Consider the following 53,324-nt stretch of genomic DNA (forward strand, 5'->3'; position numbering starts at 1 on the left):
TTTCCAATTTAATTATTTTCTCAAGGCTTTTAATGCACCACTCCAGGCTATAACTTGGTCAAGCATTAAATTAACATTTTTTAGGTGTAATTCAGATGGTTTAAAGGTTGTAAAGTTTTCAAAATCAGTAAATAAAGATAATGTTGGATGAACCTTCACATCCGCTATTAATAATTCTCCACAGATTCCACGTAAGTGTTCAGCTGCGCGAGCGCCGCCTGTTCCCCCATAGCTTACAATACCAGCCGCCTTGTTATTCCAGGCTTCACGAGCAAAATCAAGTGCATTTTTTAGTGCTCCTGTAATACTGTGATTGTATTCTTGAACGATGAATACGAATCCATCCAAGCTGAAAAGCTTTTTATTCCATGCTGCAATTCCAGGTTCAGTTCCATCGGTTGTTCCTAAAAACGGTAATTGGAAATCAGAAATATCCACGATTTCATAATTTGCATCTCTACGTTTGTCAGCAATTCCTTTAACCCATTCACCTACTTGAGGACTAACTCGACCTTTACGAGTGCTTCCTAAGATAATTCCGATATTTAATTTTTCATTTGTCATTATTTCTTCCTCCTTAATAGATGTTCCATTTAATTTGTATTAGAAGGTTTAAGCACAAATTCCACCATTAATATTTAGGTGATAATTAGTGGAAGCACCCTTTCAGTAAGTTCATCAAGAAACTGATTAGGTTGGGCAAAACAGGCTAGATGGCCAGCATTTTTGATTGGAACAAATTCCTTATATGGTGCAGATATTTCATCAAAATAATCTTTAGCCAATTCAGTAGGTGTTATAATATCTGTATCTCCCTGAAAAATAAAAAATGGTAAATCAAAATTTCTTCCTATGTTATTAAAGTCAAAGGGAACTAATTCTTTGTAAAGGTGATCAAGGGAAAATGACAATCCTTTAAAATAGTCAAATATATCATTTACATTATGTTCAGGGGAAGTAACTAATGAAGGCAATATTAAATCCGTAATCATATTAGGAACACCTCTTATAGCTTTGACAAGAAATCGGTTCCTTTTTTCATAATCTGTTCGTGTCCATTCGGAAGGAATTGATCCCATCTTTTCAACCAATTTAACACCTTTTGAAACACTTGCTTTATTAAGGGCATCCAGTGTTAATATATATAAACGACCGTTAAGATCGGGGGCATTCTGGTCTGTGCTTACATAGGCCCAAAAAAGGTCTGGTCTTTGTTTTGCCATCTTTAAACCAATCAAACTACCAATAGAGCTGCCAATCAAGATCACCTTTCGTTGACCGACTCTCTTACACAAGTATTCTGTCACTTCAATGCCATCCTGAGTAAGTCTTTCGAATGTGATGGATCCACTAGCTTCTTTACCGTTTTTCCGAAACGTCTTTCCTGCACCTCGTTGATCCCATTGGACAACTGTAAAGATTTTCTCCCACGAACGTAACAATGGGGTGAAAATGGAATAGGTACTACCTGGTCCCCCGTGAACAAATAACAGGATTGGATTGTTATAATCCTCACCACGTATAGTTATCCACTGATCAATTCCTCCGATTCCTACGTAACAACTTTCAACAATTTTATTGGGCTTATCAATTTGAAGTATCTTTGCTTTCTTTTTTCGATATTGTCCTCTCATAACTACGTCTTTCAAAAGATTATTTGACCCCATAATTCACCTCTTTTTATTCAAATTACCCTTTGAAATTTTCGTTTAACCGGCTCAGCTTATCAGGATTCGCCACCATGTAAATGGAATTGATTTTACCTTCTTTAAACTCAAATGAAACTACGTAGGCGAGGTAAACGTTAATCATAACAACAATTCCTGGTCCACCGTTAACCTTATTAAATTTGAACACTGCACCTTCTGGTAACTTTTTAATAACATTCAAGAATAGGTGTGTTATTCGATCCACAGTATAAATAGGTTTAAGTGCAGTTCTAACTCGCCTCCTTATCATTACATTTTTTAATATTCATAATCAGATTGTATTATTCCTTTAACCCGTAATTGCTACAGAAAACATAAAAGGCGAGACAATAAATCTCGCCTATTTTTCAATTGAAGAATAGCTACCTAAACTAGGAAAGAAGCGCAAGCTGTGTGCAATTAAAAATTGCGCTGTATAATAGGTTGTCATTATCAAAATATCGGAATGGGGAATCTCTGAAACAAACATATTCCATGAGAGAATTGAGTCTGAGAGGACAAATAAAATACTTCCTATTATTGCCCATATATTATGGAAAAAAAATCCAATCCAACTCATCAGGGATATTATCACAATATACATAAGTACGGGAACTACTAAAGTATCCATATGATTCTGAAGCAATGCAGCGATTACGTGATATCCCATAACAAAGCCATATAATCCAATAGGTAGAATCATAAGAAGTGAAAGCTTTGTAAAACGCCAATAACGGGAAAACCCTGCTATATAAAACAGATGACCAATTAGGAAGGCTGCTAAGCCGATAACGAACCATCTAATTAGCCCATCACCAAGCATACAGATAAATAATCCTGACCATATAATCCAATGAGGGCGTGATTTTTTATCAAGTATTTGTTTATAAGCATAGAAAAGAATTAGCCACATTGGGATTAATTTAAATAGCATTTTGATTGCTTCTGGTTTGCTGGGAATGGCAAATATGTATATAAGGCTCATAACTAAAATGAAAATGGGTAACCGATAAGTTTTCAATATATTCACCTCTTTGTAACAGTTTTATTTCTCCTTGTTTTATAGCAAGAAGCTTCACCTTTATAGGATTTTATTAATCTACTATTTTCTTTATAACTAAAACACATTTCTATGTATCACAGGTTTAGACCCGTACATTGGGAAGTTCGTCAACTTAACCTGTTACGGTAAATTCTTACGCATTTTCACCGAGCTTATAACTCGATCATTCTTACTAAATACAGTGCTATTCGACTAAGAGAGAACCCTTTAGGGTATTACCCTTTTTGTAAATCGTAATTTCACAATCTTGCCCAATTTATAAAGAAGAGAGCATTTCCCATACATGATAATTTTATAGATTTGCTACATGAATAAACATTCTCCTCCTTATCATTACATTTTCTTATTCTTTTGTATGTAGTTTTAAAGGATGTTGGTAATTTTATGGTATTATTTAACAGAAGATTTATCCACAAATGATCAGATATCTTAACTATCGATTTTATTTTATTTTTTCAAGAATGAGGTATGAAAACTATGGATTCTAAATTTAAAATGTTAATAATACTATTTCCGTTCCTCTATTTACTTCACGATATAGAAGTAATCATTACCGTAGAAAAGTTCCTCATTGCAAATTCAAATATTATTCCATTTCGAGTTACAACAGAAGAATTTGCCTTAGCTTTTACTCTTATATGGATTCTTGCTTCGATCGGTTGTTTAAAAGCGTATTCAGGAAGAACCTTTTTCAGAATTAAGCCTATCACTTACCTGTCGTTTTTAGTTCCTGGTATTTTATTAGCGAACGGGGTTGGTCATTTATTTCAATTCATTTTTTTCAAAGTCTATGTGCCAGGGATAATTACAACTATATTTATCATATTCCCCTATTCCTTTTTGACAGCAAAGTTTCTTATCTCTGAAAGGTTATTAACTTTAAAAAGATTTCTAAGTTATTTAGTATTAGGTTTTCTTTTACAGGCACTTCTTGCATTGGTAGCACATTTTATATCAAAATTAACTTTTACATTGTTATTCAGCTAAACTAGTTAAAACAAAAAAGGCATTGTCAACAATGCCTTTTTTAGTTTGTTTTACTTGTAGATTTACGGCTGACGTGTTTGTGATTGTCAAACCCGTCCACCTCGAAAGATTGATAAAACTTTTATTTTTACTGCTACGTTCTTTCCTTTTAGTAAAATAATAACAGATAATAACTGGGATTCTAAAAAATAGTTGCGTAGCACTCCAACAATATTGGATCTTTATGAATCAATTGGTTTCCTGTTCATTATTTCCAAATAAAGAAAGCTACCAATGTTTGATCGGCAGCTTCAAGTTGTTATATGGTAAAACCCTTTTGTGTTTTGATAGAAGACATCTGAAACTTCCGAAGCGGAAAGCTTTTTGAGTAGTGCGATTTTCCTTATGGATTCCTCCATCATATTGGGATGAGTCATTTTCCCTGCAAATGGACCTTCAAATGGCCAAGGACCATCTGTTTCAACCATCATAAGTTCAAGAGGATAGACGCTGACAAGCTCCTGGATTTCTTGTTCATACTCCACATCCGGGGTAATAGAAATATGGTAGCCATTTCTAATCATTCGGTCCATTGTTTTCTGATCCCCTTTAAACCAGTGAAAATGCGCTTTGGAAACAGAATATTTTTCGAGAAGGTCACAAACAAGAGGTGCATCATCGTAAACAGCATGAAGAACAATCGGTTTGTCCCATATCTTCGCCTTCCTAATAAACACTTCTAATACTTCAAGATAAGGAGCAATCGAAATCTCCTGTTCTTGCCTTAAGTAGAATGGCAGCCCCACCTCTCCTACCGCAATCATTCCATCACGGTGGTCTTCCATCCAATTTAGCAGCACGTTCAGCTCGTTTTCAGAAGGCAATGCTTGTTCTGGATGGTAGCCAAATGCAGGTTTTACCTTTGGATATTTTTGTGAAAGCAAAAGGTTTCTTTTACTGGAATCCAAATGAAAGGATACAGAAATCAAGGCTTCGATATGGGCAGAATCCAATACCATCCGTTTGATTTCCTCATCCTGATAGCGATCCAAATGGATATGAGCGTCGATCATCTTCATTTGACTTCACCTACTAATTGGTAATATATATCCCTTTTGCATTGAATAAAGCTTTCATCCAGCAGAATCCCTTCGTGCCGGGGCCTATCAAAAGGAACCTCTATGTTTGAAACGACCGTTGCCTGCTTACCAGAAAGCATCATGACTCGATCGGATAGATACAGTGCTTCCTCAATATTGTGAGTAATAAAAAGAATCGTCCTTCGATGTGATTCCCACATTTCCATTAACCATTTCTGCATTTCAAACCGGGTTAGCTCATCTAAAGCGGAAAAAGGCTCATCAAGACAGATCACCTCTTGCGGACTCAATAAGGCACGGATAAAAGCAACCCGCTGCTTCATTCCTCCAGATAGCATGTGAGGATAGGCGTTTTCATAATCAGAGAGTCCTGCAATCGCCAGCATCTCTCGTGCTGCTTTTACTTCTTTTTTTCCCTGAAGCTCTTGGCCAAGAAGGACATTTTCAAGTATCGTCCTCCACGGGAAAAGAGAAGAAGTTTGAGGCATATAGCTAATAAAACCACGCTTGCCATTAATGCATTGGCCGTCTAATAGGATCTCCCCTTCATCTGGAGAAAGAATTCCTCCAATTAAATTGAAAATGGTGCTTTTCCCACTGCCTGAAGGACCAATAATAGAAACAAATTCATCTTTATAAATGGAAAAATCAAGGTCTTTCAGTACTTCATTTTGCAGGAAACGTTTTGAAACGTGTTGAAATCGAAGATAGCTCATTTTTTCTCATCCCCTTTCGGCTGCCAGCGGACCACTCTTCGTTCAAGTAAAACGATGAAAAAGAAAAAGAAGAGGCTTAAGAACATGATCGTAAAAATGGCAACGAATACACGGTCCGTTCGAAAAGACGACGATGCGAATGTCATAAAGACACCAATCCCCTGCTTAGCACCAAGCCATTCAGAAATAACGGCACCCATTACACTATACGTGGCAGAAACCTTAAAGCCTGAAAAAATAGAGGGCAACGAAGACGGAAGCTCCAATTTCCAAAATAGCTGTGTTTTAGATGCACCTGCCATCCTCATATAATGCTTCAACTCTGAAGGAGTTTGGCTAAATCCATCCAATGCGGCCACTGTAATGGGAAAGAAACAAACAAGAGTGATGACAATCATTTTCGGCAATAAGCCAAACCCAAACCAAATGACCAACAGTGGAGCTAGAACGATAATGGGAACATTTTGTGATAAAATCAACAATGGATAGAAGGAATCCCTTAAAACAGGAACAAGATGGAATAAAACGGCGACTGCCAGTCCAATGAATGCTCCAACTACAAATCCAAATAGTGAAATTTTAACCGTTGAAAACACATCTGGATAAAAATCACGCCAACCAGCAATGGCCTCTGTGAAAATCTTTGATGGTGGCGGAAGAAGCCATTCCGGCACTTCTGCTAGTTTAACAACAATCTCCCAAATCACAAACAAAAGGAGGAGAACCAAAATCGGTCTCCACCCTTTTACAAGATTCTTCCTCATCATCGATATTTCTCCGTTAAGTCATCCATGGCAATGCCTGTTGGCTGATAAAGGATTTTTACTTGAGAAATGACATTTTTGCTTCCCATTTCAATCATTCGTTCATTCATTTTTGAAATCACATTAAATAATTCGTGAAGTTCGCCTTCCATGGTTGTTTCTAACGGGTGTACCTCATATTTCACACCAGATTCAGCAATGACTTTAATGGCTTCATCAACGTATGGAATGACGTCTTCTCCACCCTTTGTTTTCGGGATGATTTGAATGCTGATTAGTGCATTCGCCATATCTTTCTACCCCCTATTGTTTTGGTAAAAATTCATTTGTAAATGCTTTTTTCGCATCTAATTTCTTATCAAGAAGCTTATTCTCATACATCCATTGTGCATAATTTTCCCAAATCTCTTGCTTTTGAATTCCCCATTCTTTTGCATCATTCTGATATTTCGGAGACAACCATTCTTGACTCTTCTTTACCAGCTTTGGATCTAAATCCGGTGCTGCTTTAATCAGGATATCTGCAGCTTGGTCAGGGTTTTTAATGGCAAATTCATACCCCTTGGCAGCGGCATTTACGAATGCCTTAACCGTTTCTGGGTTCTCTTCAATCATTTTTTCGTTTGTTTCTAAAACAGGTGTATAGTAGTCCAGTTTGTCAGAGTAATCTGTTAAGTAAACCATATTAATTTTTTCATTACGAAGTTCTGCTTCTACACCAGTCCACCCATAGTAAATCCAAGCGAAATCGATGTCTCGTTTCACAGCCGTAAAAAAGTCCGTATCCCCCATGTTCACGATTTTCACCTTATTAGCATCGGCGTTTTCCTTTTTCATAAGAGAAGTGATGACAGATTTTTCGACTGGCGAGCCCCATCCACCGTATGTTTTTCCTTGAAAATCTTTCGGAGATTGAATCTGTTTGCCAACTGGTGAAGCGAATCCTGATGTATTGTGCTGAATGACTGCAGCGATCGATACGAGCGGCACCCCTTGTATACGTGCCTGGGTAATCGCTTCTTGGTAGCCAACACCAAACTGTGCCTTGCCAGAAGCTACTAGTTGGTCAGCTCCGGTCTCACCCGGCATGATAATATCCACATCCAAGCCTTCTTTTTTAAAGAATCCTTTTTCTTTTGCTACATATAATCCAGTATGATTGGTATTTGGCGTCCAATCCAGTACAATCGAGACCTTTTTAAGAGGCTGTTTTTTTCCTGTTGCGTTTTCTGTTTCTTTTTTGCTGCTGCATCCAGTCACTAGAAGGACTGATAGGACTAGTACGAGCCATTTCTTCATGTTGAATCCCCCAAATGTAAAATAAAATCGAAAGTGAAACAAATGAAATAGAGTGAAATCTAAGTGTTGGTTAGAAGGCAAAAACTTGCTTAAACAAAATAAAGCACCCAGGCATAGAAACCTGAGTGCATATCAGCAAACAATTACTTGTTTAAGAATATGTTCCCTCCGCCGGTATCAACCAGATCAGGTTCCAAGGGTCATCGTCTCACGGACTAAATCTCAACCGGCCACACCGGTTCCCCCACATTTCATCGAATTTCACTTATTATTTTACTATTATATCAGTCAAGGCAGTCCATGCCAACTTATTTAATGTATTTATGCTTCTTAACAGCTGCCTACCCTTTCCCGTTTACGTATGAACCTACTTCAAATTGGCAATGCCTGTATCCAATCCTTTCAACTAATACAAAAAAGATGCCCCATTCCAATGGAACATCTTTTTCTATTGAACTTTATCCTATTTGCTCCTCTGTCCCTGTTTCCTCAGAAGTCACATCCTCAATGGAAACAAACTCCTCCGACATTGGACGAAGTTTCTTGGATCCTACTAAGAAATAGTAGACAATCGCCACACCAAAAATCGTCAGAATCACACCAGCCAAAGGCAGCTCCACTCCAAACAATGGAAGAGTTGTCGTTAACACGCTGTATTTTACCACGCAGAAGAAAGAGAAAACACCCAATACTAATGCAATTGCCGGTACGACAGGATAGCTCACTTTAAATGGTCTTTCCAAATTTGGTTCCTTTTTACGCAGCACAAACAACGAAACCATGCTTAAGCAGTACATCGTAATCGCACCAAAAACGGAGAGGATAATCAACGCATTTGCAAAGTTTGCTGAGCCTGCTGCGATCACGCCAATCGATCCAGGAACAATCAAGCCCCAATGCGGCACCCCGCGTTTCGAAAGCTTAGACAAAAACTTAGGCAGGTATCCTGCACGAGCCAGGGCAAACGTTTGACGGGAATAACCAATAATAATACCGTGCAAGCTGGCAATTAAACCAAATAAACCGATAATGGCAACTGATTTTGGAATAAAGCTGCCTTCTCCATAAATACTTGCCAATGCCTGAGGAAGTGGATAATCCGCCGGTTTACCAGTACCACCGCCAAGTCCTGCCGTTACGACTAAGGTTAAAATCGTAGCCACACCAAGCGTTAAAATACCGGAAATAAATCCTTTTGGAATATCCTTCTTCGGGTCGCGCACCTCTTCTGCTGCCATCGCTCCCCCCTCAATCGCAAGGAAGAACCAAATGGCATATGGAATCGCTGCCAAAACACCGGACCAGCCATGACTAAAAGCCATATCATTAAATATATTGGATGATTGAACATGAGGTAAACCGGCCACATAATAAATCGCGAGACCGATTAGTGCCAATACCGTTGCCACTAACTCAATGATAGCGGCACCTTTTACACCGATGAGGTTGACCAAAATAAATAAAATAAACATTCCGACCGTTGCATAAACGGCATTAATACTTGGGATTAAGAAATTGATATACGCGCCAACCGAAACCGCAATCGCTGGAGGGGCAAAAACAAATTCCAGTAAACAGGCTAAACCGGTAATAAAGCCCATAAACGGCCCCATTGCCTTTCGGGCGTAGGCAGACGGCCCGCCGGCATGAGGGATGGAAGTGGAAAGCTCTGAATAACTAAAAATAAAGGTTGTATAAAAGACAATAATAATCAGTGCGGCAATGCCGAGGCCGATGGTGCCGCCTGATTCAAAACCATAGTTCCAGCCAAAATATTGGCCGGATATGACCATCCCTACGGCAATACCCCAGAGATGGATTGGTTTAAGCGCTTTTTGTAAATGGTTGTTTCCCTGCTCCATAAACCCTTCCCCTTTCAAAGTAAATTTCTTGAAAATATTAAACTGAAACCATATCCCATACATGACTATTTTCAAAACTAGTGGTTACTAGTTTAATATAGAATTGTAGAAGGATTCACAGGTTATTTTATCCAAATATTATCGTGTCTTCAAAATCGACATGACCTTCCGAACAGATTGGGCTGATTGATCAAGGGCTGTTTTTTCTTCAGGCGTTAACGCAATTTCAATGACCGTTTCAATTCCATCGCCGCCAAGGATCGTTGGAACCCCTAGATATAAATCCTGATAGCCATATTCCCCTTCCAGATAAGCAATACATGGCAAGATTCGTTTTTTGTCCTTTAATATGGCTTCAGCCATTTGGACCATCGAAGCTGCCGGGGCGTAGTAGGCACTGCCTTGACCTAGCAAACTGACAATCTCGCCGCCGCCTTTACGGGTTCTTTCCACAATCGCTTCCATTCGGTGAGCCGGGAGAATTTTATCAAGCGGGATTCCGCCGGCATAAGAGAATCGAACCAATGGGACCATATCATCACCATGCCCGCCAAGGACAAAACCCGAAATATCTTCCACTGATACCTTCAATTCCTGTGCGACAAACGTGTTGAAACGAGCAGTGTCTAAGACACCGGACTGACCGATAACCCTATTTTTAGGAAACCCTGTTGTTTTATAGCAAACATAGGTCATCGCATCAACCGGATTACTTAAAACGATAATGTAGCTATTCGGCGCATATTTTTTAATATTTTCCGAGACTTGCTCGATAATTATTGCATTGGTAGAAACCAAATCATCCCGGCTCATCCCCGGTTTCCGCGGCAGTCCTGCCGTGATTAACACCAAATCAGCATCCTGTATATCCGCATAATCTGAGGTACCCGTTATATTTGCATTAAAGCCTTGGACGGGGCTGGCTTCCAGCATATCCAGTGCCTTCCCTTTGGTCGGATCGTTTTGAGACGGGATATCAACCAGAACGACATCTCCTAATTCTTTTTGCGCAATCATCAGCGCTGCTGTTGCACCGGTAAATCCTGCACCAATTACGGCAATTTTTTTACGTTTGAAAGCCATGTATCTTCCTCCATTCTTTTAAAAATTATTCCGTTTGTGCTGGAGGTTCATCTTGTTTAGCTTTTTGACCCCGTTTTGCTGGTTTTGGTTTCTCCCCGCCCTTTTTCGGCGTCTGTGCCAACATTTGCCCTACTCCCTCATCCGGACGCGGGATCACATGCGCGGTTACCAGCACCCCGACACTTTGAGCTGCATACTTGCCAGCATCGACTGCTGCTTGGACAGCCCCGACATCTCCTTCTACTAAAATCGAAACGAGTCCGGCGTCCACTTTTTCTTTTTTTACTAAACGTACATCTGCTGCTTTCACCATTGCATCTGCGGCAACAATCGAGGCAATCAGTCCTCTTGTTTCAATCATTCCTAAGGCTTTTGACATCGTTTTACGCACCTCCTTCTGCATCAATAGAATCGATAATTCCGATAATGACAGCATCAATCGGCAGTCTAGGCTCACCGATAATATTTGCCGCCGCACTTCCCGTTGTGACCATCACTTTATCTCCGACTCCGGCACCAATCCGATCCACCGCAATAAACGGTGAATGGATCGGCGCCCCGGAAGGAAGCTCCGGCTGGACAAATAAATATTTTAATCCTGTTAGATTCTCTTCCTTCCTTGTCGCCCACACATTTCCAATCACCGTTCCAACTAACAAAAAATCATCCCCTTAACCTAATCCATAACTTGGATGGTTTTTTTCAGCTCTCTTGCGGCATCCCGAGCCAATGGAGTCACAATGGTGCCTTTCCGAACCGAAATCATCTCGTACTGGCATGCCTGCACATCTCTTTTGGTTAAGAGATTTTTTTGAAAATGAACTTCTTTTGGTTCCATTGGTTCAGGTGATACCTGATTGGTCACAGGCTGGGGTTTTACTAAAGGCTCCCCATCCTTGACAAGGAAACCAGCCTGACCGCTTGTAATGAACCCGGCATTTGCTTCGTCGGTATCGATATGCATCTCAAGCCGATATCTCGGTGAAACCCTAATCAGCACTCTTTCAAGCGAAACCGGGCGTTCCCCTTCTGTTCGGATTCGTACATACTCGCCGTTTTCTACACCAAAATTAGCGGCATCCTCCGGGTTCATATGAATATGAGCCTGGGCTGCGATCAGTCCTTCATTTTTAAAAATACTTCCTTTGGGCCCTACCAGTGTAATCGGAGCAGAACCAGCAATATTGCCCGATCCCCTTAGGGGCGGGTTCAACCCCAGCTTTACTGCATCTGTTCTGCTGACTTCCACTTGTGTTAACGAACGGGCGGGTCCGAGGATTCGCACTTTTTCAATGCTTCCTTTTGGTCCGACTATTACAATCGTTTCATTTGCCGCAAATTGGCCTGGCTGAGACAAATCCGCTTTTTTCGTTAACTCATACCCTTTGCCAAAAAGCGTATCTAAATCAGCTTGACTTAAGTGGCAATGGCGTGCAGAGACAGCCATCGGGATTGTATTGGGTCTGGAGTCCTTTTTTAGCAATTGCTGAATCACTTCTTCAACAAGAGTTCGAATGGTTTGTTCATTCATCGAATTGGCTCCTTACTTCTTACACTTCCACTTCTAATTTTGGCAAAATGCTCTCTAATTCATTGTGCGGACGTGGGATGACATGAACAGATAATAGTTCACCAACACGTTCAGCTGCTGCCGCGCCTGCTTCTGTTGCCGCTTTAACCGCACCTACATCTCCGCGGACAAGAACCGTTACAAGCCCGCCGCCCACATGTACTTTTCCGACTAAATGGACGTTTGCTGCCTTTACCATTGCATCTGCTGCTTCCACGGATGCTACCAAACCTTTTGTTTCTACCATTCCTAATGCAGTTAATTCTCTAGCCATTGTCAATTCCTCCTATTAATTCATTTGATATTTTTTTAATACTTGATTTACCAATTCAGAAATTACCTGCGGATCTAGCTGATCCGATCCATTTACATTGCTTAAAACCTGATTCACAATCTCATCTACATGGTTGCTGGCCCCCCACTGTGGAGAAGCACTTTTGCTGGATGGTTCTGGAACGTTAACCTCTTTTGTTCCATAGGCCATTCTTTTAATATTGATTAAATGGCGGGCCGTAAGATTGTCTGAAGTAATATTACCGCCAAATGATCCACAGCCAAGTGTCAGCGATGGCATCAATTCCGTGGTGGCTCCAACCGCACCAATGGAAGAAAGAGTATTCACCATCAATCGTGATACCGGCATTACTAACGCAAATTCACGGGCCACATTGTCATCATTGGTGTGAAGGGATAAGCTATGTCCCATCCCGCCTAAATGTAAGATTTTCACACACAGCTCTTTTGCACTTTCATAGCTTTCTGCTGTATAAATCGGAAAGATCGGCGACAGTTTTTCAATGGAAAAAGGAACGTCCTTCCCGATCCGGGTTTCTTCCGCAATTAAAATCGTTGTGTCTGCTGGAACAGAAATACCCGCCAATTCCGCAATCTTGACAGCACTTTGACCAACGATTGCCGGATTGAGTTTTCCTGGCAATGGTGAAATCAATTTTTCTAAATGAGATTTCTCCTGCTCATTTAAGAAATAGGCGCCATTATTTTTAAGCTCCCTTATGGCCTTTTCTTTGACATTCTCGTCCACCACAATCGCCTGTTCCGTTGCACAAATCGTGCTGTTATCAAATGTTTTGCTTTGGACGATCATTTTGACCGCTTTTTCGATATTGGCGGTTTTTTCGATATAGACGGGCACATTTCCAGGACCGACACCATAGGCAGGCTTTCCTGAACTGTAGGCAGCACGGACTAAATCTTTACCGCCAGTTGCTAAAATCAAATCTATATCACGATGGTGCATTAATTCAGTGGTTGCTGCCATTGTTGGTTTTGAGATCCAGCCGATAATTCCGTCCGGCGCTCCCGCATCCACCGCTGCCTCCAAACAAATTTTTAAAGCGGCGACTGAGCATTTCACTGCCCGTGGGTGCGGACTAAATACGATTCCATTTCTTGTTTTTAGGGCGATTAATGCTTTAAAAATCGCACTCGAAGTTGGATTTGTTGTTGGAATGATCCCGGCAATCACCCCAAAAGGTGAGGCGACTTCGACTATTTTCTTTGTAGGGTCCTCGTTAATGATTCCAACTGTCTTCTCGTTTTTAATAGATTCATAGACAGCAAGTGAACCGACATCATTTTTCATTTTTTTATGTTCGACCACACCCATTCCGGTTTCTTCGACCGCCATCTGGGCTAATTCAAGAGATTTGGCCGCAGCCGCTTCGGCAGCACGTTTCACAATTTTGTCGACTTGTTCTTGGGAAAACGCCAAGTACTTTTGCTGTGCTTCTTTCGCTTTCTGAACTGCATCCCGCATTTCCTGAATGGATTGTAGATCTAAATCAAATGGCAACAGGGACACTCCTTTCTCTCTTGTTTTTTGTGTAAAATTACACGTATGTAGCATTATCCGCCAATTAAATAGGAATCTAATACTGTCGTGGATTTCTCGCAATCTCGATAATCACAGCACGAAAAGCATCCGCTGCCGCCTGGCATGCCGATTGCGACCCGGTCAATAGCCCACCTCCAAAGTTTGTTTCCGAAGGTGGTCCAAAAAACTTAACCAGCTCTACATCCGCAGCCTTTAACGCCGCATCGATTCCATACACCGCCTCAAGCGGCGGGGCAATCAAATAGGCTAGTGCTTCTCCTTGATTAATCCCTGCCTCAGCTGATAGATAAGAACCGGTTCTTGCCACGACATTTGCATACAATGCATGGCTTTTTTCCTCATTGATTGCCTCAAAATACGCTTCATTTTCTGCGGTATGAATCACCGCATCCATCCCGCTTTTCACTTCATCTGGACTTGGACCTGCCAACACGCCGATCATTTCCCCAGACAATGGCCCTGATGCATGCGCGGAACCTGCGTAGAAGGACTTTGCATAGACAACATCAACATCTGCACGTTTCGTTGCTTCATCAAGAGCTGTATAGCCGACATCGTCAATCGTTGAGGTGAAAATCGCTAAACTCCGTTGATGGGGTTTTAACTGAAACTGAGCTGCTAAGGCAGGGTCAACGTTTGGAATAATTCGAACTGCCAAGATATTTGCATGAATTCGTTCTAATGCCATTTATCAACCCTCCCCTTATTGCTCTTTTTGTACTAGCGAAACACCGCTGGCTTCATATTTTAATATTTTTTGCACGACCGTTCCGATATAGGCGCCGGCCTCCACCGGTGGAATGCCGCCCTTATGAATATTGGAAATGACCATCCGGTCGGCCTCAATGGTGCCGTGGCGTGGTTCATAGCAGAGATACGCACTTAACGATTCCGCACTCACGAGGCCAGGGCGTTCACCAATCAAGTAAACAATCACTTTCGGTTTTAGGATCTCCCCAACATCATCCATTGCCGCCACTCGGCCTTTTTCGATAAAAAATGGTGTTCCGACATCGAGCCCTAAGCTTTGAAGCGATTGATTAAGAGATAAATAGACATCCTCTAAATTTTCCTCGATCGCTTTCGAACTTAAGCCGTCAGAAACAATAATTTGAACCGACGGAGACTTTTTACATTTTTGATCAATTAATTGTTTTGCCTCATCAGAGAGCTTTCTGCCGAAGTCAGGACGGCGGACATAGACCTCTTTGTCGGTAACCTTCGTGTTAACTTTTAATAAGGATAAGCTTTCAAGGATTTTCGGATCGACATCACCATAAACGGCATCGACTGCGGCCGCATGGTCAAAGCGAAACTTCAGCCATGTGTCCGTTTTGGGCCTTAATCCCGCACGGCCGATTCCAATTCTTGCCGGTGTTTTGCTAATTAAAAGATCCAGCTCTTCCTTATTAATCGGATTTTCAAGTCCTACAGGCGGCTTTGGTTCAAGGATCAATTCTTTTTCAGAGACTGACTCCGGGCAGCCCTGACTTTGGTTGCATTGTGCTTCCACATGGTTCGTCCGGTGGTTCCAAAATTTCACTTCCACTTTTTCCGAGGTATCATTGTTCGTCTTTTTCTTAACCTCTTCTACCGACACATTGCCAGCAACGGTCTTCGCCTGCAATTTTTCTACCACCATTTTCGTGATTTGTTCCACTAACTCAGGATTCATTTCTTCCACCTCCTATCGCGAAAAAATCGTCGGGTCACCTGCATATTTACTTAATTTCCCGTTTTCAAAAATCCCCATTTTCTCCAGCCATGCTTCAAATAATGGTGCAGGCCGTTTATTGAGCGTCTGTCTTAATGTCGCAACATCGTGATAACTTAAGCTCTGGTAATTGAGCATACAATCATCACCCATTGGCGCAGCGATAATAAAATTCACCCCTGCCGCGGAAAGCAGCACGCCAAGATCTTCAATGTCATTTTGGTCTGCTTTAATATGGTTCGTATAACAAATATCAACGCCCATTGGAATGCCATGCATTTTTCCCATAAAATGATCTTCAAGACCCGCTCGAATCACTTGTTTATTGTTGTACAAGTACTCTGGTCCGATAAAGCCGACGACCGTATTGACAATATACGGGTCATAGTAGCGGGCAAAGCCATAATTCCGGGATTCCATTGTCAATTGGTCGATATCATAATGAGCTTCGGCGGATAATTCCGAGCCTTGACCAGTCTCAAAATACAAACGTTGTGGACCCGTTCCTGTACCGTATATTTTCGCCATTTCATTGGCTTCCTCCAAGAGGGAAGCGCTAATCCCGAAAGAACGATTCGCCGCTTCGGTTCCGGCAATACTCTGGAAAATCATATCTGCCGGGGCCCCCTGCTGGACCGCTTTCATTTGAGATGTCACATGGGCAAGCACACAGTTTTGCGTTGGAATTTCCCATTTTTGAATAAAGTCATGTGTCGCATGCAATAACCGTTTTACACTTTCAACGGAGTCATCTACCGGGTTTATTCCAATTACTGCATCCCCAATCCCATACGCAAGCCCTTCTTTCATTGAGGCCATCATCCCGTCGACATTATCCGTCGGATGGTTTGGCTGCAGCCTAGAGGCTAGCACTCCTTTTTGACCAATCGTAATATTGCATTTGGATAAAACTTCAATTTTATTGGCGGCATGGACTAAATCGAGGTTGGACATGATCTTTGCCACCGCTGCAATCATTTCACTATTCAGACCTCGGCTGAGGCGTTTCAAGTCTTCACCTGTCGTTGTATCGTTCAGGATATACTCGCGAAGCTCCGAAACAGACCAATTTTTAATCGATTGATAGATGGGTTCGTTGATCTGACCCTCGATAATCCTTGAAACCTCATCCTCTTCAGGAGATAGCATGGGATTTTCCCTAATATCTTGTAGTGTTAAATAGCTCAACACTTGTTTCGCTGCAATTCTTTCCTGAACGGTCTCAGCAGCAATCCCTGCTAAGCGGTCGCCGGATTTTTCTTCATTTGCTTTCGCAAATAAATCTTTTAGAGAGGAAAATTGATAGACAGAACCTAAATAGGTGGACTTTAATCTCATAAGAATGCCCCCTTTCGTCATTTCTGGAATGTTAATGTTTTTATGATGACAGGAACAACATCGGTTTCGAGCACTTGGCCTATATCCAAATAGTCCCCATTTTCAACTTTAATTTGATCAATGCAAATGACGGATTGCACTGGTGCCTTCCTCTTGAGTGTTTGCCCGAGAACTTTTGCATAATCCCGGTCAAGCACAAGGACCAACTCTTGAGTTTGGTTCGGTTTTTGTTTCATTGCTTTGAGAATGGATTCAGCAAATTCATCGATTTCACGGAATCTTAAGTAAGGCAATTCTGAAAAATAAACCGCAAAATTCTGTCCGTCACGCTGTGGGTCATAGAGATCGAGTGCTTCCTCAATCCGCTTGGATAATTGGTTTATTTCTGTTTTAAAATCACCCTCGAGTCGAATCTGGTAAACCGGCAAGTTTTTGATCGGCAATTTACGACGATCGGCTTCAATGGTTGCACCGCTGATTTCAGTCGTTTGCATTCCGGCGCCCAGTACTGTGGCCCGAACCGTTTCCTGCGGCTTTACCCAAGTCCACTCCGCAAGACTTGAGCTTTCCTTTAAGGAGGCGGCTAACATCAACCCGATATCATCGTATTTGGCCGACTGTACGGAACTGGTCTCATGCTGATAAATGCATTCACTTATCCCGCCTGAGAACATAATCGCCTCAATATCTTCCACCCAGTTAGGTGCATGCCCTAGCAGCAACGTTAGATCCTCGTTTGTGAGTGCCTTTTTTAACATCCGCACAATGACATCTGCCATAAAATCGGTTACTTGTTTTATCGCTGATGGATTTTGAGTTTGCCCCTCCACCATCCTTAAATCCCAGTGTCTCAGTAAATTCTTAACTGGCGGAGAAATACTCTGGATTTTATTATCGTGACATTCAATTAATCTGCCGCCTACATGAAGCGTACAGGTTCCACAAAGTCTGCCAGATTTATAAACGGCCACATTGGCGGTACCCCCGCCGATATCGATGTTGGCGATAACCTTCCCTGTATTTATCGAATATTCATAGGCGCCCGATCCCTTAGCGGCAATAATTCCTTCTAAGTCAGGACCAGCTGTTGCCACTAGAAACTCCCCAGCCTGGTCAGACAGCTGATGCAGCATGACTTCTGCATTTGACTTTGTGGCTGTTTCACCCGTAATAATCACTGCCCCCGTTTGAATATCCTTCGGCTTAATACCAGCTTTCTGATATTCCTTTCTGACAAGGTCTTCAATTTTTTCAATATCAATCGTGGTTGGTGAAAGCAACGGTGTCCGGTAAATCGGGCTGCGATGGATGACCTGTTTGTCAATGATTTCAATTCGCGGCACATGTGCCCCGCCAGCCATATTCATTAAAGTGAACCGGCTGATTACCAACTTTGTTGTACTTGTGCCTATATCGATCCCCGCACTGATCATTTCTTCTTTTTGCGGGCCTTTGAAATTCATCTCAACTCCCCCAAAAAACAAAAAGCGCCCCCTTTAAACTATCCCAAATTAGATAGTTTAAAAGAGGCGCCATTGCCATTAAATTCATTTGTTATTCATAATATAAATTATTTTCTGTATATTGTAAAGGTTTTCATTCAAAAAATAACAAAAGGGGATGGATTTCCTTCAAGATATTTCTTCATTTCCTGTGTCGAATGGAAGTTTACCAGATTCCGGATCTCCTCTATTCCTTCATTTTTTAAGGAAGAGGTAATGACAATCGGACCTTTGGTTACGATTACCTTTTTTAACAAAGAAATGGCTAGTTCAACGTCAGCCTGGTCAGAATCACTTTTTGTGACAACCCCTATGGGTATTTTATTGATTCCGCTGCTGAATCCTGGCGGGAAAATCATTTTCTTCTTGGTCGCATCCTGTAAAAACAAGACATGGGTTACTTCTAATGCTGTTGCCATGATATTTTTATAGTAGAACGGGTTTTCACAATATTCTCCTGGGGTATCAACAATCCAATCATAGTAATTCAGCGATTGCGTTTTGACAGCAGGCATTTCCCGGCCAAGCAAAGCATTCGTTAACGTCGATTTTCCGGCCCCAATGGAACCGATCAGCATGGCTCGGTTCTTTTTCGTCATCAGATTTCCCCCTTTCATGAAAAATTCTATTCTCTGATTCTATGACTTCGTGATCTCCGCCGGGGTATATTTCAGCGTATCCTGCAAGAAACGGTTGATTTCCTGCATCGCCATTTCCACCTCTGAAACATTGCCGACAATCACTAGACTTCCGGTAAAGCGATCCAAAAATCCTAACTTGACATTAGCCGATTTGGTGGCTAAATCTCCGGCAATAATCACCGTCTCACTTGGGGTCAGTGTCAAAATCCCTAATGCACCAGCCTCCTGGATCCCCAGTTTTTCAAACATATCCGGGTCCGGATTAGCAATAATATGGCTTAAAGTTACCTGTTTCCCAGGGACAAACTCCTGTATAAACCGCTTTTTCTCTTCGCTCACGACACACCCACCTCTCAAATTAATAAAAAAATGCCTAATAGACTTTATTTTTATAAAAAATAAAACCTACTAAGCACCATTGCTTCATCTATTCACTTGTAAACTAACTTGGGTACTTCAAAATAATGTACTTTGCCACTTTTTCCATGGGCATTTGTTTTTTCATGCTAAGGTCTCTAATCTTATTGTAAGCCGTTTCCTCTGGTAAATTCAATTGTTTCATTAAAATTCCTTTTGCTTTTTCAACCATCTTTCGGTTTTTCAGTTCCCGATTCATTTCTTCTACTTTTTCTTTGTAAAGAATAGCATTTTCTGCCTGCTTCAAAGCAATTTCAACCGCAGGAATCAAGTTTGCCTCCGAAATCGGCTTTACGAGATACCCTAAAATATTTGCCTTCTTCGCTTTTTCTATATATTCCTTTTGACTATAGGCCGTTAAAAGCAAAATCGGGATATTGAATTTGTTGGAAATAATCTCACTGGCCTTTAATCCGTTCAGCTTCGGCATTTTAATATCCATGATCATTAAGTCAGGCTTAAGGCTGTAGGCCAATTCAATTGCTTTCTCGCCATCAGCTGCTTCCGCCACAACATCATAGCCCGCATCCTTTAACATGAGGGAAACATCCAATCGGACAATGGATTCATCTTCAACAACTATAATTCGCTTTTTCATTCCTTAAACCTCCCTCGCAAAGGGAAATTCGACGATTGCTTTCGTTCCTTCCCTTGTTCCATCAATGGAAAAATGGCCTGTTAAATCGTGTTCAATCATCATTTTAACTATATCAAGTCCTAATGACGGCTTCATGGAAGGAGTATAGCCAATTCCATTATCAATTACGAGGACCCTTACGGTAGAAGCCTCTTCCTTGATGACTACATCAATTTGGCCCTCAGTCATCTCAGCAAATGCATGCTTCACACAATTTTGAATTAATTCATTTATAACAAGAGCAACGGAAACAGCTAGATTCGATTTAATAAAGATCTTAGGGCCCGAATAGTCGATCGAAATCAATTTTCCTTCATGATCTTCACTAAAGACCAGCATATTCCCGATTTTTTCTATTAAACTAACAAGTTCTACATCATCCTGATTTTCAGAATTGGATAAGATGATTTCATAGACAGAGGCAATACTTACAATTCGGTTAAGGCTCTTGATAAAATGAAACTTGCTTTCTTCGGGGACCCCTCTTCGCATCTGCAGCCGAAGAAGACTCGCTACCGTTTGCAAGTTATTTTTTACGCGATGATGGATTTCCCGGATGGCCACGGTCTTTACGGTAAGCTCCCTCTCTTTTTCGCGCAGCTCTGTTAAGTCACGAAAAATGATAAATGATCCGCTATTTTTCTCATGCTGCACAAGAGCAATTTTTTTCATTTGAAAGACTTTATTTTGAATGATGATTTCTTGGATCACAAGTTCATCCGGCAGCCTGCACATTTCTGCAAGGTTTGGAAAATAGGAAGTAAAAAGTTTGCCGCTTTTACATTCCTCCGAACACATTTCTAAAACAAGATTCATCGCAGCAGGATTCGAATATTGAATCCGTAAATCCTCGTCAATAATGAATAGAGCTTCCTCAATCACTTCTGGAATAAAAGGGCGATTTTCAGCCATTCCCAGTAAGAGTTCGCTAAGCGTCTCATTCGCCTCTGTTAACGCTTTCAGTTTATTTTGACTTTGGAGCTTATCACTGTTGTCTTTCTCCATGATCAACGTACCAATCACCCGGTTATGGATTCCAACAATCGGAACAACGCTTTGTTCGACTTTTTTCCCTTCCTGGGTTAGGGCATGATTGAGAAAAAGCGGCTTGCCCGTCCGAAACGCATAAAAAACAGCAGGCTCAAACGTTTCGTAGGCAAACTTTCCGACTACCGGATTTTTATAAACAGAACTGGCCATTGCAGGTGCTGCTTCTGCCACCACTATCGCATGCTTTTTTTCTCTTGTTTGACAATCGACAAACACATTTGCTTGATTTAAGTCGGCTATTAATTGCAGGTTTTGAACGACTTCTTCGATCTTTTGTATGTCTTGTTCCGATAGGTCTGTGTGAAGCTGACATAGAGTTACAACGGTGTTCATCTCAGCTTTAATCATGTCATTGCCCCAATCTTATTCTTCTAATATATAAAAATATTTTATATATCATTTATCATAGTGTCAATCTTCTGTTTTTTACAAAAAATGTTTCAAAAACAACAAAAAGATGCAGATGACACAATTTAAAAGTTCTAAAAAAGCTAGGGAGACTAAGTCTTTTTTGTATGATTCAACAAAATAAACCTAATAATAAATGAAAGCAAATCAAGGTATTATTAAGTTGAGGTGATCCAATGCCAATCCTCGAAGTTGATGAGAGTACCCTTTACTACACTGTTAAAGGTAAAGGGATTCCAATCATATTTATTCATCCACCCGTTCTAACTTCTATAAATTTCATATACCAGTTAGAAGGACTATCTCGTTATTTTCAGGTTATCACCTTTGATATACGAGGACATGGAAGGAGTCCTTTTTCTAGAAAACCTGTTACCTATCCACTAATTGTCGAGGATATAAAAAAACTAATGGACCATTTGGATATTAAGCAAGCCTTTTTATGCGGATATTCAACAGGGGCATCTATTCTATTGGAATTTTTGTTATCAACATCAAAAGGGCGTGCTTTAGGTGGAATCATTATTAGTGGAATGTCTGAGGTAAGTGACTGGCGTCTAAAAAACAGAATACGCCTTGCTAAAAACCTTGCAAAGATGGGGGCATTGCCTGCTTTAGCTCGGTCAATATCCAATAGCAATTCAAATACAAAAGAGTTGTTCGACAAGATGTTACTAGAAGCTAAAAAAGGAGATGCTAGAAACATCGTGCAATACTATGATTACAGTTTGAACTATAACATTTCCGATCAATTAGAGAACATTACTATGCCAATTTCCCTCATTTATGGTGGAAAAGATAAAACATTTTTTCGTTATGCAAACCAACTACATACGAAACTACCTCAAAATGAAATAACCTTTGTTGAAGGCATTAAACATCAGGTCCCAACAAAAGCAGCAAGTAAATTGAATCATGTCATTTATCAATTTATCCAAAACCTTCCAGTAATCAGAGGTGAATAAGCTTGGATGTTAAACTATTTCATTTAATAAATTTGCTTTCCGGACGTCATTTAATAATAGATAAATTTATGATACTTATTTCCAAAAAGATGAAATTTGTTTTCTTTATTATTTTAGTGATTTTGCACTTTAAAAAAAAGAATGTATCTATTGAAGCAGTAGTGTCTATCATGATTTCGTTATTCTTGCATTTTATAATTCAGTTATTTTATTTTAAGCCCCGTCCATTTATAGATGGGAGAGTAGACATACTTACCCCTTCTAAATTCAATTCGTCCTTTCCAAGTAAACATACTCTACTAACTTTTGCCGTTTCAACAATAGTCCTCTTTAATCAACGTATCCTTGGATCTATTATGTTGGGGTTTTCTTTTTTAACGGGATTGTCACGAATTTGGGTAGGACTTCATTATCCTTCTGACATTGCAGGAAGTGCTGTATTAGGCTCTTTTACAAGTGCGGTTATTCATAAATTATTACAAAGGAAATGGCAATGAAAACTCTTAAGAAAATTGCACTGCCTATGAGGTATTATGATTTTTCAATGAAAAAGTTGACAAACAATCAGTTGGTTTATATCAATAAGAAAAGGTGATTGCCTTTTGTATTAGTAATCACCTCTTGTCATTTCTATTCAATAAAGTCTATTTTTTTCCCCGACACCCTTTAATCGCAATTTCTTTTAAACACTCCTCTCGGTATGAATACCATTTGCTTTCCATTCCACAATCTATAATTTTGTCCTTCAATCTTCTATAGGCACCCTTTCCCTAATTGCCTTAGATAAGTCTTCCTGCTTTCGTTGATCTCCTACAGTTAGGCAAAAGTTTTCCATTATCATTCACATCATATTTTGTAGGTAATTCTATATAATTTTTAAAGTTTTCAACTACATCGATGCCACCATTCTATTTTCACGTTCCCATTCAGGTAAATGAGCAAATCGTTGTTCGTCTTCAGCAGCTCTAAAGTCCTCCGATGTCCCTAACACTATTACACAGGTTTTACTATTTAGAAATGAACGTGTTTCTTCATAAATATACTCTTTTTTGATAATATTTCCATTTTTGAATTCAATAAACAGAGGATCCGTTTCAACGACTTCTTTACCCCATTCCCTATTTTAATGTTCTATTTGTTTATGATTAATCTTGGTGAAAGAAATCGGTAAATGCTGAAAGAAAACTTAATTATTACTTTATCAATCGACACCCTTTTACAAATTTGATTGATAATATATATCTGGTAATTAGCTACTATAATTTTCCAATGAAGTGTTGGAAGAGGAATTTATGCTTCAATGTTTCGTAGTTCAGGTTTATTCGCTAGCTACTTACTAAATCGTCTTAGAAAAAACATTAATTTTTTACCATAAAAATGGTACCAAAACTTTTGAAAATGGAGTGATAATTGGATGACCAACCAGCTTCAGCCAGGGCAGGAACTCCTTGCAAACCAGCAGATCACCGCGAACAATGAGCGAGCATTTCTAATCATGCAGGGCGATGGAAACTTCGTACTCTACGAAATACATAAGGGCCAACACATCCCTGTCTGGGCGTCCGGCACCGACGGTAGTGGTGCTGTGAAAGCAGTCATGCGCAATGATGGCTGCCTTGTCGTCTACAAGGCAAATGGAGAGGAGGTATGGTCTTCTGGGACCGCAGGGAACGCCGGAGCATACCTCATTCTTCAAGACGATGGGAATGCGGTGATTTATACGACCCAGGGAGAAGCGCTGTGGGACTCGGGTACTTGGCGCCATTTTCGAAAGCTTGGTTTTGACCCAGCGGTTCACGGCTTCTCGTTTCCAAACAAATTCGTCAATGCTATAGCGAATATTCCTAGCTATGGGCAGGTGACAACACAGGGGCGGTGCGGCGGAATGGCTTTTGCCGCGCTCGACTACTTCCTCAAGGGCATTCCAGTTCCGAAATACACCGGGAACCTGTTCAGCGCACAGGTTCCCCCGGATGGACACTGGCTTGCGGATTACATTTACAGTCGACTGATGGACAGTTTCCTTGTTCCTTCCTCCATCAAGTATGTTCGTTGGACCTTAGCGTCCGATCATTCTACACTTCTTGGAGGTAAGGGGGTCACACGCTGGACGAAGGAGGAAGAATTTCCAAAGCTACGCTCGCTCATTGACGCTGGTTGTCCGGTCGCCCTCGGGCTGATTGATGCAACCAGCCTCGGCGAGATCGGATCGAAGAATCACCAGGTTCTAGCCTATGGATATGAGTGGCACTCAAAGGCTGACATTATGAAAGTGTTCGTTTACGATAATAACACGATAGGATCGGAGGTAATTTTGTCCTCCGAACGAGGAAACCCTCACTTTGATGCCACGAACACCGACCCTTGGCGGGGATTTTTCGTAATCGACTACCAGCAGAAGACACCGCCCGTGTTCACGAGCAAGCCGCCGGCGGCCAATGATACGGTCCGATACGGTCAGACCATTAAGGTAAGTCATCTGTGGACCGGGCTGACACTCCATTCGCACGCACTGAACTACGGCCACAGCGGCAGCTCAGGGCAGCAGCAGGTCACCTGCTTCAAAGGGGCAGATGACAATGATCTCTGGAGGATCAAGGGACCTCATGGAACGCAAGCGAACCACAGGAACGGTGAAGTAGTCCGACCTGGCGACGTGATCCGTCTCGAGCACGTGCTCACTGGGCGAAACCTTCACAGCCACTATGGACACCCTTCCCCTGTCACCGGTCAGCAGGAAGTGACCTGTTTTGGCACCGGTGGTCAGGGCGACGACAACGATAACTGGCGGGTCGAGGTCGACGGTGGCGGTCAGTGGACCGCGGAGCGACGTGTCCGACTTGTTCACCTGAACACCAACCATGCGCTCCACTCCCACCGCGGGCACAGCCATCCCCAATGGACGGCCGGCCAACAGGAGGTAACCGGCTTTGAGGGCCGTGATGACAATGACTGGTGGTGGCTCCTCGAAATCCGCTGAGAATGTTCTAGGTTCATGTTGTCCGGAAACTTCAAGCTCAGCTGGTCGGTTTATTGAGCTCGTAGGCCCGCGGCCCATAGAAAAGCGTTTTTCCATATTTCAAAGACGATCGTTATTAATATACTCTCAACTGTGCTGTCCCGTTTTACAAAGTAAAAGGCACTATCTACCTTAGTTAGTGCCTTCCCTTCATTTACTTTTCAATATTTGCAGACTCGTAATGCTGAGACACGTTTTGAATTTGTTCATATGTCATTGTTTTATTCCCTAAACGTTAGAGATTTACATTACAGGATATAGGTTAAGATCCACTTTTTCTACTTGTATTGAAATCTTTGCTTTTTAACCGTAGGACTGGAGTTTTTAGCGTATTGTTCAAAACCGGTATTATAGAAATGGGCGATTTTACTTGACCAGTCACTGGAATCTAGTCCTCTCGTCCGTTCAGACATATAGGATGATATGGTTTGATCGTATTGGTCAATGATTTCCATTTGAATCTTAGCATCATACTGTTCTTTCAGGAGGGTTGCCTTAAGTGGCAGCCTTGGTTTTTGATCGGGTACATTTCGTGGATGCCCAATGACCAAACCTGAAATTGGAAAAACATATTCCGGAAGTTTCAATAGATCAACAAAGGTTTGTGGATTTCTCCTTAATCCTCCGATTGGAACGATCCCGAGCCCCATCGATTCAGCTGCTATAACCGCGCTTCCTAGCGCGATTCCAACATCTGTTGAACCGATCATAATTGCTTCTAAGTCCTCGACAATTTTAAACTCCGTACCATGTTTTTCAGCAGCAAGCTTCGCCCGGTAAAAATCCATGCAAAATATTAGAAAAACAGGAGCTTCCTCAATCCACTTTTGGTTGCCTGCTGCTTTCGCCAAGGCTGCTTTCCTTTTAGGCTCCCTGACTTCAATCACGGTCACTTGCTGACCATTAATCCAATTGGGACCAGCCATTGCCGCCTCAACAATCACTTCGATCTGTGCTTCGCTGACATCCTTTTCAGTGTCGAAATCCCTAACTGAGCTATGATTTTTTAATAATGCAATCGTTTCGTTCATGCTATCACTCCTCGTGTATACGATACTACACACTCAGCTTTAAATTCAAACACCTGCATCGGATGACGACCAAACCTCAGGTAGTAATAAGCGGAAAAGGTCATCATCAAGCGGATGATGACCAAACCTAAGGTAGTAAGAAGCGGAAAAATAAAAGTGCCTGACACCACAGTAGGTGGTGTCAGGCAATATTTTACTTCTTAAGAAGCTCTAAAAATGAACAAATGGTTAAGATCCCTTTATCAAAGTTTTCTAAGTTAAAGTGTTCGTTGGGTGCATGAAGATTCTCATCGGGCAATCCAAATCCCATTAAGACAACAGGCGCATTTAGAGACTGATTGAAATCCGATACAATCGGAATCGAACCGCCTTCTCTTTTGTATACCGGTGCTCTTCCATAAACGGTTTCATACGCTTCGGCCGCTTTTTGAATCATCGGGCTGTCGATCGGCGTTAAGAATGGATTCCCGGTATCTTGAAGAGACACTGTTACGGTGCAGCCTTTTGGCGCATGTTCTTCTAGATGCTTTTTGATCAATTGCTGAATCTTTTCAGGGTTTTGATTGTGGACGAGACGGCAAGTGATTTTTGCATGTGCCTCATTCGGGATGACCGTTTTTGTTCCTTCCCCCTGAAATCCTCCCCATAATCCGTTGATTTCTAATGTTGGCCGGGAACTGATTTTCTCTGGGTATGGGAAATTGTTTTCCCCTCCGGTTAAATCTGTTAACCCTAATGATTTTTTTAGCTTTTCTTCATCAAATCCTAACGCTTTAATTTGTTCCTTTTCAAAATCAGTAAGAAGTACAACATCATCATAAAAATGATCCACATTTACTTTTCCGTTTGCATCATGAAGGGTTGAAAGCAGCTTCACTAATAAATGGTTGGCGTTCTGGACTCCCCCGCCGAACATGCCTGAGTGCAAATCCGAATTAGCGGTTTTTAGGGAAAATTCCAGTGCACAAAGTCCTCTTAAAGAATAGGTGATGGCAGGAACGCCTCTGTCCCACATATCAGAGTCAGATATAACGACTACATCACAGGACAATTTCTCTTTATTTTCGGATAAGTATGGCGGAAGATGAGGACTTCCGATTTCTTCTTCTCCTTCGATGCAAAACTTAACGTTTACCGGTAATTTACCTTCTGTTTTCAATAGTGTTTCCACTGCTTTGATATGTAAGAATGTCTGCCCTTTGTCGTCGGTTGCCCCTCTGGCAAAGATTTTTTCATCACGAATCGTTGGTTCAAACGGAGGCGTTTCCCATAAATGAAGAGGGTCAACGGGCTGCACGTCATAATGGCCGTACACTAAAACAGTTGGGGCGTTCTCCTGGTGAAGCCAGTCCGCATAGACAATCGGATGACCTTTTGTTTGGATGATTTCCACATGTTCCATTCCAATACTTTCTAATTTATTAGCAATCCATGAAGCTGCTTTTTGGATGTCCTCTTTATGCTCGGATAAAGAACTGACGCTTGGAATTCGGAGCAATTCTTTTAATTCCTCAACATTTTGATTATGTTGCTTAGATAATAACTCAGATAATTGACTCATATTATCACCTTTTCTAGTTTATTTCCCCTTCTTATTATATATATAAAGACATGATTGGTATCAAGTAATTCAACTTCACCAATACTGTCAGGTCGAATAGATAAACAGGATCCGACTTGAATTCTTCATTCACCTCTTAAAATACCCTGCTATAGCAGGAATACTCATGAATTCCTTCCTCATATCCCGAAACGAACTCCATTATTTTCTATAGCAGCTGGAAATTGTAAAAGGTTTGCACAATAGTAAAGATTGAGAAAATCAAGAAACAAATTCTTAAAATGACTCTAGAAGGATGCCTTATCATCTTCCGGAAAAAAGTAGAGTTTTATATACCTACAATACAAAAGGAAGCACACGTTCACGTTCCATGTACTACCTTTTGTAATATGGTTGAATGCGTTGCGTTCAAGTTAGGCTACCAAAACCATCTGGACTGTTGGACTTTTCCCCAAGCATATTTACCTGCATAGAGGAGCAAGTAGACAGCCCTTGAGCAGAAGGAGGAACAGCCATTCCAGGGGAGCCCTTTCCTATAGCGTATCCAATCGTGAATGTGCCAGGGAGTTAATAGGTCAAATTTATACATGTCCCATATCTTGCACTTCCTTTTCTTTGAATCAGCCGCATCAAGTATACTGTTGACCGCTCGGCGGGCCGCCTCATTGGCGGCTTCCATCGACGCCAGATCCGTATTTGTACGCACATAATCGGAAGCCAAGAAGAGATTGGGGATCTTTGTAAAGGCATGGGGTCTTAAGCTCCACGCAAAAACTTTGTTTATAAGCAACGGCTCACTATTGATCATTTTGCCAGAATCGTCGAAATGAATGTCCGGATCCAAAAACCAAGAGTGAACATCCTCATCCCGGAGCAACACTTTTTCATGATTTAAGGCTTTTTTCAGCTGTGCCCATACTTCATCTTTAATTTCTTCTTTCGTGCATTGGATTGCCTTTTTTCCTAAAAGCATGCCTGGTTGGTTCCATTCCGAAATATCAACGGAAATAATGCCCCTAACCTGACCATCCCCATATGCTTCAAGATCCTTCCCGTTCCAAAATTGCTTTTGTGAAATGGCCGTAATCGCCCACGGAGAATCCATTATGATCAGATGGCCGTTTACGATAGGCACATCCCGTTTCATAAAGAACTGGAGCCCGTTCATCCAATCAACATCTTTGGCAAGCTTCTTCAACCCTATCAGTGCCGGGTCTGCCCTAAGTATATCAGAGGAAACTAACGGGGCCATGGCTTCCACCGGGAGAGTGCTTACGTAAAAGTCTGCATTGACAAACTCGTCCTTTCCAGACCTATCGATATGGACACCCGTGATTTTGCCTTCTTTGAGTTGAAAGCCGCGTACGGATGCATTGGTATAATAATGAACTCCTTTTTGTTTCAAATACCTGATCCATGGGTCAATCCACACCTCATTGGTCGGACCGTTCAGGACTCGGTCCGAATCAGTTGTTGGCGTAAGGATACCCATAAGAAGTTGGGAAAGAACCGTACCGAAGGTCTTGGTGCTTGCTTCTGTAGATTTCGCGGCGACCAATGACCGGGAAATGGAAGCAAACACTTCATGGAAGTTCTTTGATTGGTTATCTCCATCCAGATAATCCCACCAGCTAATTCTTTCATATTCATCCATGATTCGTTCCCTGCAGCTCGTCATCACCTGCCAAAGCCGCTCCGTAAAGAAAACCACTTCTTCCTCATTAAGTCCCCAATCCGAATCGAACAATGCTTTCAAGTTCTTTTTGATGCCGGTCATCGATTTCGGAATGGAAGTGGAGATGGCAACTAGTTCATGATCAAAGCGGGCAAGTCCCATCTCCCGAGCCGTAACTAATTGATCATAAACACTTTGCTTTTGGTCATAAGGGATTCGTTTCATCGTATCAATGATATGGCGATAAAAACCTGGAAAGCAACGGAATCCGTGTTCTCCAGGTAGATTTTTTCTCCCGTTCGTACCGGAATAGGGAACAGGAATCGACCGTGCTTTTCCACCCGGAATTGTTTTACTTTCGTATACAGTTACGTCAAACCCTCTTTCTGCCAGTTCATGTGCAGCACTAAGGCCAGCCACCCCGCCTCCCAAGATGGCCACTTTCTTCATAGACTCACCTTCCTCGCATAGTGGATTAGAGTAATCCAATATATGCAACAGGAGGTGGAGGTGTTTGGACATTCAGTAACATGATAGCGGAAAGGTATTGGGCACTTTTCACTCCAAATCCCTGCCAGGATTGGGTGACCAGACGTTGGCGGTGTCTTTAGTGAGAAGAAGTCGATAACCTTATGCTAATTACATAGTTTTCTATTTATTATGAAACATAAAATCATAATAGCTCAATATACCCTTCATTACCGTTCACTCGGATCCTCTGCCCGTCTTTTATTTCCTTCGTGGCGTTTTCCACTCCTACAACGGCCGGAAGACCGTATTCGCGCGCAATGACGGATCCGTGGGTCATTAGCCCGCCTACTTCCGTCACCAAGCCTTGGGCAGATACAAACAGCGGAGTCCAGCTAGGATCCGTGAATTTGGTTACGAGAATATCCCCATCCTCTAATTGAGTTTCTTCCATTTTTAATATGACACGTGCCCGGCCCTCGATTATGCCGGATGATACGGGGGTCCCCGCCAAGGCACCTTGAGGGATATAATCGGTGATGTATGCACCAGTTACGACCTCGCCCTCAGACGTCATCACCCTTGGTGGTGCCAACTTCTCAAAAACTTGATAATTCCTCTTTCTCTCATTAATTATCTTGTAATCCAAATGGTTGGTTCGAACGGTATCATAAAGCTCCTTAAAGGTTAAATAGTAGATGTCCTCTTTTTCTTGGATGACCCCGTTTCGGACAAGTAGAGCGGCCTCCTTCATCAGCGCCTGCTTGTAGATATCAAAACGTCTAATGTAAGCGTACTTGGGATATTCCCGATAGCCGATAAAATTCCGCAAAACGCTGATCATCTTCTCTGTCATTTTTGCCTTTCGTTTGCCGTCGGGCAATTGCTCCAATCGTTTCAGAAGATCCTGCCCCTTTAGGTCTGCCTCCCTCTTGCCTTGCTCAAATTTAACTCTGCCGAAATGAGGAGGAAAATTCTTTATATTGCTAAGAATCATCGGGATCAGTGCGATGGGCTGTTCTCTCCAACGGGTCCTTGTGATATCAATCTCTCCAGAACAGCGCATTCCGTATTTTTCAAGGTACCCTCTAAAAGCGCTAATAATTGCCCGCCCGCCTTCCAATTCGGCTAGGTCCTCGAAAAAGGTGTCATCGCGGGCATTTTGTAAAACTTCCATCGCGTCATTATATGACCGAATGATGTCCGATACATCCATGAGTGCAAAACCCATTTCAGATGTAACGTTGTTTGGCACCGATTGGGAAAGTGTGTCGGCCGCGTTCCTTTCCCCCAACCATCTTTCCATTTTTTTATTGATCCAGTCCCATGCTAATACCCCAACCATAATGACTCCTAATCCTCGAGGATCATAAAAGAGTTCTTTTAATTTCTTAAGGTCTTTCCTAATGAAAGAAAACAGTTCTTCTCCCGATACGGTTGTTATCCGTTCCTGCAGTTCCGTTATGGATGCCTCGTTTAGACTGATGAGATCCTGGGTGATTTTGGGGTCGTTTTTTCTGTAGATGTTGATTATGTGTAAGGGAAGAGTCCAAGATAGTCCTTCAGTGCCAAATTTGAATACTCTTTTTCCCCGTGGCAATGAACTCTTAAAATCCTTTCTGTTCATTAAGCTTAAAATCGCATTCTTAGAGAGAGGGTCGTTTTTGCCCATTGTAGCAGGAAGGATCCTTCGGCCAACGGGTGAGGCTAGGTCGTAAGTAAGGTCAAGAAACAGTCTTCCACCCGCTTTACGCAGTGGAAATTCATCGAATAGATCCATTAAAAAGGACATACCCAATGGTCTTATGGCATCTGTCATCATTTGTTGATGGCCAAACGACAAGTAAACCCTGTTCTGCCCATCGGTATCTTTCGGGATTGGAAATAATGTTGTGATGGGGCGGCTTTGCACGATATATATAGCCTCTTCAGTAAGGCACCATTCGATGTCCTGCGGGCAGGAAAAATACGCCTCAATCTTTCTACCTACTTGCTCCAACTGTAAAATCTGCGAATCTGTAAGGGTTTGCCTATTCTGTTGTTCCCACTCTATCTCCTTTTCCTCTATACCTCCCTCTTTTAATGCCTGAATGGCTAGTTTCTTGGAAGAGACCGTCTTTTCAATAATGGTTCCATCTCGAACCTTATAGTTATCTGCATTCACTAAACCAGAGACAAGTGCTTCCCCAAGTCCAAAGCTAGCATCAATGGATATCACCTTACGGTTGGATGTAACAGGATCGGCCGTAAACAAGATCCCTGAAGCAATTGGGAAAATCATCCTTTGGACCACGACGGACAAGTAGACATTAAGGTGGTCGAATCCATTCAGGATGCGGTAGATCACCGCCCTATCTGTAAACAGGGAGGCCCAGCACTTGCGGATATGCCGAAGGATTTCTTCTTTTCCTTTGATGTTTAAAAACGTATCTTGCTGCCCTGCGAAGGACGCATGAGGCAAATCCTCGGCAGTGGCACTGGAACGAACCGCGTAAGCCCACTCCTCGCCAAACTCTGACAGATACTGAATGATCTCTGTTTCTAAATCCAGGGGTATTTCCGCTTCCTCGATAAGGCTGCGGATTTTTCCACTAATTACACTGATTTCGCTCCTGTCATCGGCACTTAGCTGATAGAGTTGATTCAGGAAGGCGTCAAATTGTCTGTTATCGCTGATAATTTTTTTATAGGCTTCTGTGGTAATGCAAAAGCCAACTGGCACCTGAATTCCCTCAATCCTCGTCAGTTCTCCAAGGTTTTTCCCCTTGCCCCCAACAGCCATAAGCTGTTTATGGTCGATCTCTCGAAAACCTAGCACGTAGGCATTCATGGCACACCCCTCCCCTGAAAAAATGATGGCTTCTTTTATTTTATTGAGGGTATCGCCAATGTGCCCCTTGCATTCGCTTATTTAACAATTACGGCTCCTTAAATACAATTCGCGTCAACTACCTTTCCAGATACCGACATAACTTCATTTAGGTTAACCCATCCTCCTATATTTTGAGATTGGTCAACACCTTCAATGGTAAAAGTTAGCCTAATATTGTTAGAAAGTGACAAAGTGGATTTTTTACCAATACATTTCTGTGCTTTTTGCAGAGAGTCCACCCTGACACCTTCACACGAAATCGTATACCTTTGCAACGGTACATAAATTAATACTCCTCTAAAAGGATCATAGGTCCTTATTAAACCTTCGGCAGTTGTTCCATCTCGGAAAGATAATCTGATCCATCGCTTTTGCTGATAACAAGCAAGAATTTTTTGAAATAGTCCTTGTCTATAGTCATAGAAATATGGATAGATAGGCTGGTGGGGATAATTTGGATACAATGCAGCCTCCCCCTTTCTTCAATCAGTAAATCCTTTCATGTATATGAAGAAAAAAAGGGTTAGTGCTTGTCATCACATAATACGAACGGGCAGAATGCTCAAAGCTAAAGAAACTAAATATCTCAACTATGTTTTACAAGGATTATAAACAACAAGAATCAGACTCTATGAGCATTTAAAGCAAAATAATCCTAGGGCTTATGAGGTTCTTATCGAATAAGCTACTTTTCTTATATACTCCATTGGATTCCAAAATTTGAAAATCGTAAACAAATTGAACTGTACCTCCAATTTTAAAGAGTGGCTAAAAATTGGAGTGCAGTTCAAGTTAGTTGCCTTTCTTTAAAATGAGTTCCGAGATACACTCCACTTGCCCCGTTTGCGGGAACATATCCACCAGTTTGACCTCAACTGATTTGTATCCCCCATCTTGCTTTTTTTCTCTGGGGAGTAAAAAGACTAAGGCTTCGTATATAAATCTCATTTGCTGTTACAACTTTTGACATTCACTTTTGTCAATTACTTTGTTTGTCATCGTTTACCTGTTTGTTAGAATTTACATTACTTTGTTCCTGTTTTTTATACTTTTTAATCCTCTCTTGGTATTTTTTATTGTAATCATTTTGGTTGGTATTTTTATTATTCCGATTGCCACCACAACCACATCCCATCAACTTCACCTCTTTCTTTTCAATTTAAACATCCCTACAAGTAGAACCGTTATGCTTAAGGATTTCAATTTTTCCATGAAGGTCTAGGAAGACCTTCAAAACCACATGTTCCAAAGTAAGCTTGTCTACACTTATAGTAAATGCTAGAAAAGGAATTCTTGACATGGACAAATTATTTAGCAACTTCCAGGATTTGTTAAATTCTTAAAAACCACTTGGAGTGTAAAATGTGCCTTTGGAGAGTGCCCTATCATTTAAGACTTTATCCTCCTGATTCATAGGTAATGTTGCAAAGACATCCCAATCTTTTCATTTAAACTACGTAGAGCTTCAACCGGGTATATGATGTTTTTGATAGACTTGTTGCCAATGCATATTTATAAATTCAATGCCATTGTAATTTTGAAAAAGACGAGTATGGGCGATAGCAAATGTTTTGTTTGGGTCAGGACTGTCTCCTTAAAAATTCTTTAAAGAATAGAAACGAGTAGATCATTATACTAAGAATATCACGCAGTATTTTTGCTTCTGCCTGAGCTTGAAAGGTGCCATCTCCGTTTCCTAAAAGGTGCCATTTCCGTTTCCAATGTAAATGGATACAGTATTTGAACCTGTATTCGTAACCGCAAGATCCAAAATACCATCGTTGTTAAAATCCCCTATGACAATTTGTTGAGGTGCATTTCCCGCAGCCAAATTCATAGCATTTTCAAAAGAAGGACAAGCCAAAAATAAAACCTCCTTTATTAATATTTTAATATAGATTAATTCATCAAATATCACGTTGACTTGTTTAGATAAACGGGTTCGTTAATAAAAAATAATTAAATTTTTACTGCTTTAATGTTGAAAACGAACCCCTTCATCCATTGTCCGTTAGTGAAACAAGAAAAAGGCTGCTGCAGCAGCCCATTCTTCAACTCTTTTTCCGTTTCATTATGGTCATTGAAGAAAAAGGGCGAAGCTGCAAGCGTTGAGATGAATATAAAGAGACAGTTAAAAAACACATCCTGTTTTAAACAAGGATTCCTCACCAATATCTTAAATCCTAAAGTTGCTGTCTTTTTCTTAACCTTTTTACCTCAATTTGTTGATTCAACTAGCCATACCTTTATTCCGTTTCTTTTAATGGGTATCACTTACACTTTTTTGACAGCCTTATGGTTTTTACTTTATGTCCCTTTAATTAATCAGATTAGTGCTTTTATGAGAAGACATATAACACAAAATATTATTGAAGGAATTACAGGTACTATATTGATTGGTTTTGGAATAAAACTAGCCCTTGAAAAGGCTCATAATTAGGTGATTTTTCTTTTTATTGTCAGACCCTTGATTTTACCTAAATCGAAGGGTCTTATTTCAATCATTTTACTTTAGCTACTCCTAATGCAAAATGGCTCCACAATATATCTTCTACTAATTCAGCTTGTGTTGGCGGCTTTTACTACTTTTATTTGTAAAAAATAATGGAGAGGTTAATCCGATTTTTCAAATCTATAAACCTTCCAATCACCTGATTCAATATGATTTTTCAACATGGCTTCATGATGTTCCGCCATGAAATATAGATAGGCTTCAATTTTACCATTTTCATAAAATACAACTTGCTTTTTGCGGATGTATAAGTTATTTCTACTATTTGGACGGTATCCTTCCAATTCATCCAGCCTATGAAGCTGTTCCTCGGATACAAGGTACAATTCACCATAGACTTTTTCGCTCATCGATTCCTTCAATGCCGGGTAACCATGACCTGTATCAAAAAGACGCCCATTCGCCCATGCTTGACTGGCGATTAGTGTAGCACCTTTCATTAAATAGTGGTTACTCTCATTTTTTCTTAACGTGCCATACACAAACACATATATGTGGTTCATCTTACTTCACTCCTTTCATGCAATTCCAGCCTTTCGATTTGACGCAAGGTTCTTTGCAGATTTCTATAGTCACGGAAGACCTCGATTATTAAGGCAGCCGTGTTATAACAGGCTTCAATATTCAATGTTTCAGACGATGTATGTTCATGGCTGTAACCGGCAGAGAGATTGACACTTTGGATACCTTGCATTGCCCATATTCGTGTATCACTGCTTCCACCGGCTGTTGTTTTCCATCCTGCTATTCCGATTCGTATGGCCGCTTCTTCAAAGAACTTTCCGTAATTCTCATGGCAAAAGGACTGGTAGCTGCCGCAGGAAGTAACAATGTCCCCCGAACCACGACGGTCGACAACAATTGCAGCATCTACATCCCACAAGAAATATTCATCCACACTTCTTGCTTCGATTAAGCCAATTTCCTCTTCCACTGTGAAGATGAATTTTACTATTCCATTGAAGTCCGAGGTGTAAAGACGCTTTGCTGCTTCCAAAATCACCGCAATTCCTGCCCGGTCATCAGCACCAAGAATGCCTCTATCACTTGACCAATTTAATCCATCCATCACGATTTTCCTGCCTTCTTCTATTCGCTCAACCGTATCTAAATGGGCATTAAGAAGGATCGTTGGTCCATGACCCGTTCCGTATTTCTTTTGCGCCAGGATGTTTCCAGTATGATCAACTGTCATATAGTCTACATGATTCTTCAATTGCTCCATCACAAATTGCCGTACTTTATCCTCATCCCCGCTTTCTCCCGGAATGGATAAAAGCTGTTCCAATTGACTAAAGAAAAACTGCTTTCTAATAAAATCTGCACCATTCTTAAGCAATTCTTTGCGAATAGAAGATAGCTTTTCCGCAATATCAAGTAGTGCTGAACGTGAGATGTTCATGCTCAACCTTACTCCCCTATTTCCCCAATGAATTCCTGAAACACCCACGGCTAAAAAGATCTCAGTGACCATTTCCACGTCAACATTATCGATAAAGCTAAGACGTGGATTTCTTCGTTCATGTCCGTCACAGCTCATATTCGTATAAAAGCCAAGCCGGTTAAGCTGCCTTACAATACCGGAGATATAGGTATCAAGCTCTTTAACCTTCGGCTGATCCAATCCAGGACGAAACCACAAATCCCCGCCGCGGCCTCGGTATTCATAGTCGACACCATTTATCCATGTTTCTTCAGCTATTGTAGGGCCATGTAAGGTTAATAAACCTTTCTCTAATGTATATGAAACGGCGAGACTATCCAAACTCTCTAATAAAAATGCCATATTATCCTCTGTTTCTTTTAAACAATGAAATACATTTGGACGAACCTCCTCGACCATAAATCCTTGACGAATGAATAATTGATTCCAGCTTTTCATCAAACCATCTCCTTTTTACTTGATGGTCTTATTATCGCAAAAAGGCGATGACACCCCTGTCATCGCCTTCTTTCATATATATTCAATTTCCTCATCCACCCTATACATCACATAAAATGGATAAGCATGATTGTAGTAGTATGCTGTCTCGTTTCGATATCTCGTGTTCTCGATGATGGGAGGGAATCCTTTTTGGGTTAGTTTATTTTTTAACCTGGTAACATTTTGAGTATAGGTGTTCGGTCTAATTTCAACATTCGAGAAGGCGTTTCGAGTCGTTGGATGATGTTCTGAACTTTTTAAAAGCAAATGCCGCAGCAAGTATCCTTGATCAGGACTTAATTCTGCTTCTTCCCCTTCAAAAGCTATGTTAATTGTTCGATCATTAAAAAATAAAACAATGGTGTCAGGTGGCGGGGAGCTAAACATTGTCTCACATTCCATTTTTGAACATGTCCATCTCCCGTTACGATTTACCTTATAAAAGGCATGGCGCTGCAAAAACTGCTCATTATCTAATATATTTTTTATCAGTGCTGAAAATTCATTGTTGGGAAATTCTACAGTCCCTGTAGAAGGTAATTGATTCATCCGTTCGTAGCTCTGATTGGCAATATGTAATGCACTGGTTGTCAAATACAAATGGGCATTAACCAATTGCTGGCTATTTAATTGATACTGTCCATTAGAATTATATTTGTGATTTTCTAAAGAGTCCTCGAAATTTGTTAGGGCTTCTGAATACCTTTTGTACTTGTATGACAAAAACCCAATTCGGTAAGCTGCAATTGGATTCTTAGGATCATATTTCAGAGCATCTTTTAGGCACTTTAAAGCTAAACGATCATCCTTTTGATCAACCATTTTTAAGTAGGATCCATATTCAATCAGGTGAAAGATTAGTTTTCTTTTCACATATTCTAAAGAACTTCGGTATTCATCCTTCTTCTTCCGAACCAGCTGATCAAGGCATCGAACCATTTCTTTGTATAAATTGATTCTCATTAAGTAATTTGGAGTCCCCTGTTCCTCTTCTTGGCTAGTTAACTCTTCCTCCAGATCCTCTAATTCTTCCAATGTTTTGTCTCTTAAGCGCATGTAAATTCCCCCATTATTGATAGATTATTATTTAGTGTCAAAATAGGTTCATCCCAATAGTTCCCTATAAGATTCAAGGATTGGGGAAAAAAATCCTTCGAAATTATACAAAACGAACCAAAGGAATAGCTTTATTTCTAAAACAATTCTCTTTAACTCGTTTTGTTCAACTCTGGCTTATGGCTTAGGGCTTAGGGTTATTAAAAACTAATTTCCAGGCAGTTGGATGCCGTTCCAGCCGCTTACATCGCATTGGCCATATTCATTATCACCCACAGCGACCACCGTGCCGTCCGATTTTAGGCCGACTGTATGGGCACAACCCGCCGCTATCGCCACAATATCACGCCAATCACTTACATTACATTGGCCAAACTCATTCCAACCCACAGCCGCCACCGTACCGTCCGATTTTACGCCGACGGTATGATTACTACCCACCGCTATTGCCACAATACCACTCCAGCCGCTTACATCGCATTGGTCATGTTTATTCAAACCGACAGCCATCACTGTACCATCCGATTTAAGACCGATGGTATGAAGATAACCCGCCTCAACCGCCACAATATTGCACCAGTCGCTTACATCACATTGGCGATACCGATTATTACCCACAGCTTTCACTGTGCCGTCCAATTTAAGACCGATTGTATGCCAGTCACCCGCCGCGACCGCCACAATTTCATTCCAGCCGCTTACATTGCATTCACCTTCATTATTTCGTCCCATTGCTACCACCGTGCCATCGGATTTAAGCCCAATGGTACGACACCAACCCGCCGCAACTGCTACAATATCGCGCCAGTCGTTTACATCGCATTGGTAATGCTTATTCCAACCCACAGCCGCCACCGTATTGTCAGATTTAAGACCGATTGTATGAGCATTACCCGTGTTCTTCGCCATATGAACATTACCAGCGGCGACCGCCTCTATTTCGCGCCAGCCACTTACATCACATTGGCCACATTTATTATCACCCACAGCCGTTACCGTACCGTCCGATTTAAGCCCAACGGTATGACGACGACCCGCAGCGATGGTATCTTTAGGCCAACGATTCACCCTTAACATCGCTTCTTTCGGTGAAATGTAATTCATGTTTTACCTCCCCGAATATATTTTATTTTTAACTGTTTCCTTGCTCTTGAATAAGAACTGTTTAAATTCGAGTTCCATAAGCATAATTGAAAGCAAAATGATCGTTCCTCCCATTACTAACTTCATGGTAAATGGTTCAAAACCAAAAGCTATAGAAAAAATGCTTCCAAATACAGATTCAAGCATCATGATAAGTCCAGCTGATGTTGCTGATGTATGTTTTTGAGCTAAAACTTGTACTGTTTGACCCACAAACGAACATACTATTCCCATGTATAACAATGGAACGATGGCAACTGACCAATTAACGTTCGATATCTGCCCTTTCTCAACTAAGAGGAAAAACAACAATCCACCTATTGCTTGTACAGCAGCAAGTAAAAACGCAACAATACTAAAATCAGTTGTTCTAGTGCTATACCCAAGGTAGGCAATAGAACCTGCGTAAAAAAACGCACAGAAAAGAGTGTATACGTCTCCAATATTCATGTTTATCTCTTCATTCGTTATTCCTGAGATAATAGCCATTCCTAATATACAAGCAGCGATGGCAATCAAACTTTTTCCTTGAAGCTTTTTCCCATAAAAAATCCAAGTAATAAAAGGAATAATCACCACATACGATGCAGAAATAAAAGCATTATTCGATGGAGTGGTATACATTACACCAATCGTTTGTGTAATAAATCCGCCAAAATTAAGGAGTCCGGCAATTAACCCTACTTTAAAGTCCTTGAAGGTCATTTTAAATATTTTTTTATGAAAAAACAGTAGTACACACACAACAAAGAGAAAACCCCGAGCAAAATTTATAAAACCAGCAGACACATTTACGTCCAATGCTATTTTTGTTACCACGAACCCTGAACCCCAAAAGACTGAAGAGATCAATAGCAATATATTTGCCATTAATTTTGTCATTTTCATCTATCATTTCTCCCCTTTTTGTTTACATCCCAAAAAAATCCAACTCTTTCCTTAAAAGAGTTGGATTTTATCTACTCTAATTCCGTTTTTTCGCCGCCCACCTAATTATAGAAGGGCTTGACTGCTATATAGGTTTGATTTTTTTAATATACTACATTTCCTTAATATTAAAAACAGAAACTTAACCACTTTACAAGCTAGCAAAATATTTAGCTGCTTCATGGCATTATATGGCCAACACAAATGTTATAAGGAATCTCAAGTTGAATAATCGTACAATCATTTCCTTCATTCACTAATATCATATAATAGCAGATTAAAAAGGTGGTGATATAAAATTGTCTGATCGAAATAGCAAGAAATCTTCTGCGGCATATGGTTATGTTACACTTGTAGGAACTGAACCAATCTTAGTAAGACCCAATGAAAATATACGATTTAATCAACACGGCTCATTGGAAAATATTAAATTTTCCCAGAATAGCAGTACAATAACCATCTTGAAATCAGGAGACTATAAAATAGAATATACGCTACTCATTGATGGTCCTGCTTCAACTTCGATATATGGTATTTTCTTGAATCATTCTTTGGTTCCTGGAAATTTAACCAACTTTGGCATTACAAGACAAGTGAATAATGCAACGCTAATGCTTATAGGACAAGCAATTATCTGTATACCCAAAAATTCCACAATTGAGCTAAGAAATATAGGAACTGCTACAGATACACTACTACCAATTTTAGGGAACAACAACATAAATGCCGCATCATTATCGATGGTGAAACTTAGTCAATGTTAGAGGTCAAGGAGGAGAAATGGTACCGACTTGATGGAAATTGAAGATGAATATGCGATCGAAATTAGTGAAAAAATTGCAGGTACGCTACAACCGTCGGTGATGTTTGTAAGTGTTTGGAATTTATTGCTCCTCTTAGAGAAAACAAAAAAGTAATCAATTGTTCAGGTGTAATATGTTATGATGAAAAAAAGCAATGTTAACTCTTTTAAAACCACAGTTAACATCTATGAACTAGGAGGAGAATCATGTATAAACTGCGAGGACATCATCTCTTTTGCCTTTTGGGCTATCGGGGAATGGGCTATTCAGAAGAGTACGTGAAAAATATGACACAATTGCATCAAACCTTGAGAAATAACCCGGAGACGCTCATTCAGCTTGTTAAGGGTCCCGATCAGTTGTGTGAAAAATACCCCAACTCAGGTATTTACCACTGCCAAGACGACAATATATATGAAAGAGATCAGGCTATTTTAGATAAAATAGGACTTAAAATCGGCCAAATTCTTACCTGGGCGGATATTGAGTCATGCATCAGAAAGTTTGCCGTCCCCTCCGATATTCAAATTGTGTGTAAGACTTGTTCCTGGCGTTCCTATGGAGTTTGTGAGGAAGGTATTCAAGAGATTCATGAATGGAAGGGTTTAAGGGAAGTTAAATGAGCCCATCCACCTTTAGATTATCAGTTGCTTCCACATAAACTTAATTTAATCTGTACACTGAGTTTACAAGACTTTAATATTCAGATGTTATGATTGGATTAACAACGAATGAGGAGGCAGTTTAAATGAATGTACGTGCAATGTTTATTGATATGGATGGTACACTACTAAAATCCTCAAACACCATTTCCAGCCGAAATATGGAAGCTGTTAATTCGCTCATTAATCAGGGAGTTAAGGTTTTCCTTGCTACTGGTCGACACTATGAAGTAACAGTTCCTTACCATAAAGAAATTGGATTACGAACTCCTATGATCTGTTTGAACGGTGCCGCTATTCACGATGCAGAGACAGGAAAAACTTTGCAGATGAAAACCGTCCAACTGAACGAGGAACGATTCCACCATTTGACCGCTGAAAATAATTGGAATGTTATTATCCATACAGCAAATGGTGTTTATTGCAAGGAAACAAATGAAGAAATTGATTATTGGACAAAAGTTGGGCAAATTCCTCCATATTATGTTGGAGATTTAAGACAGGCAAATTATCAAGAGGTTTTTAAATATAGCGTTCGAACAGGTACACCGTGTCCAAAAATTTCCGCTTTGTTTAAAACGGAAGCAGAAGTCATCAATTGGCAAGACGGGTTTGAATTGCTTGCTCCTAATGTTTCCAAATGGTCTGCTATAAAAAGCCTCATTCAAGAATTTCGAATCAGCCCAAATGAGGTTGTAGCCATTGGAGACGGACCCAATGATATCGAAATGCTTCGTCATGTTGGCACTGGTGTAGCAATGGGGAATGCGAGTCAAGAGGTTAAAGCAGCCGCCGATTTTATTACAGGACACCATGAAAATGATGGATTAGCTCAGTTTATAGAAGGATATCTTCTTAAATCAAAACAATCATATGCGATTTAGAATGAGTTTTTTTGACACTAAGTCATAAAAAAATAGCTGATGTTGTTAGATTCATACATCTCAATATATAAAATTTATAGACAAAAAAGCCTGTATTATGGTTGAATGTGTAATCCATAATACAGGCTTTTAATCTAGTATTTTATTTTTGACCGCTGATTATAATCCCGTTCAATTCCCTCTTTCCAGCTTCGATCAATCTTTTTGCCACTGCGAAGGTTACTTACGGCTTCATTGACCGCTTCATAATTTAATTGCGTTCCTTTGTGGTCCGCATGGTAATCCACTGCAAAGTCCTCTTCGATTCCAAATTGTGCAGCCGTTGAGACCGCATCGATATTCGCACCAAGAAAGATGAATTCCCAGCCATATTTCTCTTTTTGATGACGAACCATTTTATTGATTTTATCGGTTGTGAATTCACGGCTGGCATTTTCCATCCCATCCGTTGTAATCACGAATAACACCTTTTCTGCCTTTTCATCCTCAAGAGTTCTCTTTTGCACATTTACCATTTTTTGTATCGTAAAACCGATGGCATCTAATAACGCAGTGGTACCCCCAACTTCATACTCTTTGTCGGTTAGCGGAGATATGCCTCGAACATTCATTCGATCGTGTAACAATTCATAACGATGATTGAATAATGCAGTCGTAACAAAGGCTTCTCCCTCCGCTTTTTGTTGTTTCTTCAGCATCGCATTGAAACCACCGATGGTATCTGTCTCGAGCCCTGCCATTGATCCACTTTTATCTAAAATAAACACTAATTCTGTTATATTCTTTTTCATACTTGTCATCCTCCGTTCCTTGATGCATTTAGGATAACAAGAATTAGACAAAAAAAGGTCGCTTAGAAAGCGACATTTTTAAGTACCGAGTATTGGTTGTTCTAAACAGGCTTACAATTAATACTGTATTCTTTATTCGAACCTATACGCCTCGCTTATTTCCCCAAAGAAGTGCGTGTAATTGCGGTAACACTTTTACATCATTCAGCTCTGAATCAGCAACCACACAATCGACTAACCACTCATATTTCAATAATAGTTTTTGAATTAATTCATTATTATTCACATTCGTGATGTCATCATTCCCAACCTGAAGATAAAAAGGAATACCCGCGTACCGGTTATGGACCGTTTTCGCATATTCAAGATCGTTTTCGTCAAAGATGACGACTTTTAAGCTCACTTGATGTTTAAAATCATTTTCATTTAAATTTTGAAAAATAGAATCCAAGATTTCAAAATTGGTGACCATATTTGAACTTGGCGGCTTCGGAGAAATCGTTAGTTCATCAACGTTTAAGAACCAGTTTTGCCATCTGCTCCCTTGTGTTTCGATGCCAATTTTAATCTCTTTTTCTTTTAATAAATCAATAAACACATCTAAGTTTTTAAGTAGTGCGGGATTTCCCCCTGAGATCGTCACAAATGAGAAATTATCGCCGCCAACTCTTTTTAGTTCAGCCCAAATTTCTTCAGCAGTCATTTGCTGGATATCCTCTTTGGCACTGCCATCCCATGTAAAGGCAGAATCACACCAGCTGCAAGAATAATCACAGCCAGCCGTCCGAACGAACATTGTTTTTTGACCAATGACCATCCCTTCTCCTTGGATGGTCGGGCCAAAGATTTCTAGAACAGGAATCTTGCTCATTCCTCCATCCACTCCCTTCGAGCTTCTGCATAGCTGGTCGGAGTTTCAAAGAGACGGACAAATTCCACTCTTGCTGCATGATATTGTTCCATTCGCTCTTCTGTTTCTAATGCTTCCTTCATTTTCTCATAAATCCAAACCACCATATTTTCCGCGGTTGTATTCATGTATGGCAGTGTTTCATTCAAGTATTGATGATCAAGGAATATTTCAATTTCATTTTTCCAAATCTCTTTAATATCACCGAAGTCGATCATTAAGCCGCGTTCATCAACAAATCCGCTGATTCCGAAAATAACGTGGTATGTGTGGCCATGCAAATTTTTGCATTTCCCTTCATAACAATGCAAGTGATGCGAAGCATCGAAGGTAAATTCTTTGCTTACTAGCACACGTTTATGATGATATTTTAATTGATGTGGATGAATGTCTTCATTTATTTTTTGAAGTTTATCAACGATTCGAAAACCCATCGTTAAAACCTCCCATTTAAAAAGTCTTCAAGCCCTCTTTTTCGTAATACGCAGGCTGGGCATTCACCGCATCCATCCGCGATCACACCGTTGTAACAGGTTAATGTTTTTTCACGCACAAAATTCAATGCGCCTAATTCATCCGCTAGTGCCCATGTTTGTGCTTTGTTGATCCACATTAATGGGGTATGAATGACAAAATTATCGTCCATAGAAAGATTCAAGGTAACATTTAGTGATTTAATAAAAATATCACGACAATCTGGGTAGCCGCTGAAATCTGTTTCACACACACCTGTGACTAAATGCTTAGCCCCAACTTGACGTGCTAAAACACCAGCAAAAGTTAGGAATAATAGGTTACGACCTGGCACAAATGTGGAGGGAAGTTCCCCTTCACCGCCATCAGTCACTTCAATATCTGAACGCGTTAACGCATTAGGTGCTAATTGATTTAGTAAGGCCATATCTAAAATATGGTGCCTGACACCAAGTTCATTGGCTATATTTTTGGCACATTCAATTTCTAAACTATGCCTTTGATTATAATCAAACGTAACAACTTCTACTTCTTTAAATTGTTTTAATGCCCAAAATAAACAAGTGGTGCTGTCTTGTCCACCACTAAATACAACAATGGCCTTCTCATTTTTCAACATTTCTTTCTATACTTCCTTTCAAATAGAAAAAACAGTACCCCAAGATAGAAGTACTGCTTCATCTTAGTTTTTTTAATGAGGGGGGCTAGAACCTCGTTTGCATAAATGCAATTATATATTATTTTCTATGACTAAATGATTATAAACTATTATCTTAATTTTTTCACCTATTTATCGACAAATTGTGCATTCTTTTCTTTTCAAGGTTCTGATAACACCCATTCAGCTAATGAATGTTATGCTTTTTGAAATTACCGCCTTTCACCTCTGCTACGTCATATACGGTAACAAAAGATTTTGGATCCAGTTCATTGATGATTTCTTTTAACTTTGTTTCTTCTAAGCGGTTAATGACACAGGTGATTTCTTTAAATTTTTCATGGGAAAAGCCGCCATAAGCTTCTTTATACGTTGCACTTCGACCTAACCGATCGCGGATGGTCTCTACCATTAATTCTGGCTGAGTGGTAATAATATTGAAGGTTTTAGATCCGCTTAATCCTTCTTCGACAATGTGAATCACTTTCGAAGCAATAAAGTAAGCAATAGCTGACAGAATCGCCCCTTGTAAACCAAATGCAATGGAAACAAAAATAAATACAAATATATTTAAGAAAAGAATGAGATCACTTGTACCAAACGGTAATTTTCGCGATAGGAGGACGGCCAGCATATCTATTCCATCTAATGCACCGCCATTACGTAAGGCTAACCCCATCCCAAATCCAAGGATAATTCCGCCTACCACTGTAACTAACAAAGTATCCCCCTCAATTATAGCAGGTGTATGATGCAAAAGACTTGTTCCAACTGCTAGAGAAGCGATCCCGATAATCGAAAATAAGGCAAAACTTTTACCAATTTGCTTATATCCTAACCAGATAAAGGGAACGTTGATAACAGCAATTAAAATACCTAATGGTAAACCAAATAGTTCTGAACCAACGATACTAAGGCCCGTCACTCCTCCATCAGATACGTTGTTTGGAATTAGAACCGTTTCTAGTCCATATGCAGCGATTAATCCCCCGATAATGACCATGAATCCCCGCAGTATAAATTTTAGTTTATTTGCTTTATGTGTTTTGTTTGTAGTCATATATTTCCTCTCTTCCCTTTACTTATCATCTCTATGGATTTAATCAACTCATAAATTTACATCGATTTGAGTTGTAATTAAATCTTCTTTTGTTATTCCTAAGAATTTTAGTGTCTCCGCTGGTGTGGAATGATTAAAGTGTTTTTGTAAGAGTGCAATTGAGACACCTTGTTTAAAGGCATGAAATCCGAAAGTTTTCGCTAGTGAATTTGTCCCGATCTTTCCTTCAATGCCTACCTTAACGGCTGCTTCATGGATGATTCGATAGGCCTGTTGTCGTGTAATCGGCTTCTTGAATTTACGAGATTGGAATAAATATATTTGTTGATCGCTGTCAACCTGGTCTAGGTAAGACTTTACCGCTTCTTTCACTTTTTTGTTTAAATATACAGACTTCCTCCTTTCACTCTCCAGTTCAGAGTAATGATAAAAATCCTTCATTTCCCCGTCACTATTAAAAAGTTCCTTTACCTTAATCAAAAGCAGTTCAGATATTTTAAGCCCGGTATTAATTCCAACAACAAACAATAAATAATCCCTATATGAATGTTCTATAAGGTAATTTTTCATATCATTTATTTGTTCTAAGTCTCTAAGTGCATCCACGGTTTCCAACGAATCACCACCTCTTCAATGTTACTTAACTAAAGTATAATTTATATTTGAGTAACATTCAAATACGACGCTTATAAATTTACTGATTTAAATATCATCGGTTAATCGATGTACAAGTATACTAATCCTTCATAAACGATAAAAGGCCTTAGCCCTTGTTATATAGAGCTAAAGCCGTATACGCATGAAGATCATTACCAAGCACCATGTGACTGTTTACTGCTTGGAAATTAATGATGATCCAGGAATTTAGAAACTGACCGAATAGACCGAATGAGAATAGGTCAAATTAATTCCGCTATATCCAAAGAGATATCAAGAATTTCCCACCATATGGATTCCTTCCCTTCTTCTTTTCTCTTATCTCTTCGGGCTTTTCTTTTTTCTTTAAATGTATTCACCATACTCTCTCCCATCTCTTCTATTTCTCACGATTTAAATCAGAACATATTGTTTTCTATGGAGCTTTAGAAGAGGTTAGTTGATAAAATCAATTATTTTTTGAAAACCAAAGGGTAAAATGCTTGCCACTAATAAACCAATTACTATTGAAGAAGTAGATAAAATAATGCATTTCCGAAGTGAAATATCATTCTTCTTAAATGCGAAAATGAATACTTTCATCATAAAAAAGACAGTAATAAATATTATGATAGCTGAAAACACACTTGCTAAAATTAACTCCATTATGTACCTCCTTTTAAAGTCTATTAAATTAACCAGTAGACTCCACTACCAACTTTTATCCATATTATAACAATAATATCTTAATACCTCTTCCACTAATTTGCACTTTTAGTTAAATGAGAAAAGGCTGCTGAATGGCTTAGGGGACCATGGGGGGTCCGCTCTTATGGTTGGTGACCAGGTTAACACCCGAACTGATAAATAGAAGGAAAAATTCCACTTAATTTGTAAATAGCATTGAAATTAGCTTAAATAGCCGGAGAGATTCCGCCTATTGAATCGAAAAACGTAAAAATGGGGGATTTTATTCTGCATAATCGGAAAACCTCCCCTTATTTACCCCGAAACGAGTTCCATAGTGCTCCATAAGCGAAAAATCTCCGTTTATTTTACTTTCAGTGTTTACCTTAATTAAGGAGAGTACTTTCTCAAATCTTGATAAAAAGATACTGATTCCCGCATCTGGTATCATGTTGGTCCGCTCTTATCGGTTGGGAACAAAACAAGAGGAAATCGGCGTTCGTGCCTGACCGACCGTACCACAACTTCTCCCTCCCATATATTCAGCTGCACGCTGAGCTATTTCTCTCTTACTCCAGTTTAAAAAGTAGGAAATTGGCAATATTTTCATGTTTTACGCTTCCAAATTGATTGTTATAATGGTTGCTACGAATACATAGGAGGCTACCCCCATGACCACATTTGAAAAATTAAAGCCTATTATTGCCGATCAACTCGGTGTGAAAATGGAGACTATTAAACAAGAGGCATCATTTAAAGACGACTTCGAAGCTGATTCACTTGATATGGTGAATCTGACGATGGAAATTGAAGATGAATTCGCAATTGAAATTAGTGAAAAAACTGCAGCAACGCTCCAAACGGTCGGTGATGTTGTAAAATATATTGAAAACCGATAATGAATAAGAAAGGCGGATAGCCGATGTCAAGCGGACCCTTGAATCTCTAGGTGAACGTATGAATAAGGGATCCGCCAAAAATCTTATATTTACACAAAGGCCACTAATTGAAGAAACGCCCCTAGTAGCAAATGAAGGTTAATTTGTAATTTTGTTTTTATGGGTATATAAAACTTGCCAATATGATACCACAGCATATAACGTACACAAACATCCACTTATTAAACTACTAGTGAAATATAAAGGAACTAAACAAAAATAAAACCACACCTAAAAAAGTTAGATAAAAAGGAAACCATTTATTTTTGTTTTTTAATGTATGGAACCCAATAAGAATTAACAAATATAATCCACTTATTTGCATAATCAAAGGGAAAGTGGGTTGAAATTTAGCGGCGTAAACAAAATAATCTAATTGTGATATATCGCTATTACTAAGTATGTGCCCATTCAAAAATTGAGAAAATGGCGTTGAATATTTCCATTCCCATCGATTATCTAAAATTGCACTTCCTTCATACCAAGCAATAGCCGTAGAAAAAACGAGACCCATAATGGCAATTCCGAACTGAATGAGACGCGAATACATAAATCCTACAGCAATTTCCCCCATTATATCATGTAATTCCAATTAATTCCTATTAACAAAAGCGTATATAAATAAGTGTATTTGCCCATTTATTAAAAGTTATTTAATGCTTTTTGATCTAAGTTCTTCCTCAACTCTGATCCCCCTAAACCACATGGAAAATGTTGTTAATATTAGTGTAGTCCTTTATAGTTGAATTAAATTTGATGTCTTAAACTGCGTGTGTTTTATCATATAAATGTCAGTATATAAAAATTATTTTGAACTAGGGGCGATTGAAATGAGTAAAAATATTTTTATAGCTGTACTCTGTTTTGGGTTAATTGCAGTATTTTATTTTTTGTCATCACGCCCTACTTTTCCAACTAAACCTGCAATCTCGTCTAAACCCACTATTCCTACTACATCCTTGGAAGAAAGTATCTGTGAAAGAGTAAAAACACAATTTGGCGATTGCAAAAGAATTTTGTTATTTGATGCTAATTCAAAATTAGTTTTTGCCGAGAATAGTACCGGAATCTTTCCTGTCCTTACAAATAAGGAGTTTACTAATTTTAATAAATTCATTTTTCCAATGATGGATTTCCAAGAGTTTAAGGAGGAGAAAGTTGAGCGAGGACCAATCGACTGGCGGGTTAAAAATAATGTCCTAAAGAATTTTTCGGTTATATACGGTTTTGCCGAAGACACGGCGAAGACCATTGTAATAAATAGTGAAGGCAACATCCAGCCAAACAGGTTTTTCGTTCGGGATAATTTGTGGGTTTGGTATGTTACTTTCCAGAAAGATAAAGTTACATTGCCAGTTAAGGTAACCGTTTATGATTTAAATGGTCAAATTATTTTTGGGGGAAATGAGATAGAAGAATGAAGGTTAGCCCCCCAATCCGAATGATAACGAACTTCGGCAGGGATTTGGGTGCAAAACGTACTGTATTCTCTTATCACTTGATTTTATCATTTTTTGTCGAACTTTTTCGAATTATTTATAATCGCTTTTCACAATAATTATAGTACTATAAATCTAGTCCATTGTTACTAAAAACTAGATAAAGGCAAACCTTTCGAAAGATTGGGACGCAAAGTTACAGGTCTAAAGTTCTTAACTAGGATGGCTGTGCTGCCTCAATTAAGAGGAGTGAAAATGTATGCAATTAGACCGAAACTATCCACCATATTTTGATGGGAGAAATTTAGACCAAATAACAGCAAGAATTCAAGAAAATCAAGAAAAGTGCAAAACGGTAGTTGTAAAACCAGAAATTCCAAAGGGAAAATTAGTACAATTTCGTTATCCACACCCGCTGGACGGACTATTTATAAATGTTTCTGGCAATCAATAATGTCGATCAAAATGATCATAAAAGGAAGTTTGAAAAACACGTTGAGTTAACCCAGCGTGTTTATTGTCATTTTTACTACAAATACTTCTGTCTATGTCAATCTATCCATTTCAATGTAATTCCCTAAAGTTTACTTAAAATCTATTAAACTTCTAAACAGAACAGATGTTTTGTTGTAAAATAGTAAAGTCAGTTTTACAACATAAATAATTAATAGAGGTGGAATTAGTTTGAATGGTACATCACACGCGGTAATTGGGGCAACAACTGGATTTATAGTTGCAAATACATTTCATACTTCTCCTTCTGCGACACTCTTGTTTGTAGGATTAGGAGGCGTCTCAGGATTAATGCCTGATCTTGATATTGACGGGAAGCTTCGTGGAAAAATTACTTTGTCGCATAAGGTGATTCAATTTTCTGCTATGATCATTGGAGTAATCATGATTCTATATAGTTTCTTTGAAAAAACAATGATAGATAGATGGCTGGGGATTGGAATTGGATGTTTGATTGTATTGGTTGCATCCTTCATTAAGCAAAGACATATGTTAACCATTACAGGAATCGCTGTCCTGGCGGGCGGATTCTCTTTAGGGGAACTATGGTTAATTCTGCTTGGAATTTACATAATTATTGCTTCCTTTACTTCTCATCGGAGTTATACCCATTCGATTTTAGGCATTGCTTTCTTTGGGGTTATTGCTTCCAACTTACAAGCTTCACTAGGGATTGATGGTGTTTTCTATTCGTGTTTTGCTGGTTACATCAGTCATCTATTAGCAGATTTAAAAATACTTCCATTTAATAAACGGGGGGTTAAGCTGTTTTTACCACTGTCTTCCAAGGAAATATGAAAAAGTATCTGTGAAAAATTAACAACACAATTTGGAGTGTTTTCGGTGGAAATGGATAGAGATAATGAGTGGTTTACATCGTCGGAAAAACCTAAAAAAACCACAAATTGTTAACGTGTTCCGTTTCCTATCGCAAAACATGAATTTACAGTTAAATATGTAAAGTACAATACATAACAATTTGCACCGTAATATCGGTGCTTTTTGTTTATAAAATTAATAAAATGGTTCGACGAAGCATTCCCCTCTTTAACATAAGCACAATTCACTTCAATAAGAAAAGCCGCCGAGAAAGGCGGCTGGAATTATAAATTATAAATGCTTTAAAATCTCCTTAGCGTTAACATAACATCAAATTCCTCTAATTTCTTTCCTTCAGAGGGTCTTTCTGCCAAACGAATTAAGTCGCACTTTAACAACAGTCTTGGGCATTAACGGAAACAGCTCATTCATTTCGTTAGGACCAATCAACGCCACTCCAAGAGGATTGTAACTTTCGCAACAGAACAATTTGGCCGAGATGATACGTATCGTGCATCATGATATTGCTGAGTAACCGCTCAATAGAGTAACTGTTAGCAGCATACGGAGCTGTTAACTTTTCATCGTCAAGGTCCGCAATGACCGTTTTTAATTTATTCATGACTTCATAAAGGCGCTGCACTGTCTGGGCCCAACCAATTTCGTCTTCTGGATCCCCCGGATTTCCAAAGGTTTCATCATTGCCTTCTGCTTTATGCGGATTCTCTGTGCCCTTAATTCGATGGATCACGTCTTCATTCCAAAATATCAAGTGGTTGACAATCTGCCAAATCGAATTGCTGATTCCCGAACTTGTCCATGCTGCCTCAGCTGCGATGACTCCATGAAGCGCCTGATCCATGGATGCAAACCACTCATTCTCATAGCAATGCATGTCGAGTTGTTCTAAAAACATTTTGGATATAACTTGCATAAAATCAATCTCCTCACTTTTTAGTTTTTAAACTTCGATTATCAATCATAACATCCCCCAAAAAATCAGCACGTTTATTATGTATTCAAGATTATAGAAAAATATCCTTCTTGCGTTAATCTGTTCCGTTAGCTTATCAATAAAAAAGGATCGCCGCAGCCATCCCAATCTTTAACTATTGCACCTGTTAGTTTAAGTGTACCACTTCACAAATATTCTTTTCCGCTAAACTCTAAAATATTTAAACCCTCGGATGCCTCTGGTGCTTCAAAAAATTTAGTAACATGAAT

At 39.9% G+C, this 53,324-nt stretch carries 57 protein-coding genes, 1 pseudogene and 2 riboswitches; of the genes and pseudogenes, 13 read left to right on the forward strand and 45 right to left on the reverse strand.

Annotation, left to right across the window (positions count from 1 at the left end; all coding sequences use genetic code 11):
• Positions 1 to 12: 12 nt before the first annotated feature.
• From FS608_RS24025 to FS608_RS24040, 4 genes are all read right to left on the reverse strand, one after another.
• Positions 13 to 564 (reverse strand): NADPH-dependent FMN reductase, encoded by a 552-nt coding sequence (locus FS608_RS24025; protein WP_144555078.1) that lies wholly within the window; start codon positions 562 to 564, stop codon positions 13 to 15.
• Between the two features lie 74 nt (positions 565 to 638).
• On the reverse strand, positions 639 to 1,667 hold the full coding sequence (locus tag FS608_RS24030) for an alpha/beta fold hydrolase (protein ID WP_144555079.1): 1,029 nt from the start codon (positions 1,665 to 1,667) through the stop codon (positions 639 to 641).
• 22 nt (positions 1,668 to 1,689) lie between these two features.
• The gene (locus tag FS608_RS24035) at positions 1,690 to 1,914 is read right to left on the reverse strand and encodes a sigma-70 family RNA polymerase sigma factor family protein (protein ID WP_144555080.1); all 225 of its coding nucleotides are present in this window, start codon (positions 1,912 to 1,914) and stop codon (positions 1,690 to 1,692) included.
• Between the two features lie 135 nt (positions 1,915 to 2,049).
• Positions 2,050 to 2,718 (reverse strand): lysoplasmalogenase, encoded by a 669-nt coding sequence (locus FS608_RS24040; protein ID WP_313958735.1) that lies wholly within the window; start codon positions 2,716 to 2,718, stop codon positions 2,050 to 2,052.
• A gap of 528 nt (positions 2,719 to 3,246) precedes the next feature.
• Between FS608_RS24040 and FS608_RS24045 the strand changes: the two genes are divergently transcribed.
• On the forward strand, positions 3,247 to 3,738 hold the full coding sequence (locus FS608_RS24045) for an HXXEE domain-containing protein (protein ID WP_260871805.1): 492 nt from the start codon (positions 3,247 to 3,249) through the stop codon (positions 3,736 to 3,738).
• A 290-nt stretch (positions 3,739 to 4,028) separates the two neighbouring features.
• On the opposite strand, the gene FS608_RS24050 is transcribed toward FS608_RS24045, so the two are convergent.
• The 20 genes from FS608_RS24050 to FS608_RS24145 all read right to left on the reverse strand — a co-directional run bounded on the left by FS608_RS24050 (position 4,029) and on the right by FS608_RS24145 (position 21,613).
• Positions 4,029 to 4,796: a TatD family hydrolase gene (locus FS608_RS24050; protein WP_144555083.1), complete on the reverse strand. Its 768-nt coding sequence runs from the start codon at positions 4,794 to 4,796 to the stop codon at positions 4,029 to 4,031.
• Positions 4,793 to 5,533, reverse strand: a complete 741-nt coding sequence (locus FS608_RS24055; protein ID WP_144555084.1) for an ABC transporter ATP-binding protein — start codon at positions 5,531 to 5,533, stop codon at positions 4,793 to 4,795. Before FS608_RS24055 ends, FS608_RS24050 begins: the two co-directional genes overlap by 4 nt.
• Positions 5,530 to 6,297 (reverse strand): ABC transporter permease, encoded by a 768-nt coding sequence (locus FS608_RS24060; RefSeq protein WP_144555133.1) that lies wholly within the window; start codon positions 6,295 to 6,297, stop codon positions 5,530 to 5,532. Before FS608_RS24060 ends, FS608_RS24055 begins: the two co-directional genes overlap by 4 nt.
• On the reverse strand, positions 6,297 to 6,587 hold the full coding sequence (locus tag FS608_RS24065; protein ID WP_144555085.1) for a thiamine-binding protein: 291 nt from the start codon (positions 6,585 to 6,587) through the stop codon (positions 6,297 to 6,299). Before FS608_RS24065 ends, FS608_RS24060 begins: the two co-directional genes overlap by 1 nt.
• 13 nt (positions 6,588 to 6,600) lie before the next feature.
• Positions 6,601 to 7,596: an ABC transporter substrate-binding protein gene (locus FS608_RS24070; RefSeq protein WP_144555086.1), complete on the reverse strand. Its 996-nt coding sequence runs from the start codon at positions 7,594 to 7,596 to the stop codon at positions 6,601 to 6,603.
• A gap of 146 nt (positions 7,597 to 7,742) precedes the next feature.
• A riboswitch (TPP riboswitch) is annotated at positions 7,743 to 7,852 on the reverse strand.
• A 202-nt stretch (positions 7,853 to 8,054) separates the two neighbouring features.
• Entirely contained in the window at positions 8,055 to 9,458 is a 1,404-nt protein-coding gene (gene eat, locus FS608_RS24075) for an ethanolamine permease (protein WP_144555087.1), read from the reverse strand.
• A gap of 138 nt (positions 9,459 to 9,596) precedes the next feature.
• Entirely contained in the window at positions 9,597 to 10,541 is a 945-nt protein-coding gene (gene mdh, locus FS608_RS24080; RefSeq protein WP_144555088.1) for a malate dehydrogenase, read from the reverse strand.
• A 25-nt stretch (positions 10,542 to 10,566) separates the two neighbouring features.
• Positions 10,567 to 10,920 (reverse strand): BMC domain-containing protein, encoded by a 354-nt coding sequence (locus FS608_RS24085; protein WP_144555089.1) that lies wholly within the window; start codon positions 10,918 to 10,920, stop codon positions 10,567 to 10,569.
• A 4-nt stretch (positions 10,921 to 10,924) separates the two neighbouring features.
• A complete protein-coding gene (locus FS608_RS24090) occupies positions 10,925 to 11,200 on the reverse strand; it encodes a EutN/CcmL family microcompartment protein (RefSeq protein ID WP_144555090.1) in 276 nt (91 codons plus the stop codon).
• A 17-nt stretch (positions 11,201 to 11,217) separates the two neighbouring features.
• On the reverse strand, positions 11,218 to 12,072 hold the full coding sequence (locus tag FS608_RS24095) for a phosphate propanoyltransferase (RefSeq protein ID WP_144555091.1): 855 nt from the start codon (positions 12,070 to 12,072) through the stop codon (positions 11,218 to 11,220).
• A 19-nt stretch (positions 12,073 to 12,091) separates the two neighbouring features.
• Positions 12,092 to 12,385 carry a BMC domain-containing protein gene (locus FS608_RS24100; RefSeq protein WP_144555092.1) on the reverse strand — a complete coding sequence of 98 codons (294 nt, stop codon included), beginning with the start codon at positions 12,383 to 12,385 and terminating at the stop codon, positions 12,092 to 12,094.
• A 15-nt stretch (positions 12,386 to 12,400) separates the two neighbouring features.
• A complete protein-coding gene (locus FS608_RS24105) occupies positions 12,401 to 13,924 on the reverse strand; it encodes an aldehyde dehydrogenase family protein (RefSeq protein WP_144555093.1) in 1,524 nt (507 codons plus the stop codon).
• 76 nt (positions 13,925 to 14,000) lie between these two features.
• Positions 14,001 to 14,654, reverse strand: coding sequence for an ethanolamine utilization microcompartment protein EutL (eutL, locus tag FS608_RS24110; RefSeq protein ID WP_144555094.1), 654 nt, complete (start codon positions 14,652 to 14,654; stop codon positions 14,001 to 14,003).
• Positions 14,655 to 14,669: 15 nt separating this feature from the next.
• Positions 14,670 to 15,641 carry an ethanolamine ammonia-lyase subunit EutC gene (gene eutC, locus FS608_RS24115; protein WP_144555095.1) on the reverse strand — a complete coding sequence of 324 codons (972 nt, stop codon included), beginning with the start codon at positions 15,639 to 15,641 and terminating at the stop codon, positions 14,670 to 14,672.
• Between the two features lie 12 nt (positions 15,642 to 15,653).
• Positions 15,654 to 17,018: an ethanolamine ammonia-lyase subunit EutB gene (locus FS608_RS24120; RefSeq protein ID WP_144555096.1), complete on the reverse strand. Its 1,365-nt coding sequence runs from the start codon at positions 17,016 to 17,018 to the stop codon at positions 15,654 to 15,656.
• A gap of 17 nt (positions 17,019 to 17,035) precedes the next feature.
• Entirely contained in the window at positions 17,036 to 18,481 is a 1,446-nt protein-coding gene (locus FS608_RS24125) for an ethanolamine ammonia-lyase reactivating factor EutA (RefSeq protein WP_144555097.1), read from the reverse strand.
• Positions 18,482 to 18,618: 137 nt separating this feature from the next.
• Entirely contained in the window at positions 18,619 to 19,119 is a 501-nt protein-coding gene (locus FS608_RS24130) for a EutP/PduV family microcompartment system protein (protein WP_144555098.1), read from the reverse strand.
• A 39-nt stretch (positions 19,120 to 19,158) separates the two neighbouring features.
• On the reverse strand, positions 19,159 to 19,500 hold the full coding sequence (gene eutS / locus FS608_RS24135; protein WP_144555099.1) for an ethanolamine utilization microcompartment protein EutS: 342 nt from the start codon (positions 19,498 to 19,500) through the stop codon (positions 19,159 to 19,161).
• Positions 19,501 to 19,603: 103 nt separating this feature from the next.
• Positions 19,604 to 20,176 carry an ANTAR domain-containing response regulator gene (locus tag FS608_RS24140; protein WP_144555100.1) on the reverse strand — a complete coding sequence of 191 codons (573 nt, stop codon included), beginning with the start codon at positions 20,174 to 20,176 and terminating at the stop codon, positions 19,604 to 19,606.
• Positions 20,177 to 20,179: 3 nt separating this feature from the next.
• Positions 20,180 to 21,613: a sensor histidine kinase gene (locus FS608_RS24145; protein ID WP_260871802.1), complete on the reverse strand. Its 1,434-nt coding sequence runs from the start codon at positions 21,611 to 21,613 to the stop codon at positions 20,180 to 20,182.
• 236 nt (positions 21,614 to 21,849) lie between these two features.
• Between FS608_RS24145 and FS608_RS24150 the strand changes: the two genes are divergently transcribed.
• The 3 genes from FS608_RS24150 (at position 21,850) to FS608_RS24165 (ending at position 25,618) form a co-directional block, all read left to right on the forward strand.
• Positions 21,850 to 22,638, forward strand: coding sequence for an alpha/beta fold hydrolase (locus tag FS608_RS24150; RefSeq protein ID WP_144555101.1), 789 nt, complete (start codon positions 21,850 to 21,852; stop codon positions 22,636 to 22,638).
• 2 nt (positions 22,639 to 22,640) lie between these two features.
• The gene (locus tag FS608_RS24155; protein ID WP_144555102.1) at positions 22,641 to 23,135 is read left to right on the forward strand and encodes an undecaprenyl-diphosphatase; all 495 of its coding nucleotides are present in this window, start codon (positions 22,641 to 22,643) and stop codon (positions 23,133 to 23,135) included.
• Between the two features lie 917 nt (positions 23,136 to 24,052).
• Positions 24,053 to 25,618, forward strand: a complete 1,566-nt coding sequence (locus tag FS608_RS24165) for an MIR domain-containing protein (protein WP_144555103.1) — start codon at positions 24,053 to 24,055, stop codon at positions 25,616 to 25,618.
• A 317-nt stretch (positions 25,619 to 25,935) separates the two neighbouring features.
• On the opposite strand, the gene FS608_RS24170 is transcribed toward FS608_RS24165, so the two are convergent.
• The 6 genes from FS608_RS24170 to FS608_RS24195 form a co-directional block, all read right to left on the reverse strand.
• The gene (locus tag FS608_RS24170) at positions 25,936 to 26,688 is read right to left on the reverse strand and encodes an NADPH-dependent oxidoreductase (RefSeq protein WP_144555104.1); all 753 of its coding nucleotides are present in this window, start codon (positions 26,686 to 26,688) and stop codon (positions 25,936 to 25,938) included.
• 193 nt (positions 26,689 to 26,881) lie between these two features.
• Positions 26,882 to 28,249 (reverse strand): dipeptidase, encoded by a 1,368-nt coding sequence (locus FS608_RS24175; protein WP_144555105.1) that lies wholly within the window; start codon positions 28,247 to 28,249, stop codon positions 26,882 to 26,884.
• Positions 28,250 to 28,667: 418 nt separating this feature from the next.
• On the reverse strand, positions 28,668 to 30,374 hold the full coding sequence (locus FS608_RS24180; RefSeq protein WP_144555106.1) for a hydroxysqualene dehydroxylase: 1,707 nt from the start codon (positions 30,372 to 30,374) through the stop codon (positions 28,668 to 28,670).
• A gap of 223 nt (positions 30,375 to 30,597) precedes the next feature.
• The gene (gene ppsA / locus FS608_RS24185) at positions 30,598 to 33,222 is read right to left on the reverse strand and encodes a phosphoenolpyruvate synthase (protein ID WP_144555107.1); all 2,625 of its coding nucleotides are present in this window, start codon (positions 33,220 to 33,222) and stop codon (positions 30,598 to 30,600) included.
• Between the two features lie 98 nt (positions 33,223 to 33,320).
• A complete protein-coding gene (locus FS608_RS24190) occupies positions 33,321 to 33,728 on the reverse strand; it encodes a hypothetical protein (RefSeq protein ID WP_144555108.1) in 408 nt (135 codons plus the stop codon).
• 1,232 nt (positions 33,729 to 34,960) lie between these two features.
• A complete protein-coding gene (locus tag FS608_RS24195; RefSeq protein WP_222127401.1) occupies positions 34,961 to 35,128 on the reverse strand; it encodes an FG-GAP repeat domain-containing protein in 168 nt (55 codons plus the stop codon).
• Between the two features lie 204 nt (positions 35,129 to 35,332).
• Between FS608_RS24195 and FS608_RS24200 the strand changes: the two are divergent.
• Positions 35,333 to 35,704: pseudogene (locus FS608_RS24200) on the forward strand (LysE family translocator); the annotation flags it as partial.
• Positions 35,705 to 35,877: 173 nt separating this feature from the next.
• On the opposite strand, the gene FS608_RS24205 reads toward FS608_RS24200, so the two are convergent.
• The 5 genes from FS608_RS24205 to FS608_RS24225 form a co-directional block, all read right to left on the reverse strand.
• A complete protein-coding gene (locus FS608_RS24205; RefSeq protein ID WP_144555109.1) occupies positions 35,878 to 36,279 on the reverse strand; it encodes a gamma-glutamylcyclotransferase family protein in 402 nt (133 codons plus the stop codon).
• Positions 36,276 to 37,658, reverse strand: a complete 1,383-nt coding sequence (locus FS608_RS24210) for a M20/M25/M40 family metallo-hydrolase (protein ID WP_144555110.1) — start codon at positions 37,656 to 37,658, stop codon at positions 36,276 to 36,278. Before FS608_RS24210 ends, FS608_RS24205 begins: the two co-directional genes overlap by 4 nt.
• Before the next feature lie 72 nt (positions 37,659 to 37,730).
• Entirely contained in the window at positions 37,731 to 38,756 is a 1,026-nt protein-coding gene (locus FS608_RS24215; RefSeq protein WP_144555111.1) for a tetratricopeptide repeat protein, read from the reverse strand.
• 207 nt (positions 38,757 to 38,963) lie between these two features.
• Entirely contained in the window at positions 38,964 to 39,860 is an 897-nt protein-coding gene (locus FS608_RS24220) for an RCC1 domain-containing protein (RefSeq protein WP_144555112.1), read from the reverse strand.
• Positions 39,861 to 39,863: 3 nt separating this feature from the next.
• Positions 39,864 to 40,787, reverse strand: a complete 924-nt coding sequence (locus tag FS608_RS24225; protein ID WP_144555113.1) for a DMT family transporter — start codon at positions 40,785 to 40,787, stop codon at positions 39,864 to 39,866.
• Between the two features lie 338 nt (positions 40,788 to 41,125).
• On the opposite strand from FS608_RS24225, the gene FS608_RS24230 reads away from it, so the two are divergent.
• From FS608_RS24230 to FS608_RS24240, 4 genes are all read left to right on the forward strand, one after another.
• Positions 41,126 to 41,590: a hypothetical protein gene (locus tag FS608_RS24230; RefSeq protein WP_144555114.1), complete on the forward strand. Its 465-nt coding sequence runs from the start codon at positions 41,126 to 41,128 to the stop codon at positions 41,588 to 41,590.
• Between the two features lie 27 nt (positions 41,591 to 41,617).
• Positions 41,618 to 41,743 (forward strand): hypothetical protein, encoded by a 126-nt coding sequence (locus FS608_RS31470; protein ID WP_260871803.1) that lies wholly within the window; start codon positions 41,618 to 41,620, stop codon positions 41,741 to 41,743.
• A 92-nt stretch (positions 41,744 to 41,835) separates the two neighbouring features.
• Positions 41,836 to 42,252 carry a DUF1284 domain-containing protein gene (locus FS608_RS24235; RefSeq protein WP_144555115.1) on the forward strand — a complete coding sequence of 139 codons (417 nt, stop codon included), beginning with the start codon at positions 41,836 to 41,838 and terminating at the stop codon, positions 42,250 to 42,252.
• 125 nt (positions 42,253 to 42,377) lie between these two features.
• Positions 42,378 to 43,175, forward strand: coding sequence for an HAD family hydrolase (locus tag FS608_RS24240; RefSeq protein ID WP_144555116.1), 798 nt, complete (start codon positions 42,378 to 42,380; stop codon positions 43,173 to 43,175).
• A gap of 134 nt (positions 43,176 to 43,309) precedes the next feature.
• Here FS608_RS24240 and FS608_RS24245 read toward each other — a convergent pair whose 3' ends face one another.
• The 8 genes from FS608_RS24245 to FS608_RS30550 all read right to left on the reverse strand — a co-directional run bounded on the left by FS608_RS24245 (position 43,310) and on the right by FS608_RS30550 (position 49,001).
• Positions 43,310 to 43,966, reverse strand: a complete 657-nt coding sequence (locus tag FS608_RS24245; protein WP_144555117.1) for a vWA domain-containing protein — start codon at positions 43,964 to 43,966, stop codon at positions 43,310 to 43,312.
• A gap of 142 nt (positions 43,967 to 44,108) precedes the next feature.
• On the reverse strand, positions 44,109 to 44,837 hold the full coding sequence (queE, locus tag FS608_RS24250) for a 7-carboxy-7-deazaguanine synthase QueE (protein ID WP_144555118.1): 729 nt from the start codon (positions 44,835 to 44,837) through the stop codon (positions 44,109 to 44,111).
• Complete coding sequence (queD, locus tag FS608_RS24255) at positions 44,834 to 45,310, reverse strand: 6-carboxytetrahydropterin synthase QueD (protein WP_144555119.1); 477 nt, start codon at positions 45,308 to 45,310, stop codon at positions 44,834 to 44,836. Before queD ends, queE begins: the two co-directional genes overlap by 4 nt.
• Positions 45,311 to 45,312: 2 nt before the next feature.
• Positions 45,313 to 45,966, reverse strand: coding sequence for a 7-cyano-7-deazaguanine synthase QueC (gene queC, locus FS608_RS24260; RefSeq protein WP_144555136.1), 654 nt, complete (start codon positions 45,964 to 45,966; stop codon positions 45,313 to 45,315).
• Positions 45,967 to 46,195: 229 nt separating this feature from the next.
• Positions 46,196 to 47,068: a YitT family protein gene (locus tag FS608_RS24265; RefSeq protein ID WP_144555120.1), complete on the reverse strand. Its 873-nt coding sequence runs from the start codon at positions 47,066 to 47,068 to the stop codon at positions 46,196 to 46,198.
• Positions 47,069 to 47,116: 48 nt separating this feature from the next.
• Entirely contained in the window at positions 47,117 to 47,683 is a 567-nt protein-coding gene (locus tag FS608_RS24270) for a tyrosine-type recombinase/integrase (RefSeq protein WP_144555121.1), read from the reverse strand.
• A gap of 477 nt (positions 47,684 to 48,160) precedes the next feature.
• Positions 48,161 to 48,370, reverse strand: coding sequence for a hypothetical protein (locus FS608_RS24275; RefSeq protein WP_144555122.1), 210 nt, complete (start codon positions 48,368 to 48,370; stop codon positions 48,161 to 48,163).
• Between the two features lie 484 nt (positions 48,371 to 48,854).
• The gene (locus tag FS608_RS30550; RefSeq protein ID WP_186328885.1) at positions 48,855 to 49,001 is read right to left on the reverse strand and encodes a hypothetical protein; all 147 of its coding nucleotides are present in this window, start codon (positions 48,999 to 49,001) and stop codon (positions 48,855 to 48,857) included.
• 61 nt (positions 49,002 to 49,062) lie between these two features.
• Between FS608_RS30550 and acpP the strand changes: the two genes are divergently transcribed.
• A complete protein-coding gene (acpP, locus tag FS608_RS24280) occupies positions 49,063 to 49,290 on the forward strand; it encodes an acyl carrier protein (RefSeq protein WP_144555123.1) in 228 nt (75 codons plus the stop codon).
• Positions 49,291 to 49,519: 229 nt separating this feature from the next.
• On the opposite strand, the gene FS608_RS24285 is transcribed toward acpP, so the two are convergent.
• Positions 49,520 to 49,903 carry a YjdJ family protein gene (locus tag FS608_RS24285; RefSeq protein WP_313958738.1) on the reverse strand — a complete coding sequence of 128 codons (384 nt, stop codon included), beginning with the start codon at positions 49,901 to 49,903 and terminating at the stop codon, positions 49,520 to 49,522.
• Between the two features lie 256 nt (positions 49,904 to 50,159).
• On the opposite strand from FS608_RS24285, the gene FS608_RS24290 reads away from it, so the two are divergent.
• The 3 genes from FS608_RS24290 to FS608_RS24300 all read left to right on the forward strand — a co-directional run bounded on the left by FS608_RS24290 (position 50,160) and on the right by FS608_RS24300 (position 52,079).
• Positions 50,160 to 50,750 carry a hypothetical protein gene (locus FS608_RS24290; protein WP_144555124.1) on the forward strand — a complete coding sequence of 197 codons (591 nt, stop codon included), beginning with the start codon at positions 50,160 to 50,162 and terminating at the stop codon, positions 50,748 to 50,750.
• Between the two features lie 173 nt (positions 50,751 to 50,923).
• Positions 50,924 to 51,007: riboswitch (cyclic di-GMP riboswitch) on the forward strand.
• 20 nt (positions 51,008 to 51,027) lie between these two features.
• Positions 51,028 to 51,222, forward strand: a complete 195-nt coding sequence (locus FS608_RS24295) for a hypothetical protein (protein ID WP_144555125.1) — start codon at positions 51,028 to 51,030, stop codon at positions 51,220 to 51,222.
• 230 nt (positions 51,223 to 51,452) lie between these two features.
• Complete coding sequence (locus tag FS608_RS24300; RefSeq protein ID WP_144555126.1) at positions 51,453 to 52,079, forward strand: metal-dependent hydrolase; 627 nt, start codon at positions 51,453 to 51,455, stop codon at positions 52,077 to 52,079.
• Positions 52,080 to 52,536: 457 nt separating this feature from the next.
• On the opposite strand, the gene FS608_RS24305 is transcribed toward FS608_RS24300, so the two are convergent.
• Positions 52,537 to 53,034, reverse strand: a complete 498-nt coding sequence (locus FS608_RS24305; protein WP_144555127.1) for a DinB family protein — start codon at positions 53,032 to 53,034, stop codon at positions 52,537 to 52,539.
• Positions 53,035 to 53,324: the final 290 nt, after the last annotated feature.

The organism is Bacillus sp. X1(2014) (genome assembly GCF_007678255.1).

Coding starts and splice junctions, on each gene's coding strand:
- queE (WP_144555118.1), bottom strand. CDS start 44,837: ATGAGCAAGATTCCTGTTCTAGAAATCTTTGGCCCGACCATCCAAGGA.
- FS608_RS24150 (WP_144555101.1), top strand. CDS start 21,850: ATGCCAATCCTCGAAGTTGATGAGAGTACCCTTTACTACACTGTTAAA.
- FS608_RS24285 (WP_313958738.1), bottom strand. CDS start 49,903: ATGGGGGAAATTGCTGTAGGATTTATGTATTCGCGTCTCATTCAGTTC.
- FS608_RS24305 (WP_144555127.1), bottom strand. CDS start 53,034: ATGCAAGTTATATCCAAAATGTTTTTAGAACAACTCGACATGCATTGC.
- FS608_RS24130 (WP_144555098.1), bottom strand. CDS start 19,119: ATGACGAAAAAGAACCGAGCCATGCTGATCGGTTCCATTGGGGCCGGA.
- FS608_RS24170 (WP_144555104.1), bottom strand. CDS start 26,688: ATGAACGAAACGATTGCATTATTAAAAAATCATAGCTCAGTTAGGGAT.
- FS608_RS24050 (WP_144555083.1), bottom strand. CDS start 4,796: ATGAAGATGATCGACGCTCATATCCATTTGGATCGCTATCAGGATGAG.
- FS608_RS24140 (WP_144555100.1), bottom strand. CDS start 20,176: ATGAAAAAGCGAATTATAGTTGTTGAAGATGAATCCATTGTCCGATTG.
- FS608_RS24030 (WP_144555079.1), bottom strand. CDS start 1,667: ATGGGGTCAAATAATCTTTTGAAAGACGTAGTTATGAGAGGACAATAT.
- FS608_RS24225 (WP_144555113.1), bottom strand. CDS start 40,787: ATGAAAATGACAAAATTAATGGCAAATATATTGCTATTGATCTCTTCA.
- FS608_RS24120 (WP_144555096.1), bottom strand. CDS start 17,018: ATGAGATTAAAGTCCACCTATTTAGGTTCTGTCTATCAATTTTCCTCT.
- queD (WP_144555119.1), bottom strand. CDS start 45,310: ATGGGTTTTCGAATCGTTGATAAACTTCAAAAAATAAATGAAGACATT.
- FS608_RS24095 (WP_144555091.1), bottom strand. CDS start 12,072: ATGAATGAACAAACCATTCGAACTCTTGTTGAAGAAGTGATTCAGCAA.
- FS608_RS24235 (WP_144555115.1), top strand. CDS start 41,836: ATGTATAAACTGCGAGGACATCATCTCTTTTGCCTTTTGGGCTATCGG.
- FS608_RS24165 (WP_144555103.1), top strand. CDS start 24,053: ATGACCAACCAGCTTCAGCCAGGGCAGGAACTCCTTGCAAACCAGCAG.
- FS608_RS24125 (WP_144555097.1), bottom strand. CDS start 18,481: ATGAATTTCAAAGGCCCGCAAAAAGAAGAAATGATCAGTGCGGGGATC.
- FS608_RS30550 (WP_186328885.1), bottom strand. CDS start 49,001: ATGAAAATATTGCCAATTTCCTACTTTTTAAACTGGAGTAAGAGAGAA.
- FS608_RS24220 (WP_144555112.1), bottom strand. CDS start 39,860: ATGAATTACATTTCACCGAAAGAAGCGATGTTAAGGGTGAATCGTTGG.
- eutC (WP_144555095.1), bottom strand. CDS start 15,641: ATGAATCCTGAGTTAGTGGAACAAATCACGAAAATGGTGGTAGAAAAA.
- FS608_RS24290 (WP_144555124.1), top strand. CDS start 50,160: ATGAGTAAAAATATTTTTATAGCTGTACTCTGTTTTGGGTTAATTGCA.
- FS608_RS24070 (WP_144555086.1), bottom strand. CDS start 7,596: ATGAAGAAATGGCTCGTACTAGTCCTATCAGTCCTTCTAGTGACTGGA.
- acpP (WP_144555123.1), top strand. CDS start 49,063: ATGACCACATTTGAAAAATTAAAGCCTATTATTGCCGATCAACTCGGT.
- FS608_RS24055 (WP_144555084.1), bottom strand. CDS start 5,533: ATGAGCTATCTTCGATTTCAACACGTTTCAAAACGTTTCCTGCAAAAT.
- FS608_RS24145 (WP_260871802.1), bottom strand. CDS start 21,613: ATGATTAAAGCTGAGATGAACACCGTTGTAACTCTATGTCAGCTTCAC.
- FS608_RS24045 (WP_260871805.1), top strand. CDS start 3,247: ATGTTAATAATACTATTTCCGTTCCTCTATTTACTTCACGATATAGAA.
- FS608_RS24100 (WP_144555092.1), bottom strand. CDS start 12,385: ATGGCTAGAGAATTAACTGCATTAGGAATGGTAGAAACAAAAGGTTTG.
- FS608_RS24210 (WP_144555110.1), bottom strand. CDS start 37,658: ATGAAAAGCTGGAATCAATTATTCATTCGTCAAGGATTTATGGTCGAG.
- eutL (WP_144555094.1), bottom strand. CDS start 14,654: ATGGCATTAGAACGAATTCATGCAAATATCTTGGCAGTTCGAATTATT.
- mdh (WP_144555088.1), bottom strand. CDS start 10,541: ATGGCTTTCAAACGTAAAAAAATTGCCGTAATTGGTGCAGGATTTACC.
- FS608_RS24180 (WP_144555106.1), bottom strand. CDS start 30,374: ATGAAGAAAGTGGCCATCTTGGGAGGCGGGGTGGCTGGCCTTAGTGCT.
- FS608_RS24205 (WP_144555109.1), bottom strand. CDS start 36,279: ATGAACCACATATATGTGTTTGTGTATGGCACGTTAAGAAAAAATGAG.
- ppsA (WP_144555107.1), bottom strand. CDS start 33,222: ATGAATGCCTACGTGCTAGGTTTTCGAGAGATCGACCATAAACAGCTT.
- FS608_RS24265 (WP_144555120.1), bottom strand. CDS start 47,068: ATGACTACAAACAAAACACATAAAGCAAATAAACTAAAATTTATACTG.
- FS608_RS24025 (WP_144555078.1), bottom strand. CDS start 564: ATGACAAATGAAAAATTAAATATCGGAATTATCTTAGGAAGCACTCGT.
- FS608_RS24245 (WP_144555117.1), bottom strand. CDS start 43,966: ATGAAAAAGAATATAACAGAATTAGTGTTTATTTTAGATAAAAGTGGA.
- eat (WP_144555087.1), bottom strand. CDS start 9,458: ATGGAGCAGGGAAACAACCATTTACAAAAAGCGCTTAAACCAATCCAT.
- FS608_RS24240 (WP_144555116.1), top strand. CDS start 42,378: ATGAATGTACGTGCAATGTTTATTGATATGGATGGTACACTACTAAAA.
- FS608_RS24175 (WP_144555105.1), bottom strand. CDS start 28,249: ATGAGTCAATTATCTGAGTTATTATCTAAGCAACATAATCAAAATGTT.
- FS608_RS24295 (WP_144555125.1), top strand. CDS start 51,028: ATGCAATTAGACCGAAACTATCCACCATATTTTGATGGGAGAAATTTA.
- FS608_RS24215 (WP_144555111.1), bottom strand. CDS start 38,756: ATGCGCTTAAGAGACAAAACATTGGAAGAATTAGAGGATCTGGAGGAA.
- FS608_RS24085 (WP_144555089.1), bottom strand. CDS start 10,920: ATGTCAAAAGCCTTAGGAATGATTGAAACAAGAGGACTGATTGCCTCG.
- FS608_RS24065 (WP_144555085.1), bottom strand. CDS start 6,587: ATGGCGAATGCACTAATCAGCATTCAAATCATCCCGAAAACAAAGGGT.
- FS608_RS24275 (WP_144555122.1), bottom strand. CDS start 48,370: ATGGAGTTAATTTTAGCAAGTGTGTTTTCAGCTATCATAATATTTATT.
- FS608_RS24060 (WP_144555133.1), bottom strand. CDS start 6,297: ATGAGGAAGAATCTTGTAAAAGGGTGGAGACCGATTTTGGTTCTCCTC.